Origin of the sequence: Paraburkholderia hiiakae (assembly GCF_904848665.1) — a bacterium.
GTDB lineage: Bacteria > Pseudomonadota > Gammaproteobacteria > Burkholderiales > Burkholderiaceae > Paraburkholderia > Paraburkholderia hiiakae.
Genome location: NZ_CAJHCQ010000010.1, coordinates 115,343 through 173,013 on the forward strand (window position 1 = coordinate 115,343; position 57,671 = coordinate 173,013).

Here is a 57,671-nt window from a genome sequence, read left to right on the forward strand (position 1 = left end):
CAACTGGGAGGGAGCACATGCAAACCAACGACGAACCCGCCGCCGCGCTTCCGCTTGCGGGCTGCCGCGTCGTGGAGCGTTCGCGCACCGTGGCGGGAGCCTGGGCGGGCCGGCTCCTCGCCGCGATGGGCGCACGCGTGGTGATGCTGGAACCGCCCGCCGGGCATCGCCTGCGCAGCGCGGCACCGTTCATCGACGCGGGCGGCGAGAGCGCGCTCTTCACGTATCTGGCGGCGGGCAAGCACAGTCTGATTTGCGATCCCGCGACCCCGTCGGGTCGCGCGGTGCTCGAGCGTGAACTCGAGCACGCGGACATCCTGATCGACGATACGCCGCTTGCCGAGCGCCAGGCGCAAGGGCTCGAACCGCAGACGCTCGGCGAGTGCTTTCCGCAGCTCGTGCACGTTTCAGTGCTGCCCTTCGGCGCGCACGGCCCGAAGGCGCATTGGGACGGCGAGGAGGTGAACCTCCTGCACGCTGGCGGCGAAGGCTATCTGCTGCCCAACGGCCTGTCCGGCGAGCTCTTTCCGCAGCGCGCGCCGCTCAAGATCTACGGCCATTTCGCGGGCTATCAAGGCGGCTGCGCGGCTGCGCTCGCAGCGCTCACCGCATGGTGGGCCGTCCCGCTGGCGGGCGGCCAGTATGTGGATGTCTCGGTGCAGGACGCGACGCTCGCGGTCGGAGCGTTCGCGCTCCAGCGTCTTGGCGACGGCTCGCTCGAACACCGTTCGACGCGAAGTTTCCGCTACGGCGGGGTGTTCGAGGCGCAGGACGGCTTCGTGGAGGTGCTCACGCTTGAGGACCGTCAGTGGAACGCACTGGTGCAACTGCTCGGATCGCCCGCGTGGGCGCTCGAAGAGGCATTCAGGGACCCGCTGGTGCGCAGCCGTCGCGGCGACGAGATCAACCGCCACATCCGCGAGTGGATGGCGCACGAGCGCGTGGAGGATATCGTGAGCCGTGCCCAGGCGCTCGGCGTGCCCGCCGCGAAGTACCGCACGCCCGCGGAAGTGTTGGCGGGCGAACACGAAGGCGCGCGCGGCCTGTTTGCGCGCACCGCGCTGCCGGGCGGCGAGACTGTCGACGTGCTGGTCGCGCCGTTCCAGTTTCGCTGCACGCCGCTCGCGGCCAACGCGCGCGTGCCGGCGCTCGGCGAACACGACATGGAGGAGTGCTCATGAAGCCAGCCGGGGCGCCGCTCGCCGGCGTACGCATCGCCGATTTCACGATTCATGCGGCGGGGCCGTTCTGCACGCACCTGCTCGCGCAGCTCGGCGCCGAGTGCATCAAGGTCGAGAGCCGCAACCGGCCCGACGCGTTTCGCAAACCGCACGCCGTGTATGGCCGCATGTCGGCGGCCACGTTCGACCAGGTGTCGTCAAACAAGCGCTCGGTGCGGCTCAATCTCAAGCATCCCGAAGCAGTTTCCCTGGCGAAGCGCCTCGTCGCCGTGTCGGACGTGGCGGCGGAAAGCTTCCGGCCAGGCGTGCTGCAACGGCTTGGCCTTGGTTTCGACGAGTTGCGCAAAAGCCGCCCCGACATCGTCATGCTTTCGCTCTCGTCGTGTGGGCAGAGCGGGCCCGATTCGTCGTTCGCAGGCTACGCGCCGCTCTTCGGTGCGTGGGGCGGCCTTGGCTGGATGAGCGGCTACAGCGACGGGCCGCCCGTGGAAATGCGCCACGTCATGGATCACTCGGCCGGACTGCATGCGGCGCTCGCGACGGTTGCGGCGTTGCATCAGCGGCGCGTGACGGGACAGGCGCAGCATGTCGATCTCGCGGCGCGCGAGGTGGCCTCGGCGATGATCGGCGATGCGCTCGTGCTCGCGAGCGCGGGCCGAACGCCGCAGCGCCCCGGCAACGGCGATGCCAGCATGGCGCCCCACGGTGTCTACGCCACGGCCACCGCGGACCGCTGGCTCACGCTCGCCGTGCGCGACGACGCTGCGTGGCGCGCCCTCGCACGCGTCGCGGGCTGGCCCGAGGACGATCCCGACTTTGCGACACAGGCGGCGCGGCACGCGCGGCGCGCAACGCTCGATGCACGCGTGGCCGCGTGGCTCGCGGGCTGCGATGCCGAGCCAATCGCGCAGGCGCTGCAGGAGGCGGGCGTGTGCGCGCACGTCTCCTGGAACATGGAGGACATCGCGCGCGATCCGCATCTGCGCGCGCGCGCCGCCGTGGTCGACGTGAGCGCGCCGGATCTTCCGCCGCGCGCGGCCGTGGGCGCGCCAGCACGGTTCTCGAAGACGTCCGGCGTGGGCATCCGTTCGCTCACGCCCGCGCTGGGGCAGGACGAGGACTACGTGTTCGGCGAACTGCTCGGCTTGAGCCGCGCGCAGCGCGCCGATCTGGAAGCGCGCGACGTCATTTGCTGAAAGCGGCGCCTCGCGCGCCATTGAGAGAGTGATCGAGGAGAAATTCGTGAAAGACGCCATCTATCTCGTGCTGGACATGGAAAACGATCTCGTCCACGCGGACGGCCCGAACGGCAAGGCCGGCTATGCCGAGCAAGTCAACGGCCGGCGCATCATCGAGAACACGCGGCGCGCCGTCGACAAGGCGCGCGCCGCGGGCGTTGCGGTGGGTTTCGTGCGCGTGGGCTTTTCGCCCGACTACCGCGAGTGCCCGCCCGATTCGCCGATCTTCTCGGGAGCCCGCAAGAACGGCATCTTCAAGCTGGGGACGTGGGGTACCGAAGTGCATCCCGACCTTGGCCAGCAAAGCGGCGACTTCGACATCGTCAAGCATCGCGTGAGCCCGTTCTACGCGACGAGCCTCGAAGCGATCCTGCGAGCGCGCGGCATCAGGCGGATCTACTGCTCGGGCATCTCGACGAACGCCGTCGTGCAGGCGAGCGTGCGCGAAGGCCATGACCGCGACTACCCCATGACGGTGCTCGAAGACTGCTGCTGCGCAATTACGGCTGACGAACACGAGAACGCGATTGCGGGGCTGCGGCGCTTTTGCACGCTCAGCACGTCGCGCGACGTGACGTTCGAGTGAGGATCGGCCCATGCGGATTGCACGCAGTTTGCTGTTCGTGCCGGGAGACTGTCCGGCGCGCTTCGAAAAGGCCGTCGCGAGCGGCGCGCACGAAGTGATCGTGGACCTGGAGGACGCCGTCGCGCCCGAGGCCAAACGTGCGGCGCGCGAAGCGGCGGCGGCCTGGCTGGGGGTAGGACGCGACACGCTCGTGCGCATCAACGCGATGGGCACCGAATGGTATGAGGACGACCTTCGCCTGCTCGCCCGTGCGCCGGGCGCGGCCGTGATGCTTCCCAAAGCCGACGAGGCCTCGCTACGCACAACCTCCGACGCGTTGCCCGGAAGACGCATCGTCGCGCTCATCGAGACCGTGCGGGGCTATCTGACGCTGCGCGCGCTCGCGGCGGTGCCGGGCGTGGCGCGTCTCGCCTTCGGCAGCGTGGACTTCAGCGCCGAGACCGGCATTGCCGACGAGGGCGGCGCGCTGCTCGCCGTGCGCACGCAGATCGTGCTGGAGTCTTGCCATGCGGGGCTCCTGGCGCCGGTGGACGGGGTGAGCACCGGCTTCGCCGACGCGCAGGCGCCGGGTGCCGATGCCGCCCGCTCGCGCGCGCTCGGCTTCGGTGGCAAGCTCTGCATTCATCCGGCGCAAGTCGCGGAGGTGAACGCGGCGTTCCGGCCGTCCGCTGGGGAGTGCGACTGGGCGCGCCAGGTGGTCGAGGCGTTCGCGGCGAGCGGCGGCGCCGCGACGGCGGTGGCGGGGAAGATGATCGACAAACCGGTGGTCGAGCAGGCGCGGCGCATTCTCGCGGAATCGGCCGCGGGCGACATCGCTTAAAATCTGCCCGGAGGCGGCCCCGCGGCGCGGCCAGACCTTGCGCGCCATGCGCGCCATCAGATCGAGACCCAACCGGCCCAGACCACAGCAAATGGAATACAGAACCAAGGAAGAGCAGGTTGCCGATTTCCTGCGCGAGCAGATCATCTCCGGTGCGATCGCGCGCGGCTCGCGGCTCAAGCAGGCCGAGATCGCCGAGCAGTTGCACCTGAGCATCACGCCCGTACGCGAGGCACTCAAGCTGCTGGAGGCCGAGGGGTATATCAGCGGAGACTCATATCGCGGAGCGCGCGTGGTGCCGTTCGACGCGGCTGCATCGTCGGAAATCCTGAACCTCCGGCTTCTGCTCGAAACGCAGCTCGTGAAGGGCACGGTCGAAAAGATCAAGGCGCAGGACATCGTCGAGCTGCGCCAGCTCGCCGAGGAATTCGCCGTGGCGTTCGCCAAGGGGGATCGCGCGGTCGCGCGAGGCATCAACTATCGCTTTCACCGGCGCATGTACGACATAGCGGACATGCCGCAGACCCTCCATTTCACGCAGATTCTCTGGGCGCGCTATCCGTTCGACATCATCAACGCCGCGCATGATCGCGGCAACGACGCTGTAGCCGAGCACGAGGAAATTCTCCAGGCCTTTGCGGCTGGCGACGTGACAGCCGCCATGCTCGCGATGCGCAAGCATATCGAATCAGGCTGGTCGGTACTCAAGGCAGCGAAGTAGAGAACCGGCACCTCGAGAAACCGACGTAGCGCAGAGTTCGCTCGCAAGCAGGTGAAAGGGGGCTAGGTTGCCAACGCCTTGATGCCGATAAACATCATCAGATACGGGACGGCTGGCTCGAGTCTCAACCGGGTATTGCGAAGCGGGATCCGTATCGTGCCCGACAGCCAGGCAAGGCCGCAGAGCATCAAGGTGAGTGTCAGGACAATGCCGACGATTGGCACGACGACTGCCCGTCCGCCTTGCACGCACAGCGGCACGTAGAGCGCAATATTGTCGAGGCTCGCCGCGAAGAGAATTGCCACGAGGCATGAAACGCGGCTCATGGTTCCACCCCCGCGCATACGCGGATCCGCGCCGGTGGTCTTGCCGTCGCTCGTAGGGCTACGCGACTTGCGATTGTCGAGCAACCTCTTTGCGCCGAGCGCAAGCGGCAGGAGACCCATCAGTCTCGATATCGAGAGTGGCAATGCAAGACAAACCGCCGCAAATAACATCGCCATGCAGAGCGCCAGTGTCGCGCAAAGCATTTTCGCGGCGGTTATCTCGCGAGTGCTGGCCTGCTGGCCCGCATACAGGCAGGCCAATAGTGCAAAGTCGTCGATGCTCGACGCCAGGAAGGCCAGCACGATGGGTGTCACCATGCCGAACATGGCGTAGGGGGCGTTCAAACCTGTCACGGTCGGGCACTCGTGCGGTTCTACCCACGCACGGGCGCTACTTCGACGCCGAGTGTCTCTCGCACGGCGTTTCGCATCAGATCGACCACCTCCTGTACACGCGAGCCAAGCCGTTCGGTCGGGCCGGAAACGAGAAGCGCGTAGTGCCGCCCCGGCAACGGGAGAGCGAGGGCGATCCCCATGAGGCCCGGGGAATATTCTTCGATGCCAATAAACCATCCCTGCTGGACGGACCGCTCGATTTCAGCATCGACCTCATCCGGGGTCATGAGGGTCTTGGCCGTGTAGTGGATATATTCTGCTCTCCTGAGGAATGCCAGCCGGTCGGCGTGCGGACGTTGCGAAAGCAGGGCACGTCCTGCAGCCGTGGCGTGCAGCGGCACGCAGTTGCCAACCTGCGTCGTGAAGCGCACCGGATACGCCGACTCGCGCACGCCGACGAACATGGCCTGTCCGGCATTGGGCGCGGCAAGCGCCGCGGTTTCGGCCGTCGCGTTGGCGAGGTACTCGAGCAGCCCGTCCATTTCAACGGGCGGTGTGTCGCCAATCCTGATCGCATCGAATAGCTCTGCCCAGCGAGGCGACGGGTAGACGCCCCCCTTCGGCCGCGGTTCATAAAGATAGCCAAGCGATTTCAACGTTGAAAGCAGATTGAACGTGCTCGAGCGCGGCCAGTTCAGGGTTTCAGAGATTTCCGCGAGTGCTGCTGGACGCTTGACCTGGGCGAAAAACTCCAGCAGTTCGAGCACCTGGGCGGCTTGTCTGACCATCGACATTTCATTTTTTCCGTTGGATTGGAGAATTCTGCGCAGTTTACCTGTGTCGCTTTCGGTCACCGCAACGAGCCGTGAATCGGACCTTGGTTGTCGATTCAGTGTTGATGCACGGGCCCTCAGAGTCCTCTTCGTATCCTGTTCGATCGCTCTAGGGTTCATCCCTGGGGACAATTTGTTCCTGTGTGTGAATAATAAACCCATCGCCAGCCGCGTTCAAGCGCACCGCAGGGACCGACGCCCGGACCCGCCGCTCTTCAAATCGCGGACCTTCACGGAGAGGCCATGAAGCTAGCGAAAACGGAGGAATTGCCGCAGTCGAGTGCCTGGTGGGCGCCCGGCTGGATGTCGCGCCTCGACACGCGAGGCAAAAGGGCGTTCGCGGCCTCCTTTGGCGGATGGGCCATCGATGCGTTCGATTTCATGATCTTCAGCTTCGTGATTTCGGCGCTCACGCGCGGCCTTGCCATCGACAGGGGGAAGATCGGTCTGATCGGCACCGCGACGTTGCTTGCCTCGGCGGCAGGCGGCTGGATCGCGGGAATGCTGGCTGATCAATTCGGGCGGGTGCGCATGCTGCAGGCGACCATTCTCTGGTTTTCCGTTTGCACCATCCTGATTGGCTTCGCGCAGAATTTTGAGCAGCTCCTTACGCTCCGTATCCTTCAAGGCCTCGGCTTCGGCGGCGAATGGGCGATCGGTGCGGTCCTGATTGCGGAAACGGTGCGCGCGGAAGATCGCGGCAAGGCCGTGGGCTTCGTGCAAAGCGGCTGGTCGCTTGGCTGGGGCGCGGCGGCGATTGCCTACAGCCTCGCGTTTTCCCTCCTGCCAGAGCAGCTTGCCTGGCGTTCGCTGTTCTGGGCCGGCGCGTTTCCCGCGCTGATCGTGCTCTTCGTGCGGCGCAACGTCGACGAGCCCGACATCTTTCTTCACACGCGCGCGAAACAGAGAATGTCCGGCGAGAAGCCGCACCTGCTGGCGATTTTCGCGCCGCCGCTCGCGATGACGACCCTCAAAGCCTCGGCGCTCTGCACGGCGCTCACAGGCGGCTACTACGCCATGTCGACCTGGCTCCCGACGTTTCTCAAGGTCGAGCGGCATCTCTCCGTGCTCAACACCGGCGGCTATTTGATGGTCTTGATCGTCGGTTCGTTTTGCGGATTTATCGCGGGAGCGTATCTGGCGGATCTGTGGGGCAGGCGCCGGACGTTTATCGCTTTTTCACTGGCGGCGGCGGTGTGCCTGTACGTGTACCTGAAGCTTCCGCTTACCGATGCGCAGATGCTTGTCCTTGGCTTCCCGCTCGGTCTGACGTCTTGCGGCGTTTTCTCCGGCATGGGCGCGTATCTGAGCGAGCTGTATCCCTCGCACGTCCGGGCTTCAGGCCAAAGCTTCTGCTACAACTTCGGCCGCGGCATTGGTGCGTTATTTCCCGCGCTGGTCGGTTTTCTGAGCGAATCGTCGTCACTCGGTAACGCGATCGCGATCTTCGCCGGTTTCGCCTACGCCATTTCGGTCGTGATGGCGGTAACGCTGCCGGAGACGAAAAGCAGGCAGTTGCAATGAACCCGCGTACAGACTGCGATACGGCCGATATCGATTTTCCGATGCCACCCGGCGCGTGTGACTGTCACACGCACGTGTTTCCGAATGACGCGCGCTTCCCGTTTTCCCCTGCGAGAAAGTACACGCCGCCATTCGCGAGCGTTGAACAGCTTTGTGCACTGCTCGATCGCCAGCGGCTTCAGCGCGTGGTGATTGTGCAGCCGAGCGTGTACGGCGCGGACAACTCAGCAACCTTGCATGCCGTCGAGGCGATCGGACAGCGGCGGGCACGAGCCGTGGCGGTGATAGACAGCGGCGCGCGAGGCGCCCACCTCGACGCGCTTCACGCTGCGGGCGTGCGCGGTGTGCGTGTGAATCTGGAGATGCTGGGCGAAAGCGACCCCACGCGCTGCGGCGATCTGTTGCGACAAACCGCGCGGCAGATTGCCGGCCGCGGCTGGCACATGCAGATCTATAGCCGGCTCGATGTTGTCGCGGCCCTGAGCGGTGTGATCGCCGCACTCGATGTGCCCGTGGTGCTCGATCACTTCGCGCGGGCGCGTGCCAGCGACGGTCCGGCGCAGCCTGGCCTCGAAGCCATATTGCGGCTGGTGCGCGAAGGCCGCGTGTACGTGAAGCTGTCCGCGCCTTACCTGTGTATGCAAAGCGACGCGGATCGCACCGGCCTCGGCGCGATCGCGCGGGCGTTCATTGCGGCCAATGCGCAGCGCGTGGTCTGGGCGAGCAACTGGCCGCACCCCGACGCCTCGCACGGCGGCAAGCCTGACCTCACGCGCATCAGTCCACCCTGTGCGGTGAACGACGGCGAACTGCTGAACCTGCTGGGCGAGTGGGCGCCCGACCCCGCGATACGCCAGCGCATCCTCGTCGACAACCCGGCGAGACTCTATGACTTCGACGACCTTGCCTGTGCCGATGGCGTCGACACTTGCGGCGCGAGTGCCGCCGAGTGAGTTTCCTCCAGGAGCCGAGACATGCAAACCTTCGAATCGACCCCGTCCTCTTCCACCATTGTCCGGAGCACCGCCGAATGGCTGAGCGCGATGGCCGAGCTGGAAAAGCGCACGAAGCCCACCTTCTTTCATGCGCGCGCCCAGTTGCCGGAGCAAGGACGCACGAACATCGTGCTCGGTGCGACGCGCACGCTCAGCGTGGTCCTCAAGACATACGCGAGCGGCGGCGAAAACGAGCTGCACGCGCACACGAATGAAGATCACATGTTCTACATTCTGCAGGGAAGCGCGACCTTCCACGGACCCAACGGGGAAGTGCGGGTCGTGTCGAAGAATGAAGGCATTCTGCTGCCGCGCGGTACGTTCTATTCCTTCTGCGCGGACGAACGCGAGCCGCTGGTCATGCTGCGCGTTGGCGCCGTGGTGGATGCGTCGACCGATCCGCTTGCACGCGTCGGTATCGACAATTTGCCGCTTGACGGTTTTTCCGAGGCGAACAAGGAGGTGCCGCTGATTCTCGGCGACCGCTGGTTCGCCTGAGTATTTCGGGCGGCACGCTAGCGCGTGCGGCGCAGCGTCATCGAAAACGTGAAGCTTTCGGCGGGATAGTGGGCGATCGACACTTCGGCAGTCTTCCCCGAAGCGATCCGGAACGTGCGGATCACTTCGACCGACGTCTCACCGGGATCGGCGCGCAGGGCGGCCGCCACTTGCGTGGGCATCGGGGAGGTGCGCAGCGTCTGCTCGACCTCGACGATGCGCTCGCCATAGAGCGTCTCGATCAGCTCGAATATCGGCCCCTTGTTGTGGTCCAGCAGGCGCGCCACGCCCGCGTAGTCTTCGTGAACGAACACTTCCATCCAGCAGGCGGGCGCTTTGTCATCGGCGGGGAAACGAAAGCCGTCGACGCGCAGCCACTGTTCGCCCACGCTGGCGCCGAGCCGCGCCGCGAGCGCGGCGTCTGCCGTCACCATTTCGATCGAGTCGATCTGGAACTGCAGGGCCGAAACGAACGAGAACAGGTCGTTGATCGAAGCGATTTCGTGGATGTACGCGCCGCTGCCCGCTGCCGGCCGCACGACCGTGGTCGGTGCGCCCCGGCGGGACGCGATGAGACCGTCGTCGCGCAGCCTGCGCAGTGCTTCGCGGATCGTATGGCGGCTCACCGAGAAGCGGTTGGCGAGCAGATCCTCGGAAGGCAGTTGCGTGCCGACCGGATAGACGCCCTTCAGGATCTCCGACTTCAGAGTGGAGACAACCTGGCCATAGAGCGGCTCCGACCGAGCCTTCACGCCGCCCGCGCGTTTTGCCGGGGCTTGTGCGCCCTTTGTCCGTTCACTCTTTGCCTTTGCGGCCGATGATGCAGTGCGCTGACCCAACGAATCCCTCCATGCCCAAAATGCGCTGTGGAACTTTACCACGCTGGGCGCGGGGCTCCGGCGTGCGGCGCGGCTGCATCGGCCGGTTGCTTCGATTACCGGCCTGCCGTCACATACGCCTCGGGACGATTCGCATGAAGCGTTGGCACAGCGTCCACGTGCGGTGTCGGACGCGTCTCGCGGTGGGGCGCTTCCAGCCAGGCTTCGTTCAGCTCGCTGGTGCGCGGGCAGCCCAGTTGCCCGCAAACGAGATCAAGCTCCTGCCGAAGGATCGAAAGCGCACGCAGCGCGCCTTCCGTGCCCCCGGCGCTCACGCCGTAAGCCGGCGCGCGGCCGACGAACGTGAAACGCGCGCCGAGGCACAAGGCGGTCGCTACATCGGCTCCGCGGCGAATCCCGCTGTCGAGCATGACCGTGACCCGATTGCCCACGGCCGCCACGACGTCGGGCAGCGCATCGATTGGCGCCCTCGAACGATCGAGCTGACGGCCGCCATGATTCGAGACGATGATGCCGTCCACACCGGCCGCGACGGCTTTCGCTGCGTCGTCGGGGTGCATGATGCCTTTGAGGACGAGCGTGCCGCTCCATTCGCGGCGGATCCTCTCGATCGTCCGCCAGGACTGCGCGGTTGGCACCTGCTCCGCATAGAAGCTTGTAAGCGCGCGTGCGTTGGTGCCGGGCGGTGCGTAGCGGCGGTAGTTCTCCATAAACGGCAGGCCGCTAGTCAGGTATTCGAGCACCCATGCAGGATGCCGGGCTGCCTCCAGCATGACAGGCAGCGTGGGCTTGTACGGCCTCACCCAGCCACTGCGGATGTTGCGCTCGCGCTTCGAATGCAGCGGCACGTCGACCGTGACCACCAGCGTCATCAGCCCGGCGTCGGCAACGCGCCTGAAAAGATCGCTCGCCATGGCTTCGTCGCGGCACGGATAGTGTTGATACCAGGATTTGGGCGCCACAAGCGCAATGTCCTCGATGGACGCGGTGCTTGCGCCCGAGATCACGAACGGCACATCGGCCTGCGCCGCCGCGCGCGCGAGCATCAGGTCTGCGTCGGGCCGCACCATCGCGATCATGCCAGTGGGCGCGATACCGAAAGGCGAGGCATAGGTCTGCCCGAACAGGCTTACCGACTGATCGCGGCGGGAAATGTCCACGAGATAGCGCGGAACGAATTTATGCCGTGCGAAGGCGGCGGCGTTCGAGTCGAGGCAGACCTCATCTTCGGCGCCACCTTCGAGATAGTCGAAGATCACCTTGGGAAGGCGCGCTTTTGCGAGCTTGCGAAGGTCGTCGATGCTCAAAGCCTTGTGAACTTTCATGGGTTGCCTCAGGAAAAAATCGCATCGGTCACGGCTGTGTGAGTCTTGTCGAAGTCCGTTAACCTGTACGTATAAGATTTTGATGTCTGATGGGCTAATTCTGGCACGCCGGAATTGTAGGCGCAATAAGTAGGGCTATTAGGTGTTTATCCCAATGCGTTTGAGCGTGTTGGAAGAATTAACATGTACGTACATCTTTTAATCAAGTCACCTGATCTTCACTCTGAGGACACGCTATGTTCGCACCGCCGCCTGCCGTTCAAGCTGAGGAGTTCGTACGGATACCTTCCGAATTTCACGTCAAGGGTCGTCGCTCGACGTGGGTGGACGTGCAGCTTCATGGCGCTAACGCGCCGGCATTCCTCGAAGGGCCGTCGTTCGATCGCGAGGGTAACCTCTGGGTCGTCGATATTCCCTGGGGGCGTCTCTTCAAGATCACGCCCGATGCGCGTGTGAGCTGCGAACTGGAATACGACGGCGAGCCGAACGGCCTGAAGTTTCATCGCGACGGACGGGCCTTCATCGCCGACTGCAAGAACGGCCTGATGGTGTTCGATCCCGCAACGGGAAAGATCGAGCCGTTCCTCGAGCGCGCGCTCGTGCAGCGCTTCAAGGGGCTAAACGATCTCGTGTTCGCGTCGAACGGTGACGTCTATTTCACGGACCAGGGCCAAACGGGTCTGCACGACGCGACTGGCAAGCTGTATCGCCTCGATCGCAATGGCCGCCTCGACTGCCTGCTCAGCAACGTGCCGAGCCCGAACGGACTGGTGCTGAACGAGAAAACGAATACGGTGTTCCTTGCCGTGACGCGCGACAACGCGATCTGGCGCGTGCCGCTCGTGCGCGACGGCCTGGTGACGAAGGTCGGCGTTTATGTGCAGATGTCGGGTGGCGGCGGCCCGGATGGCGTCGCGCTCGGCGCCGACGGATCGCTGGCCGTTTGCCACGTCGGCCTGGGCGCGGTCTGGATCTTCGGCCCGACTGGCGAGCCCGTGCTGCGCATCAATTCCGCGCACGGCAACATGACGACCAATTGCGCGTTCGGCGGCGCGCAGAACCGGCGCCTGTTCATCACGCAGGGCTGCTCGGTGCTGATGGCGGATACGCCTGTCACCGGCGCTCGCATGTACTCGCACGCCGAGGAAGACACGCTTCCCACACCGGGGCACTAACGACTGGTCGACGGCAGTGCAAACCTGGGCGGCCACGCTGGTCGCCCGTCACTTCGCAGAACTTCGATTCAATGAAACCGCAAAAGAACATCGCGCAAATCATCGCCGACGCGGGCAAGCGCCATGGCGTGCGCCGGATATTCGGCGTCCCCGGAGGTGGCAGCAGCCTTGACATCATCCAGGCGTTCGCCGCGCTCGACGTACCGTTCGTGCTGGCCCATACGGAAGCTGGCGCCGGCATGATGGCGGCCGCTGACGCGGAAGCGAGCGGCCGTCTCGCGATCGTCGTCACGACGCAGGGGCCCGGCACGGCGAGCGTTGCCAATGCCATCGCGCAGGCGAGTCTCGACCGCGCCCCCGTGCTTCTGATCACGGACGGCTGGACGAGCAAGCAAGCGCAGACCGACTCGCACCAGGTCTTCGATCAGCGCGCGCTGCTCAGTCCGCTCGTGAAAGCCCACTCGCGGCTCGAAGGCGACGACGTGGAAGCGGAACTGGAGCGGCTCATCGCGCTCGCGCATACCGCGCCATGGGGGCCGGTGTATATCGAACTCACGGGCGAGAATGCGCGCCGCACACTCGATGTGCCCACAACGACTGACTTCACCTCGCTGCCGCACCAGGTCGTGCCGCCCGTCGCGCAACGCGACGAGATTGCCGCTGCGAAGGCGATGATCGAGGCGGCGCGGCGCCCCGTTGTCGTCGCGGGACTGGAAACACGATGCTCCGAGGCGGCGCCGGCATTGCGCACGTTCGTCGAGCGGCTCGAGTGCCCGGTTTTCACGACGTACAAGGCGAAGGGCGTGGTGTCCGATCACGACGACCATGCCGTGGGTTTGTTTACGGGCGGAGCGCTCGAACGTGAATGCATCGACAGCGCCGACCTGATCGTTCTGTGCGGACTGGACCCGGTTGAGTTGATCGGGCGCCCATGGGCATACGGCGCGCCGGTGCTGGACATCGGACCCGTCGAGCATCGGCCGCATTATGTCGCGCCGCGCGCCACGGTGCGCGGGCCCCTTGCCGCCGCGCTCAGCGCGCTCGCCGATGTCGACCGCGCGCCCGGTTGGGAGCCGGGCGAGATCGTACGGCACAAGGAGCGTATGCGTTCGCGCCTCGCCTATACCGGACACGGCGCCGGACTCACGCCGGAGCAGGTCGTCAAGATCGCGTACGAGCGCGCCGAAGACCTCGACGCGCGCGTGACGGTGGACGCCGGCGCGCACATGTTCTCCGCCATGGCGTTCTGGCGCGCGCGTCGCGGCTCGGACGTGCTCATCTCGAACGGCCTGGCTTCGATGGCGTTTGCGCTCCCAGCCGGCATTGCGGCGAGCCTCGCGTCGCCCGGCCGGCAGGTCATCGCTTTCACGGGCGATGGCGGCTTGCTGATGTGCATTGGCGAGCTGGCCACTGCCGCCAGGGTGGGCGCGAAGCTCTGCATCGTGGTATTCAACGATTCGACGCTCTCGCTCATCCAGATCAAGCAGCAAGGCCGGGGGATGGCGCGCGATGGCATCGACTGGCCGCGCCAGGATTTTGCCGCGATCGCGCGCGGTTTCGGTTTGCAGGCCTGGTCCGCCTCAACGCCCGAGGCGTACGAGGCCGCGCTCGCGCGCGCATGGGAGACGCAAGGACCGGTGCTCATCGACGTTCACGTCGATCCGAGTGGTTATCTGGAGCAGTCAAAGGCGCTGCGCGGCTGACCGGCGCGAACGCAGGCAAAAAGTCAATAACAAACAGGAGACGTCATGAGTCGCATATCCGCAGGAGGAAGATCCGGGGCAGGGTGGTACTGGGCCTTCCTCATCCCCCTCGCGCTCGTCGTGGGCGTGCCGTTCTACAACCGGGTCGAGCCCCGGCTGTGGGGCATCCCGTTTTTCTACTGGTCGCAACTGCTGTTCGTGATCATCGGCGCGCTGGTGACGTGGCTGGTCTACTGCGCCACGCCCGAAAGCGGCTCGACGATGCCGGAAGACGGAGAGACGCCATGAACGTCATCGCCACCTCCGTATTCATCGCCCTGTTCCTGTTTGTCACGGTGGTCGGATTCATGGCCTCGCGTTGGCGGCGCGGCAACCTCGACGAGCTTCACGAGTGGGGATTGGGCGGCCGTCAGTTCGGCACGCTCGTGACATGGTTTCTGCTTGGCGGCGACCTGTTCACGGCGTTCACCGTCGTCGCCATTCCGGCACTTGCGTTCGGCACCGGCGCGATGGGCATGTTCGCGATTCCGTTCTGCATCGTGCTGTTCCCGTTCATCTTCATCATCTTTCCGCGGCTCTGGAACGTCGCGAAGCGGCACGGCTATGTGACCGTGGCCGACTTCGTCCATGCGCGCTACGGCAGCAAGACGCTCGCGCTCGCCGTTGCTGTTACGGGCATCGTCGCGCTGATGCCGTATATCGCGCTGCAGCTCGTCGGTCTCGAAGTGGCGATCGGCGCGCTGGGGTTCGATACGCAGGGCATCGCGGGCGACATTCCGCTGACGATCGCCTTCGCGTTGCTGGCGGCCTATACGTGGAAGTCGGGACTGCGCGCGCCGGCGCTGATCGCGGTCGTGAAGGACATCCTGATCTACGTGACCGTCATTGCTGCGGCGATCATTATTCCCGGACAGCTTGGCGGCTTCGAGCACATCTTCGCGGCTGTTCCGCAAGCGAAGCTGCTGCTGCACTCGCCCACGGCGACGAGTCTCGACCAGTACAGCGTCTACGTCTCGCTGGCGATCGGCTCGGCGGTCTCGGCGGTGCTGTATCCGCACGCGGCCACGGCGCTGCTCTCGTCGAAATCGGGCAATACCGTGCGCCGGAATATGGCGCTGTTGCCGATGTACACGCTGTTGCTCGGCTTCATTACGTTGCTGGGTTACATGGCGATCGCAGCGGGCGTGCGTGATATGCCTGAGTTCGCGCGCTTTTTCACTGCGTACGGCGCGAATTTCGCGGTGCCCGCGTTGTTTCTACACTTCTTCCCTTCGTGGCTGGCAGGACTCGCGTTCGCGGCTATCGGGATCGGCGCGCTGGTGCCCGCGGCCATCATGTCTATCGCCGCGGCCAATCTCTATACGCGCAATGTGCACCGCGCATTCATCAATCCGCACATGACGGGCGCGGACGAAACGCGCGTATCGAAGCTCGTCGCGGTGGTTGTGAAGGTTGGCGCGGTGGCGATCATCTTTGCGCTTCCCGTGCATTACGCGACCGACTTTCAGCTGCTTGGCGGCGTGTGGATCATTCAGACGCTCCCCACCGTGCTCTTCGGTCTGTTCGGTAGACGCCTCGATCACCGTGGTCTGCTGGGCGGCCTCCTGTTAGGGCTTGCCTGTGGGACATGGATGGTCGCGCAGATGCATTTCAAGTCGTCGGTGTATCCGCTCCAGCTTGGCGGTTATACGGTTCCGCTTTATTCGGCCATCTGGGCGCTGATCCTGAACATGGCCGTGGCGTGGGTAGTCAGCGCACGCCTGAAGTTCCGCCGTCCGGCGGGTTCGAACGATGACGGCCAGCCGGGCGCAGGCACGAAGAAAACCATGGAGGGTGTATGAACAGCATCGATGCGCAGGGCGGCCACCCGCGCTACGGCAATTACATTGGCGGCCACCAGGTCGCGGCGCGCGAAAATGAGAGTTTCGTCTCGATCAATCCCACGACGGGGCGCGAGTGGGGCACGTTCGCCCAGTCGACGGCGGCGGACGTGGACGACGCCGTCCTCGCCGCGAGTGCCGCGCTCAAGGGGCCGTGGGGGCGGCTTTCGCCGAGTGCGCGAGGGCGTCTGCTGATCGCATGGGGTGAAAAAATCGCAGAGCATGCGCTGCCGATCGCCACCCTGGAGACCGAGCAGAACGGCAAGCTGCTCGCCGAAATGCACGCGCAAGCGAAGATCGTGAAGGACTGGCTGTTTTATTTCGGAGGCCTGGCCGACAAGGTCGAAGGCAGCGTCATCCCGCTCGAACGACCAAGCGTGCTCAACTACACACTGCGCGAGCCGCTCGGTGTGATCAGTGTGATCGTGCCGTGGAATTCGCCCACGCTCATCACGATCATGAGCATGGCGCCCGCACTCGCGGCGGGCAACACGATCGTGCTGAAGCCATCGGAAATCACGTCTGCCTCGGCGTTCGAACTGGCCCGGCTTGCCGAAGCCGCCGGCATTCCGGCTGGGGTGATCAACGTCGTCACCGGTGCGCGCGAGTCGGGCGACGCGCTCGTCACGCATCCGGGAGTCGCCAAGATCTTTTTCACGGGCAGCGAGCCGGCCGGACGCAGCATCGCCGCGAAAGCGGGAAGCCGGCTCGCGGGCTGCACGCTCGAACTGGGCGGCAAGAGTGCGAACATCGTATTCGCGGACGCGCGGCTCGACCAGGCCGAGGCCGGCGTGCTGGCGGGTATCTTCGCAGCCGCTGGGCAGACCTGCATCGCGGGCTCGCGCGCCTATGTGCATCGCTCGATCTATGAGCCGTTCGTCGAGCGCCTCGTTGCGCGCGCGCGGCAGATTCGCTTGGGCAATCCACTGCTGGCCGAGACACAGATGGGGCCGGTCGCGACGTCGGCCCAACTCGCGAAGGACATCACGATGGTCGGCCAGGCACGCGAGGACGGCGCCGAACTGCTATGCGGCGGAACTCGCGCAACCGTGCCCGGTTACGAAGATGGCCTCTTCTTCGAGCCGACCATATTCGGCGGCACGACGCGCGCGCATCGCATCATGAACGAGGAAGTATTTGGGCCGGTGCTTTGCGTGACGCCATTCGATGACGACGAAGAAGTGCTCGCCGAAGCGAATGGCACGCGCTTCGGCCTCGCCGCGGGCATGTGGACATGCAGTCTCCAGCGCGCCCATTCGTTCGCCAAGCGGCTCGAAGCGGGCACTGTGTGGATCAACATGTACCGCGCGCTGGCTTTCAACTCACCGTTTGGCGGCTACAAGGCGAGCGGAGTGGGGCGTGTAAACGGGGCGCAGGCGATCGAGCAATATCTGCAGACCAAGAGCGTGTGGTGCGAACTCGGCAACGAGGTGCAGGATCCGTTCGTGCTGCGTACCTGACGTCGTGAGAAGGGCGCGCCTCTCGCGAGGCGTGTCCGGTGTTTGGCAGAGAGACGGGGATCGGCCGCCAGTGAAGCCGATATTCGAACGTTCCAGAAAAAATCAGGCTATCGAAACAAATAAGGATGCCGAATTAACCAAGGAGACTTAAATGAAGTTTGGAAAACTGTCGATTGCCGCTGCCGTCAGCGCGCTTGCGGGCACGCCGTTCGCGTACGCGCAAAGCAGCGTCACGCTATATGGCGTGATCGACGCAGGCATCAACTATACGAGCAATGTTCAGACCGGACGCACGGCTTCCGGTCTGCACGGCGCGGATCAGTACTCGTTTCAGGACGGCGCGACGGGCGGGATACGCGGCAGCCGCTGGGGGCTCAAAGGCGTCGAGGATCTGGGCGGCGGCCTGAAGGCGATTTTCGTGCTCGAAAACGGCTTTGGGATCGGTAATGGAACGCTCGCGCAAGGCGGCGCCGAATTTGGTCGCCAGGCTTATGTCGGCTTGCAGAATCCCTATGGGAGCGTGACGCTCGGGCGACAGTACGACTCGGTCGTCGACTATACGCAGCTGTTCCAGTCCGGTGCGATCTGGGCAGGCTACCTCGGCGCGCACGCAGGCGACGTGGACAACACGTTGAACACGCGCCGCATCAATAACGCGATCAAGTTCGCCAGCGCCGACTACCACGGGGTGAAGTTCGGTGGCCTCTACAGCTTTGGCGGCGTACCTGGTTCGATAGGGCATAACCAGGTATGGTCTCTCGGTGCCTCGTACTATGGCGGCCCCTTCGGTTTGGGCGTGGGCTATCTCAACGCGCGCAATCCAAACCTGTCCTTCTACGGTACGAACCCCAATGCGGGCACCACGGCGGCGAGCAATAACCTCGGTGGCCTCGGTTCCGCGACGACGCCAGAGTCGAATCCGATCTACGCCGGCTACGCGTCGGCCTCGACGACTCAAATCATCAGCGCAGCCGGGTCGTATCAATTGGGCAGCGCAACGTTTGGCGTGAACTACTCGAACGTGCAATTCCGCGGCCTCGGTTCGAACTCCGGACCCAACCCGTTCGGCTATTCGGGCAATGCGTCATTCGACAACATCGAGGCGAACTTCAGGTATCAGATCACCCCCGCGTGGCTGGGAGGACTTGCCTATGTCTACACGCACGCGGGCGGCGCGGACGATCGCGGCGTTGCGATCTATCACCAGGTTCAGGCGGGCACTGACTATTTCCTTTCGAAGCGCACCGATACCTATCTGATCGTCGTCTATCAGCATGCGAGCGGGACCGATTCGTTCGGTCAGCCGGCCGTGGCCTATATCACGGGGCAAACCCCTTCGGCGAGCAATCACCAGATTGCCGTGCGTGTGGGTATTACGCACCGTTTCTAGTCTGCGTGGGCGCTCGAACGGCGGCCGGAGATCCGGCCGCCTTTGTCCATTTCTGGAACCGTATCGAATGCTGTCCTGCTCAGCGAGCGGCGGCAAGAACGAGCCGGGCGCGCTGGATCACGGGCGCGTCGATCATCTTGCCGTCGAGCACCGTTGCCGAGCCTGAGCTGGCCTCGGCGGCCTCGATTACGCGTTGCGCCCAGACGCGCTCTTCCGTGGCGGGCGTGAAGCCGCGATGCGTCGGCGCGATCTGGCGCGGGTGGATGCACAGACGCCCGCCAAAGCCGAACCGCCGTGCGCGTCGCGCGGCGGCTTCGATGGCGTCGGTGTCGTCGATGGTGGTGGTCACGCCGTCCACGGGAGCGCCAATGCCGGCCACGCGCGAGGCGAAGGTCATGAGCGAGCGAAAGTAGGCAAGCTCCTCGCCATCGCCGCCGATGCTGGTGTCGACCTGGAAGTCGACGGTGCCGAACACGAGCCGCTCGACGCCGGGTGCCGAGGCGACTTCCTGTATCGCCGCAAAGCCAGCGGCCGATTCGAGCAGGGGAACAAGGCGCAGGCCTGCGCGCGAACGAGCCCGTATCGCGGCGAGCGCCGAAGTATCGGCAGCCTTGGGCAGCATGATGCCGCATACGTCGGGACGGATGGCGAAGGCGCCTACGTCGTCGGCGAACCACGCAGTGTCGGCCCCGTTGATGCGCACGAAGATGTTGCGGCTGCCGCCAGCTCCGCCCGCGTCGAGCCATGTTGCGACGTCGTCTCGCGCGCGCGTCTTGTCGGGCGGCGCAACGGCGTCTTCGAGATCGACGATGACGGCGTCTGCACCCGCAGCCAGCGCTTTCGCAAAGCGGTCCGGGCGGTCACCCGGTACGAAGAGCCAGGAGCGGGGTTCGTTGTGTGTATCGGAAGGGAAGATGGGCATGGCAATGGAGTGAAAAGTGAACGTTGACAGGACGGTGTTACGACTCGTGCCCATGGCTGCCGCTTATGAGCGCGGAAAGGCTCAGGTTCGAAGCGTTGGCGTCCTCCTCGGGGGCGAGCGCTTCGAGCGAGAGGCCTCGCGTCTCGATGCCGAGCGTGGCCACCACGAGTACCTGCACGACGAGCAGCACAAGCATGGCCGTGACGACGCCGGTGAGTTGATAGCGCCCGTAAAGCCAGACGACGAGCCATGGCGTGAGCACGGTCATCAATCGGCCCAGCGTGTTACAGAAGCCCGACCCGCGCATACGCAGATCGGTGGGAAAGAGCTCGGGCACATAGAGGGCCCACGCGAATGCCACCATCGTGTAGATCGTGGTCACAAGCGCAAAGCCAATGACAGCGAGCAGCGCAGGAGCCGAGACGTTTGGATAGAGCGCCCCGAGGACGATGGCCAGTGCAGAAAAGATCACGATGCCTGGCTTGCGGCCAATGCGGTCACCGGCCAGCATGCCGATGACGCCGCCGACCGGGCCGCCAAGCGACATCAACGTGGCGAAGCCGAGCGAACTCACGATACTCATGCCGCTTTTGGCCATGAACGAGGGGATCCACGCGATGAAGCCGTAGATCACGGTATTGAGCACGATCAGAATGACGCTCGCCACAATCGTGCGGCGAAGCATTGCGAGCGAGAAGAGCGCCGTGAGCGGACGCTGCCGGGGCGGTTGCGCGAGCGCAGGCGCGACACGCGGCAGCGGCTGCACGTTCCCGGCCTCTGCTTCGATCGCTGCGAGCACGCGCTCCGCTTCCTCGTTACGCCCGTGCGATTCCAGCCAGCGCGGCGACTCCGGCATCTTCTTTCGCAGATACCATACGACCAGGGCCCCGGTCCCCACGATCACGAACATCCATCGCCAGCCATAGTGCGGAATGATGAGGTAGCCGAGCAGAGCGGAGACGAACAGCGAGAGGTTCGTGAGCGCCGAGAGCGCCGAGCCCCAGCGGCCACGCTGCGCCGGTGGCACGAATTCGCTTACGGTGACGTAGCCAACGACGATCTCCGCGCCAAGGCCGATGCCCATGAAAAAGCGCGCGATGACGAGCCACGTCATGTTCGGCGCGCAGGCGCCCGCAAGCGATGCCACGCCGAAGAGCAGCAGGTTGGCCTGATACGAAAAGCGCCGTCCATAGCGGTCGCCAAGAACACCGGCGAGCCAGGCGCCCAACACCATTCCAGCGAAAGTGAGCGAGACGAATTGTGCGTTGTGCGCGAGATCGGACCAGCCGTTCTTGAGCAGCGCGCTGAGCACGGCTGCGCCCAGATAGATCTCGAAGCCGTCGAGGAACATGCCTCCCGCGACGAGACCCACGATGCGCCAATGAAATCGCGATACCGGGAGCCGATCGAGGCGCGCGCCGGCGTTGGGGCTTGCTGTTTGCATAGCGTCTCCTTTACATCGTCGCTTTGCGAACGATGCTCACTTTGTCCGAATCAATACATGTACGTACAAGATAAAACGAAATCCATGCCTGTAAACACCTGGATTGCCCGATTCATACGAAATTCGCTGCTTGATTGTGATGTACCGGTTGACAGCATCATATCTCAAGAATAAAGTTGTCCGTACATGTTGTGTCCGAAATTGGTAAATCAAAATCTTATGGAGGAGCAAGGAATGAATGACCGGACCATTGAGCCTGCGGAGCAGGCGCAGTTGCTGGATGCCATCGATCGTTGGCTCAAACGGGAAGTCGAGCCAGTGGCGATGCGTCACGACCATGAGGACAGCTATCCGACCAGGATCGTCGAACAGATGAAGGAGCTGGGACTTTTCGGCGCGACCGTGAGCCAGGAGTACGGCGGCCTCGGACTGCCCGCCACGACGTACGCGCAGATCATCATGCGGATTTCGTCGGTGTGGATGGCGATCACGGGCATCGTCAACTCGCATCTGATGCTCGCGCTTGCTATCGAAAAGTTCGGCACCGACGCGCAAAAGGAAAAGTGGCTGCCGAAGCTTGCGAGCGGCGAGATCCGCGGCGGTCTCGCGCTGACCGAGCCGGATGCCGGCACCGACCTCCAGGGCATTCGCGTGACCGCGCGCCGCGAGGGCGACCACTACGTGATCAATGGCACGAAGACCTGGATCACCAACGGTATTGAAGGATCGTGTTTCGCTTTGCTTGTAAAGACCGACCCGGACGCGGTGCCGCGCCACAAGGGCATGAGTCTCTTTATCGCGCCGAAAGCCGAAGGCTTCACGGTTGGCCGGAAGCTGGAGAAGCTCGGCTACAAGTCGATCGACTCCGCCGAACTCGTGTTCGACGACTACCGGGTGCCCGCCGACTGCCTGATCGGTGGCGAGGAGGGGCAAGGCTTCTATCAGGCGACGGGCGGCCTCGAACTGGGTCGGATCAACGTGGCCGCGCGCGGGGTGGGCATTGCGGAGGGCGCGCTTGCGCTTGCGACGCAGTATGCGCAGATCCGCAAGACGTTCGGCAAGCCGATCGCGGAACATCAGGCCATCCAGTTGAAGATCGGCGAGATGGCTACCCGTGCACGCGCAGCGCGGCTCCTCGTGCTCGACGCCGCAGAGGCATTCGATCGCGGTGAACGTTGCGACATGCAGGCGGGCATGGCTAAGTACTTTGCTTCGGAAGCGGCGCTCGAGAACAGCACGGAGTCGCTGCGCATACACGGCGCGTACGGCTATTCGAAGGAATATCCCATCGAACGGCTTTACCGCGACGCGCCGCTCACCTGCATCGGCGAGGGCACCAACGAGATGCAGCGCATCATCATCGCGAAGCAGTGGATCAAAAGGAATGCGATCGCATGAAACCGCTCAACGGAATCCGCATCGTCTCGGTCGAGCAGTTCGGCGCGGCCCCTTATGGCTCCATGTTTCTGGCCGATCTGGGTGCAGAGGTCATCAAGATCGAGAACGCCGCCATTGGCGGTGACCCCGCACGGCGTACCGGCCCACATCTCCTGGGAGACGAGGACAGCCAGTATTTCCAGACCTGGAATGCGAACAAGCGCAGCCTCGCTATCGACCTGCGTACCGACGAGGGCAAGGCGACGCTGCGCAAGCTCGTGGAATCGTCGGACGCGCTCGTCAACAACCTGCGTGGCGATCTGCCCGTGAAGATGGGGCTGGACTACGCAGGCCTGCGCGATGTCAATCCAGCTATCGTGTGCCTGCATATTTCCGCCTACGGTCGCGACAACGAGCGCGCGTCATGGCCGGGGTACGACTATCTGATGCAGGCAGAGTCGGGTCTGATGGACTTGACCGGCGAGCCGGACGGTCCGCCCTCGCGCCTCGGCGCGCCTTCGATCATCGACCACATGACCGGCATCACCGGCGCATTGGGATTGCTCGCCGCGATTCTCGGCGCGCGCGCGAGCGGCAAAGGCTGCGACGTCGACACATGCCTCTTTGACGTGGCGCTGCACCAGTTGGGCTACGCGGCCATCTGGAACCTGAACGAAGGGCACGACGTGACACGTCAGCCCCGGAGTTCGCATTTCTCGCTGACGCCTGTGCAGACGTTCCCCACTGCAGACGGCTGGATTTTCATCATGTGCATGACCGACAAATTCTGGCAGGCGCTGCTCGATGGCGTCGAGGCGCGCGAACTGGGCGACGATCCCCGCTTCGCGGACGCCGCTTCGCGTCACGCGAACCGCCAGGCGCTCAACGAGCGGCTCGACGCGATTTTCCGTGGCGGCACTTCCGCGCATTGGCTTGCGAAGCTGCAGGGACGTCTGCCGATCGGGCCAGTGCTGAGCGTTGCAGAGGCGCTGCGTAACCCGCTGCTCACGCGTAACGGCATGATCAGCCACGTGCCGCATCCCGCGCGCGCCGACTTCCGCATGCTGGCCAATCCGTTGAAGATCGACGGGCAGCGTTTGACGCAAAAGTCGTGTTCCGCACTCGGCCAGGATAATGCCGCCATCCTCCAGAGCCTTTCGCAACAGGAGGAGGCGTTGAAATGAAGCTTGCAGGCATTCGCGTACTCGATCTTTCCTCGTTCCTGCCCGGGCCCTACCTCACGCTGGCGCTCGCCGATCACGGTGCGGAGGTGATCAAGGTCGAGCAACCCGGCGGTGGCGATCCAGGACGCCAGATCGGCCCCGTCGAGGGAGAAGCAACGGTGTTCTTTCGCAACCTGAATCGGGGGAAGAAGAGCGTCACGCTCGATCTGAAGACTGAAGCGGGGCGCGAGGCGTTGCTCTCGCTTTGCGAAACGGCGGACGTATTGGTGGAATCGTTTCGGCCGGGTGTGGTCAAGCGTCTTGGCGTGGACTACGAGCGCGTGCGCGAGCGCAATCCGCGCATCGTGTATTGCTCGATCAGCGCGTTTGGGCAGACTGGGCCTTATGCGGCGCGCCCCGCACACGATCTTGCCGTTGAGGCGCTTAGCGGCGTGCTCAGCATGACATTGGGCGCGCAGGACGAACCGGCCATGCCCGGCGTGCCGGTGGCGGATCTTCTGGCGGGGCTGCAGGGACTCTCCGGCATATTGATGGCGCTGCTCGCGCGGGAGAAAACCGGCGTGGGTGACTTTATCGATATCGGCATGCATGACGCGATGCTTGCGGGTTGCCTGAACATTCTCGGGCCCGCGATGGCCCATGGCGAACAGCCTGTCGCCAAACACCAGCGCACCACGGGCGGCGCGGCGTTCTATCGAACCTATCGGACTGCTGACGGTCGCTATGTGTCATTGGCGGGGCAGGAGCCAAAGTTCGTCGAGTCGCTGCTCGGCTTCCTTGGGCGGCTCGATCTTCAGGTGCTATGTACGCGCGGACCCGGGCCGCATCAGCAACCGGTGATCGACTTCCTCGCCCAAACGTTCCTCACCCGAACCGCAGCCGAATGGGATGCGAGCCTGGCGACGCTCGACCTCTGCTACGCCGTCGTGAAGACTTTGCCGGAGGCACTCGATGACGAGAACGCCGTGTTCCGCGAGATGGTTGTGACGGACGAAGCGGGGCGGCGTCACATTGCACCGCCCATCCGCTTTGCCAGAGAACCGTCCGAACCGAACCTGCGCGTGCCTGGGCTCGGTGAACACAACGCTGAAATCCTTGGCTCGAGCCAGACGGCGAGCGCTTCGAAATGACCCACTGAGAGGGAGCAATTGTAATGAGTGAAACGATGGCAAAGAGTGTGCGCTTTCGGGATGCCGCTGGCCGCTATTTCGAGGATTTCGAGCCGGGGCACATCTATGAGCATCGGCCCGGCCGAACGATTACGGAAACCGACAATATCTGGTTCACCTTGCTGACGATGAACACCCATCCGCTGCACTTCGACAACGCTTACGCGGCGAAATCGGAGTTTGGGCAGGCGCTGGTGAACAGTTGTCTCACGTTGTCGATCGTCGTAGGGATGAGCGTGCGAGACGTCAGTCAGCATGCGATCGGCAATCTCGGCTGGGACAAGGTGTTGCTCACGTCACCGGTGTTCGTGGGAGATACGATTTACGCCGAATCGGAAGTGCTTTCCAAGCGCGAGTCGAAATCGCGTCCGACGCAAGGGATTGTTACCGTGAGAACGGTCGGGCTCAAGGCGGACGGAACGGAGTTTCTGAGTTTCGAGCGCACCGTGCTTGTTCCGAAGCGTGGTGCGGGAATTGTCGTGTGAGAGGGCTGCCGACGCGAAAGCGCGTCGGCTGTTTCGTCAAGCGAAGGAGACAGGATTTGAAAGTCGTCGTAGCAGTGAAGCGGGTGGTGGATGCGAACGTGAAGGTCAGCGTGAAGTCGGACGGCACGGGCGTCGACATCGTCAACGTGAAGATGTCGATGAACCCGTTCGACGAAATCGCCGTGGAAGAAGCGGTGCGTCTGAAGGAAGCGGGCGTGGCGACGGAAGTCATCGCCGTTTCGGCGGGTGTCACGCAAGCGCAGGAAACGCTGCGCACGGCGCTGGCCATCGGCGCGGATCGCGCGATCCTCATCGAGTCGAACGAAGACCTGCAGCCGCTGGCTGTCGCCAAGCTGCTGAAGGCGCTGGTCGACAAGGAACAGCCGCAACTGGTCATTCTCGGCAAGCAGGCCATCGACGACGATTCGAACCAGACCGGCCAGATGCTCGCCGCGCTGGCTGGATTGCCGCAAGCCACGTATGCCTCGAAGGTTGTGGTCGCGGACGGCAAAGCCACCGTGTCGCGTGAAGTGGATGGCGGTGCGGAAACACTCTCGCTGACGCTGCCCGCAGTCATCACGACGGACCTGCGCCTGAACGAGCCGCGCTACGTCACGCTGCCGAACATCATGAAGGCGAAGAAGAAGCCCCTCGAAACGGTCAAGCCGGAAGACCTGGGCGTTGACGTCACGCCGCGTCTGAAGACGCTGAAGGTTGTCGAGCCGCCCAAGCGTAGCGCAGGCGTGAAGGTGCCGGACGTGAAGACGCTGGTCGAGAAGCTGAAGACGGAAGCCAAGGTGCTGTAAGGAGATCAGACGAAAATGACGAATCTGGTGAATCTGGTAATAGCTGAACACGACAATCACTCAATCAAGGCTGCGACGCTGAACACCGTCGCTGCAGCACAGAAGATTGGCGGCGACGTGCACGTGCTGGTCGCGGGCCACAACGCCCAGGCCGCGGCGGACGCAGCCGCGAAGATCGCAGGCGTGGCGAAGGTGCTGCTCGCCGATGCGCCGCAACTCGAACAGGGTCTCGCAGAGAACGTCGAAGCGACGGTTATTGCGATCGCCAAGAACTACTCGCACATCCTGGCTCCGGCTACCGCAGCGGGCAAGAACGTCACGCCGCGTATCGCCGCGAAGCTCGACGTTGCGCAGATTAGCGACATCACCGCAGTCGATGCGCCGGACACGTTCGAGCGTCCGATCTACGCGGGCAATGCGATCGCGACGGTGCAATCGGTCGATCCGGTCAAGGTCATCACGGTCCGCACGACCGCGTTTGACCCCGTTGCAGCCGAAGGCGGCAGCGCAGCGATCGAGAAGCTCGAAGCGGCAGCAGACAGTGGCCTGACGCAGTTCGTCGGCCGTGAAGTCACGAAGCTCGACCGTCCGGAACTCACGAGCGCGAAGATCATCGTCTCGGGTGGCCGGGGCCTGGGCAGTGGCGAGAACTACACGAAGGTTCTGGAACCGCTCGCCGACAAGCTCAACGCCGCGCTCGGCGCCTCGCGCGCAGCAGTCGATGCGGGCTACGTTCCGAACGACTACCAGGTCGGTCAGACCGGCAAGATCGTCGCGCCGCAACTGTATGTGGCAGTCGGCATCTCGGGCGCGATCCAGCATCTGGCCGGCATGAAGGACTCGAAAGTCATCGTCGCGATCAACAAGGACGAAGAGGCACCGATTTTCAGCGTGGCCGATTATGGCCTTGTCGGCGATCTCTTCGCCGCCGTGCCGGAACTCGTCAGCGAGATTTCAAGCGCCGTCTGACTGGATCTTTATACCGTGCTCGGCGCGCTGATCGAAAGCCTCGGCATGATCGTCATCACCGTACCGTTGCTGGCACCGGTGTTGAGCGGCTACGGCATCGATCCGGTCTGGTTTGGCGTCGTGGTCGTGATGTTCATCGAGATGGGGCAGATCACTCCGCCGATCGGCATCAATCTATTCGTTATCCAGAGCATTTCAAAAGGATCGATCACGGAAGTCGTGCAGGGCACGATTCCCTTTCACCTGATCATGTTCGTGTTGCTGGCGCTGCTGATGGTGTTCCCGCAAATCGCCCTCTGGCTCCCCACGCGCATGATCGGCTAATGGCATCAAGGAGGCGCATTCTTCAGCCCGATGACCGAACCGCTCTACCGGATCGATTCGCGGGCGACCTCCGTATTGAAATTCGGAGTGTCGGCTGGCGGCATGCCTGAGTATCCCCATGCCGGGTGAGTTTGCAGACCCGGTTGAACAAGCGCAGAACATGCGAACAAACGGAGCGAAGTTATGGAAACGTTGGTGAGGCTGGAGGGTACGCCTTTAAAAGAGGGCGTGGCGATCGAAGTGCACGCGCAGGTGGATGATTTCCTGCGCGGCGTACGGCCAATCGAAGAACTGGAGGCGCTTTGGCGAGCGTACCCCGTGCTCATCTTTCGCCGCCAGTCGGTGCTGGAGGAGGAGCTGGTCGGCTTCTCGTCGCTGCTCGGCGAGTGCGAGGTCGTGAGCCGCAAGGATATTCTTTCGCCATACTCCGATAAGGTCATCTACTTCAGTACGCTGCGGTACGCAGATGGCCGCAATCTGGGCGGCTTCGCTGGCGGCGAAGACGTGGACTGGCATTCTGACCAGACGTTCCGGCCGATGCCGTCTACTGGCGCGATTCTCTATGGCGTGGAGGTTCCGCGCGATGGCGGCGATATTTACTGGGCGGACCAGTATCGCGCGTGGTCACTGTTGCCTGAGGAAGTGCAGCGCAAGATCGACGGCCGGACCGGAACGTACCGTTACGGCAAGCGGCTTGCGATCATGAACGCGACCGAGTTGAAAGGGAAATTCGATGAGATGTCGCGTGTGCCGGACGTGCAGCATCGCGTGGTGCTCGAACATCCGCTCACGGGACGCAAGGCGCTTTACGCCGACCCAACCACGCTCGTCTCCATCGAGGGCCTGACCGAGGAAGAGAACGCACGCATCCTGCCGGTGCTCTTCGCCGCGGGCGGCGATGCTTCGGCGGTCTATCGCCATAAGGTGCTCTCTGGTGACCTCATGATGTGGGACAACGGCTGCACCATGCACCGCCGCGACGTGATGACGCTCGAACAGCCGCGCCTCATGAAGCGCACGACGTTCCGGCTGCCGGCGGCGAAGTACTGCGTGCCGCACTAGTCCGTAAGGCGCGCTTGTGCGCGCCTTACCCTAACCGCTGTTTTCCGCGTGATCGGCGTCGAAGGAACACATCAGGTCGTCGAGCCCGATGAGCGAACCGAGGCGGTTAGAGAGCAGTTCAATGGCGTCCCGGTTCCGGGAACCCACCCTCAACCAGGCGTGGCAGACCACACCGCGTGTCGTGATGCGCAACGACATGAGTGCGACGCCGGTTCGCCGCGCACAACCGGTCACGCGCTCAAGAGACGCGTAGGCATCCTCACTGTTGCTCGTAAAAGTGACCTGTAACTGATGACGGAAGCAGTCGTTGTCGAACATGGCGATTCTTGTTTGACGAAGCGTTTGCTTGAAGTGTATCTGTCCATGCCGACGCTGCTGCCTGCGTGCGGATCCTGAAGTTCACATTGCAACATTCTGCCGCGCGCGTATGACGGGGCAGCCGGAACGAAATCTAGCAACATGCTTGAGTCCGTTGCGCACTGTTTGCCCAAATCTTCCAAAATTCAAGAGTGATCCTCGCAGCGCCTCGTCCGATCTAATGGATCAAAGCTTGGAGACCGTGGCGAAGTTGCTAAAAAGATTGGCGTGAACCGCCCAACGTTGTACATCTGGAGACATTGGTTGCTCGGTCCGGTCGAGTGCGCAGATCGATGATCGATGTCTGCGTGAGCTCTCGCGCGTACTGAATGCCGGAAGCGTCAGTCGCGTGGTGGACTGGCCGGCTTGATTCGACGCTGATCATTTTACATAATATAATTTATCGCATTTTTGATTGTTAGGGCTTTTTTGAAATGTCCGGTTCTGGCTATTTACAGATGTCGCGTTTTAGACCGCTGGCATGCTGGTCGGCTCGTGCGAACTGCGGAGCCGGCCATGCGACCAGGCGAACTGGTGACACTGACGATGCGAGAGCTTGACCGACTCAAGGTGATCCAGGCGGTAGCCGAGACGGGTTTGAAGCCCGGGCGAGCCGCTGAACGGCTGGGCCTGAGCGTGCGCCAGATTGAACGGCTGGTGAGCCGGTATCGCGAGCACGGACCAGCCGGCGTGGCTTCGGGGCGACGCGGACGGCCAGGCAACCGGAAGCTCGACGAAGGCCTGGCGTTACGGGCGCTGACGATCATCCGTGAGCGCTACACGGATTTTGGGCCCACGCTGGCCGCCGAGAAGCTCTGGGAATGCCATGGCATCCAGCTGGCGAAGGAAACGGTGAGGAAGCTGATGACGGACGCAGGACTCTGGATTCCACGCGCGCAGCGCCCGCCGAAGGTCTACCAGCCACGCTCGCGTCGCGCGTGCCTGGGCGAGCTCATCCAGATCGACGGCAGTGACCACCGCTGGTTCGAGGAACGCGCGCCGGCCTGCACGCTGCTGGTGTACGTCGATGACGCGACGAGCCGCCTGATGCACCTGCACTTCACGGTCACGGAGTCGACGTTCAGCTACTTCGAGGCCACGCGCGCGTATCTGGAGCGGCATGGCAAGCCGGTGGCGCTCTACAGCGACCGCGCCAGCGTGTTCCGCAGCCCGACTGCCGGCAAGACCGGGCGCAGCGTGACGCAGTTCGGACGCGCGATGTACGGGCTGAACATCGAGACGATCTGTGCGAACTCGAGCCCTGCCAAGGGTCGCGTGGAACGTGCACACCTGACGCTGCAGGACCGGCTCGTCAAGGAACTGCGGCTGCGTGGCATCAGCACGCTCGCCGAAGCCAATGCCTGGGCGCCCTCCTTCATGGCGGCCTACAACGCACGCTTTGCGAAGCCGCCCAGGAGTGCGTTCGACGCGCACCGGCCGTTGCGCGCTGACGAGAATCTTGATCTGTTGATGACGTGGCGCGAGACGCGGCGCGTGACGAAGTCGCTCACGGTGCAGTACGACCGGGTGATGTACCTGCTCGACGATACGCCCCGGAACCGCAGGCTCGTGCATCGCTACATCGAGGTCTGGGAGTACCCGGACGGGCGCATCGAGATTCGCGCCGAGGGTCGCGTGCTGCCGTACCGCGAGTATGACCGGCTCACCGAGGTGGACCAGGGCGCGGTGATCGAGCACAAGCGTCTGGCGCACGCGCTGGAGGTCGCGCAGGCGCTGCAGGCGCAGCGTGATGGCCGGCGGGCTTCGGGCTCGCCTTCGCGCACCCACCGCGGCGTCGAGGCACGCCAGGCTGAACGGGTGCCGGGCACGAAGAAGACACGCGAGTTCACGCAGGCGGACATGGAGGCCGCCATTGTGAAACTCGCGCAGCGCAAATCTGCAGCAGTTCAGTCAGCCAAACCTGGCCCGCGGTCAGCCAGGGCCCGTTGAACAAGCGTAAGCGCCCTGCTGCTTCAAGCTCTGATCTTCAGCAATGCACGCGAACCGAACCATGAAAGAGATACGACATCTGTAAATGGCTGGCAGTACGACATCTGTAATGGAATGAACGCGTCCCACCCCGTGAATGAGTCAGAGAACATTGGACCCTCGCGGGCCAACGGCATCGGAGACTCCAAATTGGAAGATCATGGAGGTGTCTCCATCGGCAAACCTTAGGGGCGGCCACCATGAATCGTACAGCGGTAGGTGTGGATATTGCGAAGCACGTCTTCCAGGTGCACTTTGTCGATCAGGCAACTGGAGAAATCGTGAACAAACCGATCAAGCGCGCGAAGTTCCTCGAGTTCTTCATAAACCGTCCACCCTGCCTAATCGGAATGGAAGCATGTGGAGGTGCACATCACTGGGCGAGACAACTGATGAAGATGGGGCATCAAGTCAGACTCATGGCGGGCGAATACGTAAAAGCATTCAACATCGGAAACAAGAAAGATGCTGCCGACGCTCGCGCGATATGGCTGGCAGTCCAGCAGCCAGGTAAGCCAGTGGCAGTGAAGACGGAAATACAACAGGCGATGCTTGCGCTACACCGGATGCGTGAGCAACTCGTGAAGTTTCGCACAATGCAAATCAACAGCCTACGCGGGCTGCTGACGGAGTACGGCGAAGTGATGGGCAAGGGGCGCTCCGCTCTCAATACGACCATACCGGAAGTGCTCGGGCGCGTTGCCGAGCGACTGCCAGCCGTGGTAGTCGATACGTTGCGTGAGCAATGGAGCGGGCTCACGAAGCTCGATGAACAGATTGCCAGTATTGAGCGTCGGATGCGCGAGTGGAAAAAGGAGGATCAGACTGTGAGAGCCATCAGCGAGATCCCTGGTGTCGGGTTGCTGACGGCAACGGCAGCCGTCGCGATGATTGGCAACGCGGCGACGTTTAAGTCTGGACGCGAATTTGCAGCGTGGGCTGGACTAGTGCCTAAGCAGACTGGATCTGGCGGCAGAGTCAACCTGCACGGCATATCGAAACGCGGAGACATATATCTGCGCAAGCTACTGATCCACGGTGCGCGAAGCGTCTTGACGCACGCAAAAGAGCCGGGACCCTGGGTTGAACAGATGAAGAAGCGACGCCCGCCAAATGTGGTGATCGTGGCGTTAGCGAACAAGATGGCGCGAACGATCTGGGCGGTGCTCGCCCATGAACAACCGTATCAGAAGAATTACGTGAGCGCAAAGCCGGTCTGACCGACGAATGCAACGTAGAAGTTCACGTTTGACACAAAAACAAGCGTCGAAAGCTTGCGTTGGCAAGCGGATGTAGTGACAAGACAGGTAGGACCGGGACTCGCTAAACCTGGATGGCCAGTAGAGCTTCGAGCTCGTATCTGTAATGAGGCGCGAGTCAGCGGATTTCATAGGGGCCCGCAGCGGACGTATTGGCTGCAATAAGGCCGGATACATAGCTGCAACCCATCCTGTCGATGTTGGAACACCGAGAGCTTGCGCAATGGGACGCGTTCATACATATCTGGCCATGACATTGATTGGGGTCTGGTGTTAGAATTTGAATCCTCACACCACGACGAACCGGGTTGCGGCTCGCACGGTGCCAACCGGATAATCAAGCCTTGATGGCACCGATCGGCGGCGCGACGCCTGCAATGCATGACAGATGATCTGAAAAACCTCGCCAGAAGTGAGGACTACCGCCGCTGGCTGTCCGAGCTGAAGCGGCGCGTCGAGCGCGCTCGCCAGCGTGCGGCCGCCAGTGCGAACCGCGAGCTGATCACCCTGTACTGGCAGATCGGCAGCGATATCCTCCAGCGGCAGCAGCAACAGGGATGGGGAACCGCCGTCGTGGATCAGCTGACGCGTGACCTGAAGTCCGCATTCCCGGATATGCGAGGGTTCTCGCCGCGCAACCTGAAATACATGCGCGCCTTTGCCCAGGCATGGCCGGATCCGGAAGTTGTGCAGCAGCCTGCTGCACAATTGCCGTGGTTCCACCTTTGCACCTTGCTCGACAAGGTCAAAGATACCGCGCATCGCGACTGGTATGCCGCCAAGGCGCTCGAACACGGCTGGTCGCGCAGCGTGCTGACCATGCAGATCGAGACGGCCGCGCACGCGCGCGCCGGCAATGCGGTCACCAACTTTGCGGAACGCCTGCCCCCCCCCCCGCAATCCGATCTCGCGCGCGACGCGCTCAAGGATCCCTATATCTTCGACTTCCTTCTGACCGAGAATGCCCAGGAGCGAGACATCGAGCGCGCGCTCACGCAGCACATCACGCGCTTCCTCCTTGAACTGGGTGCCGGGTTCGCGTTCGTGGGTCGCCAGTACCGGCTGGAAGTCGGCGGTGACGAGTTTTTCGTCGATCTGCTTTTCTAGCATCTCAAGCTGCGTTGCTATGTCGTCGTCGAACTGAAAACGACGCCGTTCAAGCCCGAATATGCGGGGCAGCTGAATTTCTACCTCTCCGCGATCGATGCGCAGGTCAAGGCGGCCGAGGACCAGCCGACCATCGGCCTGTTGCTGTGCAAGGAAAAGAACCGGCTCGTGGCGGAGTATGCGCTGCGTGGCGTGGCGTGGCCAAGCCAATGGGTGTCGCCGAGTATCAACTGATGCGCGAGGTGCCATCCTCGCTGGAGACTGGACTGCCGACCATCGATCAGATCGAGGCCGAACTGCGTCCCGACCTGCCGGACGGCACCGTATAAACATCGTTGGGCAACCGCCCTGCCGCTTTCACCCGCAGACGCTAGCGTCGGAGACTGAAAAGCCGCAGCAGCTCGTCGCGCAATCCGGAGATATCGAGGACATGCTGTGCGCGGGTCACGGCCACGTAGAGCAGCCGCAGCTCGTCGTCGTCCGGCATCGGGTTGCCCTCAGCACCCCGCAGGCGGAAATCGTCGGCCACCCTGACGCGCTTCCATTCAAGACCCTTCGCGCGGTGCACGGTCGAGATCACATAGTCGGCGGCGCCTTCCGCCGCCGAGCGCTGTGCCAGGGCCCGCAGATAGCCTGTACCCAGCTCGTCGACGATGCGCACCACCGGCAGCAGGTCCTGGCCAAACGCACTGCGCGCGAACGCCTGCGCCTCGCTCCAGTTCTCGAACAGCGAAAGCGCCGCCGGGCGGAAAGCCCGCTGGCCGGCCAGCAACCGGTCCGCGCCATCAGCGTAAGCGAGAATCTCGGCCGGACTCATCCGGATTGCCGGTCGATGTCCCGCTTCGAGTCCCGCCGCGAACTGCCAGATCGCCGTGACGTTCTTCCGGCACAGGATCGCGTCGACCGGCGGCGCCAGCTCGGGATCTTCCACCATGAGCGAGCCGATCGCTTCCTGTCCCCGGATGGGCGTGCGTTCGCCCAGCAGCGTGAGCAGACGGCTCGCGAGCACCGCGAACGTGTCGCCAAAGCGGAACGACTCCGTGAGCGCACATTCGGGCGCGTCGATCTGCGCCATCGCGTTGACCGCGCCGCGCCACTCGTAGATCTGCTGGTAAGGGTCGCCCACGTAGATGATCTGCGCGTGGCGCTGCCGGCCAAGGACCGAAAGCATCACACCGTCGCTGTCCTGGGCCTCGTCGAAGAGGATGAAATCGGCTTCGACGCGCGGCTCGGAGAGCGCCCAGAGTTTAAGGAGCACGTCTGGCGAAATGGGCGTTCCTGTGTGGGCTGCCGTGCCCTCTTCCCAGAGCCGCCCCACGTAAGGCAGCAGGTAGGCGCGCAGTTGCGCGGCCACCTCGCCGTCGATCTTTTCGTCGACGACGATATGCTGCGTTGCCGGCTGGATATCCGCCGACCGGCAGAACCGGTCGAGCCCGTCGGCGATCATCCGTCCGATCTCGAACGGAGCAATCTCGACGGCCTTTCCCGTCACCGTGCGCACTTCCAGCGGACCCAGTCCGTAGCGTGCAGCCAGTTCATGCGGTGGCTCGCCCTGAAGACTCATCCGGCTTCGCAGCAACGGACTGACGCAGGCCCATGCCAGCGAATGCATCGTCCGCGAGACGACGTGCGGCGGAAAGCGCCGGACTGCGCTCGCGGCGATTTCCCGATTGAAGGCGAGGTACATACCGCGCCGCAGGCCGAACTGCTCTGCCACGAGCTGAAGTGTCGAAGTCTTGCCTGCGCTGGCAAATGCCTTGACCTTCAGGTCGCCGGCGCAAAGCGCCGCGTCGATCACGGCCTGCTGCTCTGCAGTAGGAATCAAGCTTCTCTTCACGCGATACCCGGCCTCATGTGCGATCGCCCCTGGCGATGTGGATCTGCCGATTCTCGCATAGCCCACAGCCGATCGAACAGACGGGCCCCCGGGGCATCATCAGCACAGTCGAGCATTTGAGCACCGGAAACAGCACACCTGGCGTTGCGGAAGGCAGCAGCGCCCGTCACGTGTCAACAGGGTCAAGCCCGTTTTCGGCGCACCATCGATCTGAAACCAGCGTTGTTTCAGATCAGAAACATAGGAATGCATATTAAAAAATTGTTTATGTTAATAATGTTGATTTGCGTTGGGAAGACATACGCAATGTACCGCGTTTGTCACAACCGGAGGCTCATCACCACTCGCATATGGAGACGTGAGGCGCGCGACCCAGAGTGTGTCGACGGGCTTCGGCAGGCGAGGCGCTGCCATTTTGGGGAGCGTGATGGCTTGGTACGGGCAAGCATCGTTCCCGCAACCGAGTCCACGATGCGGTTATAGTGGCATGCACTTCAAGCCTTAGGATCGTTACCTATGTTCTCTGCGGCAATCTTCGACATGGACGGGTTATTGATCGATTCCGAGCGAACGATCATGAACACGTGGATCGCTGTCGGACGCGAATTGGGGGTGCATATCCGCCCTGAAGACTATGTCGAAATCATCGGAAGGTCGCTGCAAGAGTGTCACGCGATGCTGGCCACGATGTTCGGAACAGAGCCGGTCTTTCGGGAAGCGCTTACGCGAGCCCGACAGCGACTGCAGTCCCCAACGACACCACCGCGGTATCCATTGAAGCCCGGCGTACATGCCCTGCTGGCCACGTTGAGCAAGGCTGGAGTCTCGTGCGCGGTAGCGTCGTCATCGAGCGGAGAAGAGATTCGAACTCGACTTGCACGGGTCGGCGTGCTCGACTTCTTTGAGGCGATTGCCGGAGGGGACGAAGTCTCCCGTGGTAAGCCGGATCCGGCGGTCTATGAGCTTGCCGTTTCTCGTCTGCGGAAATCGCCGAGCGATTGTCTGGCGTTCGAGGACAGTGAGAACGGTGTGCTTGCGGCACACCGAGCGGGAATACGAGTCGTGACGGTGCCTGACCTGAAGCAGCCGTCGGTCGAGGTCATTGGGATCAGCTTGACGATGCTTGAGAGCCTGGATCAGGCGATCGAGCGCGTTTCTGCGTGGTTCGGGAAAGACCACCCTGCGTGAGTGCTTCCCCGGCTCACACGCTTTGGCGCGAGCCCCACTTTGACGATCGGCCATGACGGCCTGTGGTCGGCCATGCCCGGGTGCTCAGGAGTCCGCCCCGCCAGCGTGCCCGTACATGATGACCGTGATGAAACGGATCGGCAGCTTGATCAGACGCTCTGGTCCGTGGGGTACCGATCCGCGAAACGTGAATGCATCGCCCGGTTGCAGCAGGTAGCTGCGATTGCCGTGCCGATACTCCATCTTGCCTTGCAGCATGTAGATAAACTCGGTGCCGGGATGCTCGAAAGTCGGGAAGATCTCGGACTCGTCGTCCATCGATATGAGGAACGGCTCGAACAGCTTGGCGGGCCCTTGATCGTAGGCCAATAGACGGTAGGTGTGCCCCCTGGTCGTCCCGCGCCGAACCACTTCCATGCCCGTGCCGGCCTTCACGTGTTGCGCGTTGCCTTCCTGGCCTTCGAAATTTCGAAACAGCGTTGACATCGAGATGCCGAGCGCGCGCGCGATACTCACCATCGATTCGAGGCTGGTGGACACCTGTCCGTTCTCGATCTTTGAGACCATGCTGCGCGACAGCCCGCTCTGCTCCGCCAGCTCGGCGATCGTGAGCCCCTGATTCGTGCGATTTTCGCGCACGACCTTGCCGATGAAGTGCTCGATCGACATCGAGTGATCGTGCACTCCGTGTGCGGCCCCCGGCGCGTCTGTGTCATTGCGCTTCGTCATCTGCCTGTCCCCGTTGATTTGCCGTGCCTGCCGCACGGCCCGCGCCCGACGCTTGTCCCGCCGCCAGAGCGCTGTCGAGCATGTCCAGTGCTTGCGGGAATTCGTCGTGCGCAAGCACCCAACCGACTTGCGCCGTGGCACAGAACTCATGCCCATCGATACGCACCGGACGGCCTACGATGTCGCGCAATCCTTCCGCGACGATTTCGAAGGCGGCCGTGCTGTCGTCCCGCACCAGCGCCGCGACCTGCTCGGCGCTCTCGCACCAGGCTAGCGCTGTCGCCGTAAAGTCGGTGAGCATGATCGCAAAATCCTGTTTGTCGAGCAATGTCGCGCAGTTCAAGTCGCTCTGGATGGCCTGCAAGCGCCGCCCCAACTCGACAAGCACACGGTCGGCGTACTCCGCGCCGAAACGCACGGTCACTCTCTCGAAGTCGGTCACGCGAACCGCGAAGACCGTGCACGGCTGCCCGTTACGCCGCGCAAACGCGACTGCAAAGCTCAACCGGTCCATGAACATCGCTGAATTTGTCAGCCCCGTCGAGCGGTCGAACACGAGCCGGCGCCGTGCGCTCTCCTCGGCCATCTGCCGCCGAGTCACCTCGATGATGAAGCCTTCCAGGCCCAGCAGTTCACCGCGTGCGGAGAAGATCCCACGCCCCTGGTCCCACACCCATTTGGCCTGGCCGGCGCGGTCGACGATACGGTAGGTCACCTCATACGGTTCGCCGACGGACACGCGTGACTGGATTTCATTCCAGACGAACTCGCGGTCCTCGGGATGGATGAGCGAGACGAATCCCATCACGGCTTCGTCGAGCAATTCGTTCGGTTCGTAGCCGGTCAGCTCGAAGCAGCCCTCGCTCACAAACTCCATCGACCAAAGGCGGTTGTTCTGCCCGCGATAGATCATCGCGCGCACGTTCGCGAGCAGCATGCGCAGGCTGCGGCGGCTCGCGTGCAATGCCTCCTCGTTGCGGCGGCTATTCGAGACGTCGAGCGCGAGCCCCACCGCGCCGATCAACTGGCCCTCTTCGTCTGCCACGCCGCGGCAGCGCAATTCGACATGGAACATCGTCTCGTCGGCGCGGATCATGCGCACGACCGTGATCAGCTCGCTCAAACTACCGTCGAGTAGCGTCGTGAGGCGCGTCGTGAGCATCGCCCGATCCTCGGGATGCACGAAGCCGGCGAGCGGGGGAAAATCGCCTCCCCCGCCGACGACGCGCAGCATGCTGCGCCATGCAGGGTTCACGAAGATCAGATTCTGCTCACGATCGATGCGGAACAGCGCCTGCGGCAAGTGAGCGACGAGATCCTGGCAGTGCTGCTGGATCTGCGCTTCGCTACGTTGTGCGTCGGCGCTCGCATACGGCGCCTGAAACTGCAGCAGCGTCAAGCGCGAGCCCCTGCCCCGCAGCACCGTCACGGGTTGGCGCCTGGACGTGCCGTCACCGTATGCAAGGCGCAGGGATCCGGAGGTGCGCTCGCTCTCGTCGCCGGCCTGCGCCAACAGCTTCGTCAGATCCAGCTGCGACTGCGGATGCACGAGATTGCCGAACGGCATGCCGACGATCTCGTCGGCATGGTGCTCCCAGCGGGCATGCTTGAGAAACGCACCGTTGACGAATACGACCGCATCGTTGTCGAGCAGCACGGCCGGCGTCGAAAGATTTTCGGCGAACGAGGTCAGCTCGGGCGCCGCCGAAGTGCGCATGCCACGCCGCACCGCCCGCTTCGCACCGAACGCAAAGGCAAGCGCGAGCAGTCCGCTTGCCAGTGCAAGCGCAAAGGCAATGGCGATATACAACAGCACGTCGACGCCCTGACCCGGACCGAGCCTCGGCAGCACCAACCCCACTACAACCACCAGCAACGTGGTGGAAAACAGATAAACTGTCATCATGCGTTGGCCTCGCGATTCCGCAATCCGGGCGTGGTGGTCAGAGCCCGCCCCCCGCCCTCTTCGCTACTTGTCTCGAGATGAATGCCGCCGACCGTGCCTGGCTGCGTCGCTATCCGCTTTATGCGAAAACCTGCATCGTGCTCGCGTGCCTCGTCGCGCTGATCGCCGTGCTGTTCGTTTGCACGCGCGTGCAGTTGGACAACAAGGGTACCTACGAGCAGGCGGCCGTCACGCTCGCCGATGCGGCGCGGCTGCGCCGCATCGCTACGAGCATCGCAGCCGCGGCACCCGATGCCGCCGCCAGACTCAACGCCCAGGCCGCAGAGCTCGTACACAACGATACGTTGTTGGCCCACTGGCGGCAACATGGCGCGCCCACGCCGGACATCGCCGCTCAACTGGTCGCGCTCGAAAACGCACATGCTGCGTCCGGGGAGCTCGATGCGCTAAGGGCCGAGATCGTGCGCCAGAGCGACGCGCTGGAAGCCGTCATCACGCTGCTCGAGGCCTGCATTGCGGCGCTGCTGTTCGCCGGCATCTTCTCGCTTGCATGGGGCGCGCGGCGCGCACTTGTCGTGCATCCGGCGCTGCCCCTGCATATGCTGGCAGAGGCCGAGCACACCGTGCCCGCCGGACGCGACGAGATCGATCGCCTGATCCTGGTGATCAACGGTCTCGTGGCTCGGCTGCGTAGCGAGCAGGACGAATCGGCACGCCTCAAGCGCATTGTCGAAGACCATATCGCATTTGCCGACCAGTCGCTCGACCTGCTGCATTATATCTGCGCGCAACTCGCGGAAGACGTGCCGACCGGCGGCACGCTCGAAGCGCTGCTGCAGCGCTTGCTCGGCATCCTGCGCGTGCAACGCATTGCGCTCGTGCTCTCCGAAACCTCGGCGCAATTGTTGGGCGTCGACCCCATCCTGGCGCCTGGCGGCCATGCGCCGCACATCGTGCGCGACCACGTCGTGAACGAGCTGATGTCGCTCTCCGGGGTGCGCTCGCTGCCCGACAGCGAGACGGGCTGCCTGTTGACGGTGCTTGCGGTGCCGGTGCGCGTGCCCTCGGGCACGTACGGCGTGCTGATCGGCGAAGCCAGGTCCGACGCGCGCTACGAGCAGCGCCACCTGCATCTGCTGGAGACAACCGCAAGCGTGCTCGCGCACGCCATCTCCAACCTGAGCCGCGACGTGCGCGACCGGCGCATGACGCTGCTCGAAGAGCGCAACGCCATTGCGCGCGAGCTCCACGATTCGCTCGCGCAATCGCTCTCGTACATGAAGATCCAGCTCGCGCGGCTGCAAGCGGTGCTGCCCGAAGAGCTCTCCCAGAGCGACGCCGGCCAGATCGCGAAGGCCATCCGCGAAGGCATCGACAGCGCCTATCGCCAGCTGCGCGAGCTGCTCACCACGTTCCGCACGTCGGTGCACGCGCGCGGCCTCGCCGCGACGCTCGAGGAGGTTGCCGAAGAGCTGTCCTCGCGCAGCGAAGTGCAGATCTCGGTCGACAACCGCATCCGCCGCGTGCGGCTCACCGTCAACGAGGAGCTGCACATCGGTCAGATCGTGCGCGAGGCGCTCACCAATGTCGTACGTCACGCGCGCGCATCCAGCGCGCTCGTGACGCTCTCGTCGAATGAGCGCGAGGTGACCGTCACGATCGCGGACGATGGCCGCGGCATCGCCACCGAAACCGGCGGTGAGCATCACTACGGGCTCTCGATCATGCGCGAGCGCTCACGCAGTCTCGGCGGCCGGCTCGAGATCCGCTCGAACGAGCCCGGCTCGTGCATCGTGCTCACGTTCGTGCCGGCCTCCTTCGCGCAACAGGCGCGCATCGGATTGGGAAGCTCCATGCGGTAAGTCAGCGCGCGAGCGCGGGCGCAAGATTGCCTGTGACTGGCACGCTGAGCACTGCGGTGCCCTGCACTACCTTCTGCAGGTTCAGGCACAGCTCTTCAGGTTCCATGTCCTTGAGCAGATAGCCGTGCGCGCCGGCACGCAGCGCGGCCACGACGTCGCGCTCGTTATCGGAGACCGTCAGCATGACGAAGCGCGCCTCGACGCCCTGATCGCGCATCAGGGAAATGGTTTCCACCCCGCTCATTTCCGGCATGTTGAGGTCAACCAGAACCACATCGGGCTCGAGTTCGAGCGCCATCGCCACGCCGTCGCGACCCGACCCCGCCTCGCCCACGACGCGAAAGGCCGGATTCATCTCGATGAGCTGCGCCACGCCTGCCCGGACCAGGGCATGATCATCGACGAGAAGTACGGTGGTGACAGACTCCATGCCCCTTTCCTTATGCAAAACGGCGTCAGGCCTAACGATGCCAGTATGGCGCGCCGGCGGCGAGCGGCAATCCGCAAGAGGAGGTTCTCCTTTGGAGGTAGCGGGCTGAGTGGGGAACAGAAATAAAAAAGGCTCACGTAATACCTCACGTGAGCCGGGTAAAAGCGGCAACGCCGCCACTAGAGATAAGTGTGCTCGATCTCAGGCAACTCGCCGGGCACTTCGGCGTCGGCTTGCACGCCCATGAATGCCGCGAGCCGGCGCGAAAAGTGATCGCGCACGAGCAGGCGCCTGCCGCAACCCGCGCAGGGCACCAGGTTGGCCGTCACACCCTCGTTCATCGCGCGGCAGTGGATGCAGTAAACGCGCCGGTGCAGGCTCCCGCTGTGCACCACCCGCACGGCCTCCGGTGCGATGCCCACACGCGCGGCGACCTGCTGCACCGACCAGATGAATGGCTCAGTGCCAAGCGCATAGACGCGCAGACCCACGTGGGCGTGGCGCAGCGCAACGGCCAGCGCGCCGAGCAATTCGTCATCGCCGTCGAAGTGGTGCGCCACGGCGTTCGCCAGCGCGCAGGCGGCGCCGGCGCCCGCGTGCGCCATGTCCTCGTCGACTGACCAGATTTCAAGCGGCGACACATTGCTCAATGCGCTGAACGCGCTGGAGCGGGCCGCCTCGGTCGCGCCAGAGGTCACAAGCCAGTGCTGCGTGCCGCGCGGGTCGGCTTCGAGCGGCGCATACACCGGGCGGCTCTTGTTAAGCGAGGTCATCATCGGGGGCGCCCTCCGTCTCGACAGTCGTCAATAAATTGCAAGGCTGTGGGTCACCACGACCACGGCAACGCCGGCTGCGATCGTCAAATAAGGCAGTATCCCGGCGCGCTTCACAACCTTTCCATCCCCCACTAGTTCCATGTCTTCCTTCATCGTGTCGGGGAAATGTCCCTTGTCGGTGATGTAGTGGCGAAACAGGAAGACGGGCAGGATCAGGGCGGCGAAGCACAGCCCCGAGACCAGCGTCCCCTGGCCCCATGTGTCCGCGCCCATGCCCATGAGCGCGAGATTGACGAAGGAGAACAGCGTGCCGAGCACGATCAGCCAGTTGGGCGCACGGAAGGGGCGGTGCCAGTTGCCGCGGTCGAGGCGGTGAATCCACGCGGAATTCAGGTTCAGGAAGTTGAAGATGATGTAGCCGACGTTGGACATCGCGAGCACGAACACATAGTCCGACATCATCAGCAGGATCAGGTTGAAGCACAGGTCGGTCCACATCGCGCGAGTGGGCGCGCCGTGCTCGTTGACGTGCGAGAGATACTTCGGCAGCCACCCGTCCGCCGAGGCCTGATACAGCGTGCGAGACGAACCCGCCATCGAGGTCATGATCGCGAGCACCAGCGCGAGCACCAGCATCACGACGAGCACGCGCTCGACCAGCAGACCGCCGCCGATCATCGGCGCCATCGCCTTGGCCACGCCCATGCCGCTGTAGATGTCCGGCGAGAGCATGCCGCTATAGAGCGCGGGCGTCACCACGTTGCCGGCGGCGTCCTTCACCTCGGGCGTAACGAGGTGGCCGAGGCCGAGCACGCCCTGGAACGAGAGCGGCACCACCGTGAAAACGAAGATGCAGAGGAGGCCTGAGTACAGGATCGCCTTGAACGTGTCGGCCTTCGGGTCGCGAAACTCACGCGTGTAGCATACGGCAGTCTCGAAGCCGTAGGTGGACCAGGCGGCAACGAACAAGCCGCCCGCCATCAGCGTGATGCCTGCACGCCCCCAGGTGCCGTCGATGATCTGCCCTGCACTGTCCTTCGCGAATGGCACGAGCGGAAACAGGTTGTGCAGGGGCACATCGCCCGTGAAGAGCGGCACCGTGCCGACGAGAATCAGCGGAATCAGCGCGGCCACGCCGAGGATAGTCTGGATGCGCGCCGCGTTCATGATGCCGCGGTGCTGGATCGCGAACGTGATCAGCAGTATCGCCGCGCCCAGTATGAATGTCGCGTTGATCCGCAGGCTCAGGCCGCTGCGCAGCCAGTCGAGGCTCACGAGCGTGATCTGCCAGGTATTGATGGCGGAGTCGGCGGGAAAGAGAATCGAGAGCACATATCCCGCCGCGAGCCCGGAGCCGATCGCGAGCACGGGTGACCACGCGAACCAGTTGCACCACACGGACAGCGGCGCGAACAGCTTCGAGTAGCGCACCCAGGCGATTGCGCCGTACACCGACGCGCCGCCTGACTTGTGCGGGAAGAGCCCGGCGATCTCCGCGTACGAGAACGACTGGACGAAGCCGAGGCCGATCGAGATGATCCACACGGCCCACGACAGTTTGCCCACGGTCGCGGCAATCGAGCCGATCGAGAACAGCACGAGCGCCGGCACGCCGCTTGCCACCCAGAACGCGCCTGTCCAGCTGATCTTGCGCTGTAAGGACCCTTCCACTTCAACGACAAGGTCTTCGCGAATCGCATTCATATCGGTTTTCCTTACTCTGGTGAGGGACCGCTGTGGGTGGCGGCCTGGATACGGAATGTGGGGTGCGTCCGCAACTGTACGTCGCGCTCAGCGCGCGGCGCGGTTACGGGATAGGGCTCAAGTGCTGGCAAAACTCGGTTTCGGGTGAACATGGCTGGCTGGTGCGTCTGCGCCCCGCGCCTCGCCGCGCTGCGGGGTCAAGCGTTCGACTTCCGGCTGCGTGCCGATGGTGGTCGGCGCCCCGTCGTCGAATTGCGAAAGCCATTGCGTAGCCATCTCGCGATAACGGACGAGCCCCTTGTACTCGGCAAGCTCGGGCGGCAGCGTGCCCAACACGCGGTGCAGCCGCTTGCCCCATTTCGGCACGCGGGCCAGCTCGCCAAGGCCAATCAGGTAGCAGCGCACGCAGAACAGGATGGCGTTGCTGCGCGGCAGCCTGAAAAGCGTCTGTAACTCCACGCGCAGATGCAACTTGCCGGCAACGTTCTCCGGCGTGATGCTCGCGCGGTCGGGACCCCACTCGGGATATTGCTCGGGAGAGGTGTCGAGACGCGGATTGACCGTCATCGTCCAATTCAGGCGCCGTACCGGCGAACCTGATTGGAGGCGCAACAAGAATTTCAGCGCACGCTCGAATATGCCGGCCTGATGAGCGAGCGGCACCGGACCGTGCCATTCCATAAAGCTCATGCCGAGGTCGAAGTCGAGCGACCAGTCGGCCTGAGTCGTCACGGTGCCCCCGTCCATGAACAGATTGTCCTCGCGATGATCGAGCAGGCAGAAGTCGCCCTGCGCCTGGCGCGTGATGTACTCGAACGGCGGGCACGGCAACGTGGCCGCATCGCCGAACACGAAGTTCTGCGTGAGCCCGAGCGGGCGGTTCGTCCACGTCCAGCGCGTACCGTCGCGCTCGAGCTGGAAATGCTCCGGGTAGTCGCGCGCAAGGCTCTCCATGATCAGTTCCAGCGTGTCCCACTGGGCCGCGTCCATGTGCTCGAGCACCTGGCAGCGCAGCGGATCGCGCTCGAGCGTAAGCGCGCGGTCGCGGCACTCGGCAACGTAATGCTCGTCCACGTCGAATGCCGCCCGGTAGACCGTTCCGGCATCACCGGGCACATGCGGCTCGATGTTCACCGAATACATGTAGCGGTCTTCCGGAAACGGAAACGGATAACGCAGAATCGCTTCGTCGCTGTTGCGAAACGTGTAGGCGTCGCGAAACGACTCGTCGGGCTTGAAGGCTATGGACATGGCGTTGGGCTTCCTCGTATTCGTCAGATGTTCAGCACGAGACGCTCGCTGCGTGCGCGGGACACGCAAGGCAGCACGCTGCAATTCGTCGCCCGCTCGGCGGCGCTCTGGAAAAAGTCGCGATGTTCGGGCTCGCCTTCCAGCACCTCCAGCGCACAGGTCCCGCACGCACCGCCGCGGCACATGTAGGGCGCGTCGATGCCGGCCGCTTCGAGCGCTTCGAGCAGGCTCTGGTCGCCGCCCACCGCCACCTCGCAGCCGCTCTTCGCGAGCACCGCCACGAACGGTTCGCCGTGCGAGGCCCCGCCGAAGCTCTCCTGATGAAAATGACTGTCGGGCCAGCCCAGCGAGCGTGCGAGTTGTGCGAGGCCATCCATCAAACCGGCGGGGCCGCAGGTGTAGAGATGCGTGCCGGGGGGCTGCGCGGAGAGCAGCGCACCAAAACGCGTTTCGGAGTCCTGCACGTCGGTGTAGATGGCAACACCGCCAACGATGCGATCGGAGATCAACGCGCCGAGCGCCTCGGCATCCTCGGGGCGGCAGCACAGATGCACTTCCACGTGGGCGCCGCTCGCCGCAAGCTCGGGCAACATCGATAGAAACGGCGTGATGCCGATCCCGCCCGCGACGATCACATGCTTGCCCGCGCGCCGTGCGAGCGGAAAGAAGTTCGACGGCATCGAGATTTCGAGCCGGCTGCCCTCTTGCACCTGCGTGTGCATGAAGGCCGAACCGCCGCGCGAGGCAGGCACGCGGCGCACCATGATCTGATACGCGTCGCGTACGCCCGCCGGCTTCGTCAACGAGTAAGCGTTGCGCCAGGTGCGCGCGTCGCCGCGCATGGTCACCACGACATGACTGCCGGCGGAATACGCCGGCAGTTGCCCGCCCTCTGCCGGCACAAGCGTAAAGCGCCGGATATCGGCCGTGATGTCCTCCACCCGCTCGACACGTACTGGAATCGCCTTCGGTCCTTTCATGGCCATTGATCCTCAAGTCAGATGAACGCGCGCCCAGTCGATGCTCAGGGAAGACCCTGAACCGGACACACGCATGCATGGCAGCGAATCTGTACGAGAAGAATCGGCGAGCAAAAAAGGGAGATCAATGATTCATAGGGGGTAGCCCCTGCGCTACGCCCGCGAGGGTGCATTCAGACTCCATTCACGACGTCGAATGACCGCCGGATGGCCGTACAACAGGCGTGCGGCACATGTCTGCGCGGATACACCGCCACGCGATGCAACGTTTTGTGAGGCATTCGAAAGACTCCCGCGACGGCACGAAGTAGTGTGCCTACCCACTCGGAGGTAGCGCCTCCGGGCGATTGTGACGCCGATTTTAACGACCGAGACTGATTGCCATCCAGCGGCCCTCGTTCCGGCCAATCGGCTCAGATGCGTCGGCCTTTATTCATGTAAGTCACGCAAGGCTCTCAACCTCGGGAAAACGCTATGACCAGGCAATCAATTTTGAATATCCGCCATCGCGAGCTGGGCTCGAAGCTGGACGGCGATATGTGGAACGACATGCCGCTGCCCTGGTACTACAACAGCGACCCGAACGACGAGGTGGTCGCCGTGCGCTCGACGGCGGGCCTTTACGATATCAGCGCGCTGAACATCCTTCGCGTGAGCGGCCCGGACGCCTGCGCCGTGATCGACAGCATCTGCGCAATCGACGTCACGAAGATGAAGCCCGGCACGGCGCGCCTTGCCGCCGAAGTCGACGAACGCGCCGTGATCTGCGACGACCTGATGGTGATCTACGACGCGCCGAATCAATACCGCATCTCGCACGGCGGCGGCTCGACACAGTCTCATCTGCGCCGCGCGGCGGAGGGCCGCGATGTCGAATGGCACCAGGACTTCGACGTACACATGCTGTCGCTGCAAGGTCCACGCGCCGCGGCCATCCTGCAGCCGCACATCGGCATCGATCTCGCGAAGCTGCCGTATTTCGCACACGTCGAGACCCAGCTGTTCGACCGCAAGATCATCATCTCGCGCGGCGGCTATTCCGGCGAGCAGGGCTTCGAAGTCTCGTGCAGCGCCAGCGACGCCATCGCGCTGTGGGACGCCATTCTCGAAGCGGGCAAGCCGCTCGGCATCGTGCCGGCTTCGTGGACCTCGCTCGAGCTTGCGCGCATCGAAGCCGCGCTGCTCTTCTATCCGTTCGACATGCCCGAACGCGACGTCACGCCGTGGGAAGTGAACCTCGACTGGATGATCGACGTCGACAAACCCGGTGACTACATCGGCAAGGCGGCCCTTCTCAACGCACGCGGCAAGGAGCGCTTCAAGCAGGCGGGCGTGCTCGTGAAGCACGACGGCGCGGTCGCGGCGGGCTCGAAGATCTTTATCGGAAAGGAGCAGGTGGGTGTCGTTACGAGCGCGACGTTTAGCCGATATCTGATGCAGTCGCTCGCGATGGTCCATCTAAAGCCTACGCATACGGCGCTCGGCACCAAGGTAGAGATTCACGACGCCTCGGGCACCTTTAGCGGCACCGTCACTCGCACGCCATTCTATGACCCGCAACGCGTGCGCACGCGTGTCGCGGCCTGAGTATCGACCACGTAGCCACGAACTAAGCATCACGTAGCCAGAATACACAACAGGAGATATGTCCCCATGTCCCGCGATCCCCGCTATGACGTGTTGTTCGAGCCCATCCAGATCGGTCCGAAAACGTTGCGCAACCGCTTCTATCAAGTCCCGCACTGCATCGGCGCGGGCAGCAACCTGCCCGGCTTCCAGGCCGCGCACCGCTCGATGAAGGCCGAAGGCGGCTGGGCGGCGATGAACACCGAGTACTGCTCGATCCACCCGGAGTCGGACGACACGCACCGCCTCTCCGCCCGCATCTGGGACGAGGGCGACGTGCGCAATCTGCGGGCGATGACCGAGGAAGTGCACAAGTACGGCGCGCTCGCCGGCATCGAAATGTGGTACGGCGGCTCGCACGCGCCCTGCATGGAAAGCCGCGCCACGCCGCGCGGTCCCAGCCAGTTTGCTTCGGAGTTCGAAACGCTTACGTACTGCAAGGAAATGGACCTCGACGATATTCGCGACGTCCAGCAGTACTACGTCGAAGCGGCCCTGCGCGCACGCGACGCCGGTTTCGATATCGTCTACGTGTACGGCGCACACTCGTATCTGCCGCTGCAGTTCCTTTCGCCCTACTACAACAAGCGCACGGACGGCTACGGCGGCTCGCTCGAAAACCGCGCACGCTTCTGGCTTGAAACACTCGAGAAAGTCCGCAATGCAGTGGGCAAGGACTGCGCCATCGCCACGCGCTTCGCCGTGGACACGCTCTACGGCAGCGGCGGCGTCGAAGTCGAGAACGACGGCATGAAGTTCGTCGAAATGGCTGATCCGCTCGTCGACCTGTGGGACGTGGACGTGGGCGACATCGCCGAGTGGGGCGAGGACGCGGGCCCCTCGCGCTTCTATCTGCAGGGCCACCAGGTGCCCTGGACGAAGTTCATCAAGCAGGTCTCGAAGAAGCCGGTGCTGGGCGTGGGCCGCTTTACCGACCCGGAGAAGATGACCGAGATCGTCACGAAGGGCTATGCCGATATCATCGGCGCCGCCCGCCCCTCGATCGCCGATCCGTTCCTGCCGAAAAAGGTCGAGGAAGGCCGCATCGACGACATTCGCGTCTGTATCGGCTGCAACGTCTGTATTTCGCGCTGGGAAATCGGTGGGCCGCCGATGATCTGCACGCAGAACGCCACGGCCGGTGAAGAGTACCGCCGCGGCTGGCACCCGGAGAAGTTCGAAGAATGCAAGTCGGGCGACTCGGTGCTCGTGGTCGGCGCGGGCCCGTCGGGCTCGGAATGCGCACGCGTGCTGATGCAGCGCGGCTACACCGTCCACCTCGTCGATTCGGCGGAGAAGATCGGCGGCCATCTGAATAGCGTCGTCACGCTGCCGGGACTCGGCGAATGGGGCTATCACCGCGACTACCGCGAAACGCAGATCGCCAAGCTGCTCAAAAAGAACAAGCAGAGCCAACTGGCACTCGGCGTGAAGCCGCTAACCGCCGCCGACGTGCTCGACTACGGCGCTGAAAAAGTTGTGATCGCAACCGGTTCGCATTGGGTGGGCGACGGCACCAACTGCCTTACGCACGATCCGATCCCCGGTGCCGATGCCTCGCAACCTGACCAGTTGACGCCGGAGCAGGTGCTTGCGGGCAAGAAGCCGATCGGCAAGCGCGTCGTGATCCTCAATGCGGACACCTACTTCATGGCGCCAAGCCTCGCGGAGAAGCTCGCGGCGGCCGGCCACGAAGTGACGATCGTAAGCGGCGTGCATCTGGCGAACTACATGCACTTCACGCTCGAGTATCCGAACATGATGCGCCGCCTGCACGAGTTGCACGTGACGGAGATGGGCGATCACTTCGCGAGCCGCATCGAGAAGGGCCGCATCGAGATCTACAACATCTGGGGCGACGGTTCGCGCCGGACCTACAAGGGCCCGGGCCAGTTGCCGCGCGACGCGAACAAGACACACCGCTGGCTCGAGTTCGACTCGCTCGTGCTCGTGACCGGCCGCCGCTCGAATGACACGCTCTACCGCGAAGTGAAGGCAAAGCAGGATCAATGGGAAAGCAAGGGTATCAAGGCGGTGTATCTGATCGGCGACGCCGAAGCACCGCGTCTGATCGCCGACGCGACCTTCACGGGCCACCGTCTCGCGCGCGAGATCGAGGAGGCCAACGCGCAGTTCCCGTTGCCGTACAAGCGGGAAGTGGCCGTATGGGGCACGCCGCACCTGCCCGAAGGCACCTACCAGATCCACTACAAGAAGTAGAAGAGCACGGAGTCCGGCTCCGGCACCGTGGCAACACGGTGCGCGGTTTCGTCAGGCGCGCTCGACCGCCTGGCACGGGCGCGCTTTGCCTGTACAAAGCGCGCCCTCCCCTCCATCCATAAAACGGACGAGCCATGCAAACCTCAGCGACATTCGACCCCGCGACCGTCACGCGCATCCTGTTCGAGGGCTTCCCGTCGTTTGCGATCGCGCTGTTTTATCTCATCGGCCTCACGGCAGTTGGCGCGTTTGCGTGGGGAGTCTACGTCCAGATCCGTAAATATCGGCGTGGCCAACCCTTGTCGAAGTCGTTCGGCAAGATCGACCTGCAAGCGCGCTTCAAGGACATGGTGCGTGTCGTGCTGAGCCACCGCACCGTCGCGCGCCGCGATGCCGCCGCGGGCCGCGCACACCGGATGATTTTTTACGGCTTCGCGGTGCTGTTTCTCGGCACCGCCACGGTCACCGTCGACTACGACGTCACCGCGCGCTTTCTCGGCTTTCACTTCTGGAACGGCGATTTCTATCTGCTGTTCAAGCTTGCGATGAATCTCGCGGGCGTCTCGATGATCGCCGGGCTCATCTACATGATGGTGCGCCGCGGCTGGATCAAGCCGCCCAAGCTCGACTACAAGCGCCCGGACCGCCAGCCCGGCGACCCCGACTACGACCGCAGCGGCTACCGGCGCGAAGACTGGGCGTTCCTCTGGACACTCGTGCTGATCGGCATCACCGGCTTCGTGCTGAGCGCGCTGCGCCTCGTCTGGCTGCAGGACCGCGCCGTCGTGTGGGACACGCGCTGGTGGTCGCCCGTGGCCGCGCTGCTCGCCGAAATGATCAAGGGGGTGGGCGTGAGCGCCTCGGCCGCTTACGCGATGCGCACCGGCCTTTGGTGGTTCCACGGACTGCTCGCGCTCACCTTCATCGCGCTGATCCCGTACACGAAGGTCAAGCACATTTTCACGGCCTCGGGCTCGCTGATGATGCGCGACCCGCTCGCAGCGCAACGCCTGCCGCGCGTCGAGCCCGATAGCGAAAAGGTCGGCTACAAGACCATCACCGATTTCACCTGGAAGCACCTACTCAACCTCGACGCCTGCACGAAGTGCGGCCGCTGTCACGAGGCCTGCCCGGCGAACGCAGTGGGTGCACCGCTTTCGCCGCGCGACGTGATTCTCTCGCTGCGCGAGTTCGCCAACGAAGCGCTGCAGAAGAACGCGTTGCCCGACGAGGTGAAGCTCGACGTGCATGGCAAGGACATCGGCCAGGTGTTCATGGAAACCGTCTGGTCATGCCGTACCTGTATGGCCTGTGTGGAGATCTGCCCCGTCGCGGTCGAGCACGTGCCCATCATCGTGCAGATGCGCCGCAAACTCGTTGAGGATGGCGAAATGGAGCCGCAGGTGCAAAAGACGCTCCAGGCCATCCACAAGAACGGCAATTCGTTTAACGAATCGAAGCGCAAGCGCGCCGCGTGGACGAAGCCGCTGCCCTTTCAGATCAAGGATGCGCGCAAGGAGCCGGTCGATCTGCTGTGGTTCGTAGGCGACTACGCCTCGTTCGATCCGCGCAACCAGCGCGTGACCCAGGGCTTCGCCACGCTGCTACATAACGCCGGAATCGATTTCGGCCTGCTCTACGAGGGCGAATCGAATGCGGGCAACGACGTGCGGCGCGTGGGCGAGGAAGGGCTCTACGAACTGCTGGCGGAGAACAACATCGCGATGCTGGGGCAATCGCACTTCAAGCGCATCGTCACGACCGATCCGCATTCATACAACACCATCCGCAACGAGTATCCCGACTTCGGCGGCAAGTTCGAGATCGAGCACTACACGAGCCTCGTCGCGCGCATGTTGTCCGAGGGGGCGCTCGAGCCGAGGCGCAAGCTCGGCTACCGCGTGACGTTCCATGATCCGTGCCACCTCGGACGCTTCAACAAGGGCTACGACGCGCCACGGCAAATCCTCTCCGCGATCGGTTGCGAGCTCGTGGACATGCCCCGCTCGCGCGACAACTCGTTCTGCTGCGGCGCCGGCGGCGGCCGGATCTGGATGAGCGATCCGGTCGGCAAGGAAAAGCCTTCGCAGAACCGCATGCACGAGGCCGCGCGTATCGAAGGGCTGGAGGTGTTCGTGGTCTGCTGCCCGAAGGATCTGACGATGTTCGAAGACGCGCTGAAGACGAGCGGCTACGAAGGTCGGTTCGTGGTGCGCGAGCTGATCGAGCTGATCGCGGAGAGCCTCGCGCAGCCGGCCGGCGACGATCCGGCTGAGCCGGGCGGCGTGCGCGCCATCGCGGCGGCCTGATCCACAGCGAGGATTGCCAGACATGACGCCCAGCTCCGTCCCTGTGCAGCACAGGCCGCGCACGCCGACGATGCGACGGCACTGGCGCGAGCTGGTCGAACTCGCGCTCGCTGCAGAGGACATTTACGCGGCCGCGGCACTCTACCCGCACGCAGATCATGCCGCACGCGAGCGGCTGGGCACCCGCCTCTTCGCCGAGCGGCGTGACTGCCTCGCGCTCGCCGCCTGCACGTTCGCCCACGGCGCGGTGCTCGCCGTGGTCGCGCGGCTCGCGGCGGCCAATCGAGACGAGACGCTGAAACTGCGCCTCGCGAGAAATCCCGCGACGCCTGGTGACGCGCTCGCCCTGCTCGCGCAGGCAAACGAAATAATCGCCCCGCGTCTCGCGTGCCTGCTCGCACGGCACGCTAACGCGCCGCATGCGCTACTCAGCGCGCTCGCCGCGCAGAGCGAGGACATCGACGTGCTGCGCGCGCTCTGCGAAAACGTGGGCGTGCCCTCTGATCTGCTCATTCTGGTCGAACAGCGCGGCATCGCCGTGCTGCAACGGCTGCTCGCAATCCATCTCGCGACCGACGCGCAGACGCTGCTGCATCTGTGGAAGAACACGCACACGAGTGCCGTGCGCGCCCAGGTGCTGCGTCATCCGTGCTGCCCCGAAGCGCTGCTGCGCACGCTGCCTTCGTCGTCTGCCGAGCGGCGCAGCCTCGCACTCCAGGCACGCACGCTCCCGGACATCCTGGCGCTGCTCGCCCGCGACGAAGACCCCGGCGTGCGCCGGGCCGCCGCGCTCAACGCGAACACGCCGGCGGGCGCATTGATCGGCCTGTGCTTCGACGCGCAGGCCATCGTGCGGCGCGTCGTGGCCACGCGCCACGATCTGCCGCTCAAGGTGGTGGACTGGTTCATCGGCAACGCCGATACGTGGGTGCGCCGTACGCTCGCGCGCAATCCGGCCTGCCCGCCCGAATGGCTCGAGCGGCTCGTGCACGACAGCGAGCCGGAAGTGCGTCGCGCAGTGGCCCGCCACCCGCGCTGTCCCGCGCGCCTCGTCGCCGTCCTCGCCGCCGATCCGGTGGCGTGGGTCCGGGCGGGTATCGCGTTGCGCGAAGACCTGCCGGCCTCACTGCTGCGGCGCCTCTGTGCCGACGAGGACATCGACGTGCTCTCGGGCATCGCTCGCCATCCCGCGACCCCGCAGGCGCAGCTCGCACGGCTCGCGGCCCATGCCGTGGCGGATGTGCGCCGCAGCGTGACCCTCAACCCGCGGGCAACGCGGCGCGTGCTGCTGCAATTGCGCCACGAGCCGTATCCGCTGCACCGCGTGCTGGTGTTCGAGCACCCGAACCTGACGGACGCCGACCGTTGGCGCATGCGCTTCGATCCGGACCGCGAGGCGCGCTCACGTCTGTTCGCCCACTTCGGGCGCACGCTCGGTCCCGTGGTGGCGTCCGCCGCGCCGCTCGCGCCGCTTGCGGCCGTCGCACGCGCCGATCAGAACGATTTCCCGCATCCGCTGGACGAGGATGCGCCGCAGCATGAGCACCACGATTCACCCTCTCCGACGAACACGATGGAGTCAAGATGAAAATACTAGTCACAATCAAGCAGGTCGCTTCGCTCGACGAGGACTTCGAGTTGAACGACGACGGCCGCGACGTCAGCGCCGATTTTCACGTCTTCGACCTGAACGAGTGGGATCACTACGCACTGGAAGAAGCGATGCGCCTGAAGGAAGGCGCAAACGGCGATGTCGAGATCGTGGTCGTCACGGTCGGACCCGATAGCGCCGATGACGAATTGCGCAAGTGCCTCGCCAAAGGCGCCGACCGCGCGGTGCGCATATGGAGCGACGCGCTCGAAGACGCCGACCCGGTCGCCGTCGCGCGCGTACTTGCCGCCCTCGCGCGCAAGGAAGCGCCCGACATGATTTTCGCGGGCGTGCAGGCGTCCGATCACGCCTATGGCGTGACCGGCATGGCGCTCGCGGGCCTGCTCGACTGGCCGCATGCCGCCGTCGTGGCAGGGCTTGACTACGCGCCGGGCGCGAAGACGGCCACCGCCCGACGCGAGCTGGAAGGCGGCGCTTACGCGACCGTCGACGTGCAGTGCCCCGCCGTGCTGACCATCCAGCTTGGCATCAACACGCCGCGCTACGCGTCGCTGCGCGGCATCAAGCAAGCCGCCGCGCGGCCGATCGAAACCCTCGCGCCGGAAGAGCTCGGCCTCGCCGCCGGCGAAACCGGCGCGGCCGGATCGCTCTCGCGCATCCGGCGCGTCTATGTCCCGGCCGCGGGTCGCGCAAACATGATCGGCGGCACGCCGGCCGAACAGGCGGCACGTCTCGCAAGCCTGATCAAGGAATTCAGCGGAGAAGCGAAATGAGTGGAATTCTGGTAGTGGTGGAACACCGTCAAGGGCAGTTGCGCCCGGTTAGCCTCGAAGTCATCGGCGCGGCCGCGGCTGCGAAGGAATCGAGCGGCGAAGCCGTTACGGTCGCGGTACTCGGCGCGCAGCCCGAGGCGTACGTGGAGAGCCTCAAGCTCGCAGGCGTGGACGAGATCCTGAGCGTCCAAACGGCTGCCGACGCCTTCGACCCCGAAACTTACGAAATCGTTGCGCGCGCACTCATCGAGACCCGAAATCCCTCGCTCGTGCTCCTGCCGCATACGATCGACACGCTCGGCTACGCGGCGCCGCTTGCCGTCAAGGCCAACTACGGGTTCACGACCGACGCATTCGCCCTGACCCGCGACGACGCGGGCTGGGTCGCCACGCGCTCGGGCTATGGGCAGAAGGTCAACATGGAGATCGAGTTCCCGGCCAAAGAGACCGTCGTCGTGACGTTGCGGCCTGGCTCCTTCAAAGCGCCCGAAAACGTTTCCGCTCCCACGCTCAGCACGTTCGCGGCGCCTGCCGTTACGCCGCGCAGCGTGCACAAAGGCTTCGAGGAGCCGGCAGCGAGCGGCGATGTCGATATTCCGGGCGCCAGGTTCATCCTCTCCATCGGCCGGGGCATCGGCGAAGAGACCCACGTCGAGCAGTTCAAGGAACTCTCGGAAACCGTGGGTGCAACGCTCGGCTGCTCGCGCCCGATCGCCGACTCGGGCTGGCTGCCGAAAGCGCACCAGGTCGGCCAGTCCGGCAAGACCGCCGCGGCCTGCAAGATGTACATCGCGATGGGGATATCGGGATCGGTGCAGCACATGGCCGGTATGAAGCATGTGGAGAACATCATTGCCGTCAACACCGACCCCGAAGCGTCGATCTTCACGATCGCGCGCTATGGCATCGTGGGAGATATCTTCGATATCGCCGAGGAATTACGCAGTCACTTCTGAAGCCCTGTGAAAGTCGTGAGTTCGGGCCGGCCCATGATGGGTTGGCCCCTTTTTTTCCCCGCAGTGAATATTGTCCATCGGGATTCCACGCGTAGACTTAAGGCTCTAATCCAGGAAAAATCTGGTAGCAGCGAACAAAGTGCTGGCGCTCACAAGTGCACATGCACCCAAAGACGGGTACCACGCCGTTCCAGTAGAGACAGGTAGTCTGGTCAACGCGCCAAGGAAGCCTACATGCCCCCCCATTCCGTTCTGCTCATCGACGACCATGCACTCTTTCGCAAAGGCGTCGCGCAGCTTATCCAGATGAATTCGTCGTTCTGTATCGCGGGCGAGGCGGCCTCGGGCCGCGCAGGCGTCGAGATGGCCGTACGCCTGAAGCCCGAGATCGTGCTGATCGACCTTAACATGCCGGAAGTGAGCGGCATCGAAACGCTGCAGTTGATGCGCGACGCCAGCGTGAACGCGCGCTTCATCATGCTGACCGTCTCGGACCATGAACGCGACGTGGTCGCCGCGCTGCGCGCGGGCGCTCACGGCTATTTGCTCAAGGACATGGACCCCGAAGACCTCTGCACGACGCTCCAGAAGGCCTTGACGGGCGCGGCGGTGCTCAGCGATGCGGTCACCGGCAGCCTCGTTCAGGCCCTCTCGGGCGGCCAGCGCATGCCGCCAGTGGAGTCCGATCTCACGGCACGCGAGGTCGAAGTGCTCGACTACCTCGTCGAGGGCATGTGCAACAAGGTCATCGCACGCAAGCTCGGCATCAGCGTGGGCACCGTGAAGGTCCACGTCAAGCACGTGCTGCGCAAGCTCGACCTGCACTCACGGCTCGAAGCCGTGGTGTGGCGCCACGAGCACGGCGCACCGCGCGAGCGCTGAAGTCCGGCAATACCCACGGCAATCCTCTGCGGGACACGCGTCTACCCACAAAGAGGTAGCACTTCGAGGCGAATTGCCACTGGATTTTCTGCCGCGAATAATCGGATGCAGGTTGGCGAAATCGCTTTGATTCGTCCACGATGCATTCGTTATTGGCGGTCGGAAAATCTGGAGACGCGTGTCATGCAGTCAGCCCAATATGCCGAAGAACGCGTTGAACGTTTAGCCCGCACCGGCGCGGTCGACAGCGCATTGCGCCAGCGGCTCGGTCACTACGAGCCGAGCGCGGCGATCGTGCGCTCATGGACACGCTGCCTGCACGACTACGGGCTCGATCCCGACGCGTGCCGCCCGCCGCCCGTGCTGACGAGCGCCGAGCTAGCACAGCGCCGCGAGCGCCTCGGCGACTTGATCGGCTGCGCGAAGCTCGAAATGACGACGCTCTACCAGCAACTGGGCGATGCCGATCTCGCGGTCGTGCTGACCGACGCGGAAGGCGTGATCCTGCACCTCGTCTCGTCCACGAGCTTCGCGGAGCAGGTCGAAGACTGGGGCTTCTGCGTGGGCGCCGTCTGGAGCGAGCGCGAAGCGGGCACCAACGGCATGGGCACCTGCCTCGCGGAAGGCGAAGCGCTGGCCGTGCGCCAGCACGAGCACTTCTTCTCGCGCTACGCGGGCCTCACCTGCTCCGCCGTGCCGGTATTCGACGAGCGCGGCGCGATTGCCGGCGTGCTCGATGTCACGAGTCGCTCGCACCTGGAGCAGCAGCACTCGCTCGTGCTCGTCGGCATGTCGCGGCAGATGATCGAAAACCGCCTGCTCGATGTGCGCCATGCACAGGCGCACAGGGTGCATTTCCACAGCCGTCCGGAGTTCGTGAACACGCTGCACGCGGGCACGCTCACGATCGACGATAGCGGCATCGTGCTCGGCGCGAACCGCAGCGCATTGTTCCAGCTCGGCTTCGCCACGCTCGCCGAAATCGCGGGCAAGCCCATCACCGGCCTCTTCAACGCAAAGCTCGCGGACCTCCTCACGCGCAGCGCCCAGAGTTCCTTCCATCCTGTCGCGGTGTACCGTGCGCAAGCGCCGAATCGCTTCTTCGCGGTCGCGCAGGCACCGCTCAAGCACCCAGCGGCAATCGCAACGCAGCAGCACGCGGCGCGCGTACCCGTCGCGCGCCGGGAGCCTGCACGCGGCACCGAACGTCATGGCTCGGGCCCGCGCGTCGAATTCGGCGATGCTCAGCTCGCGAGCCAGCTGAGCCTCGGCGAACGCGTGATCGATCGCGGCATTGCCGTGTTCGTGCATGGCGAGACCGGTGCAGGCAAGGACGTCTTCGCCAA

General features: G+C 63.9%; 49 protein-coding genes and 1 pseudogene (1 of these 50 cut by a window edge). 35 read left to right on the top strand and 15 right to left on the bottom strand.

Annotated elements, in window-relative coordinates:
- Positions 1-17 precede the first annotated feature (17 nt).
- The 5 genes from JMY28_RS19960 to JMY28_RS19980 all read left to right on the top strand — a co-directional run bounded on the left by JMY28_RS19960 (position 18) and on the right by JMY28_RS19980 (position 4,546).
- Positions 18-1,181, top strand: coding sequence for a CoA transferase (locus JMY28_RS19960; RefSeq protein WP_201697633.1), 1,164 nt, complete (start codon positions 18-20; stop codon positions 1,179-1,181).
- Positions 1,178-2,377, top strand: a complete 1,200-nt coding sequence (locus JMY28_RS19965; RefSeq protein WP_201697634.1) for a CaiB/BaiF CoA transferase family protein — start codon at positions 1,178-1,180, stop codon at positions 2,375-2,377. Before JMY28_RS19960 ends, JMY28_RS19965 begins: the two co-directional genes overlap by 4 nt.
- 46 nt (positions 2,378-2,423) lie before the next feature.
- On the top strand, positions 2,424-3,005 hold the full coding sequence (locus tag JMY28_RS19970) for a cysteine hydrolase family protein (RefSeq protein WP_201697635.1): 582 nt from the start codon (positions 2,424-2,426) through the stop codon (positions 3,003-3,005).
- 10 nt (positions 3,006-3,015) lie between these two features.
- Positions 3,016-3,825, top strand: coding sequence for an HpcH/HpaI aldolase/citrate lyase family protein (locus tag JMY28_RS19975; RefSeq protein WP_201697636.1), 810 nt, complete (start codon positions 3,016-3,018; stop codon positions 3,823-3,825).
- Positions 3,826-3,916: 91 nt separating this feature from the next.
- Entirely contained in the window at positions 3,917-4,546 is a 630-nt protein-coding gene (locus JMY28_RS19980) for a GntR family transcriptional regulator (RefSeq protein ID WP_201697637.1), read from the top strand.
- A 62-nt stretch (positions 4,547-4,608) separates the two neighbouring features.
- Here the strand turns inward: JMY28_RS19980 and JMY28_RS19985 are convergent, their stop codons facing one another.
- Positions 4,609-5,226 carry a cadmium resistance transporter gene (locus JMY28_RS19985; protein WP_201697638.1) on the bottom strand — a complete coding sequence of 206 codons (618 nt, stop codon included), beginning with the start codon at positions 5,224-5,226 and terminating at the stop codon, positions 4,609-4,611.
- A gap of 20 nt (positions 5,227-5,246) precedes the next feature.
- Entirely contained in the window at positions 5,247-6,062 is an 816-nt protein-coding gene (locus JMY28_RS19990) for an IclR family transcriptional regulator (protein ID WP_201697639.1), read from the bottom strand.
- A gap of 222 nt (positions 6,063-6,284) precedes the next feature.
- On the opposite strand from JMY28_RS19990, the gene JMY28_RS19995 reads away from it, so the two are divergent.
- The 3 genes from JMY28_RS19995 to JMY28_RS20005 are packed head-to-tail and all read left to right on the top strand — an operon-like array spanning position 6,285 to position 9,058.
- Positions 6,285-7,565, top strand: a complete 1,281-nt coding sequence (locus tag JMY28_RS19995) for an MFS transporter (protein ID WP_201697640.1) — start codon at positions 6,285-6,287, stop codon at positions 7,563-7,565.
- Positions 7,562-8,518, top strand: a complete 957-nt coding sequence (locus JMY28_RS20000; protein ID WP_201697641.1) for an amidohydrolase family protein — start codon at positions 7,562-7,564, stop codon at positions 8,516-8,518. Before JMY28_RS19995 ends, JMY28_RS20000 begins: the two co-directional genes overlap by 4 nt.
- A 21-nt stretch (positions 8,519-8,539) precedes the next feature.
- Positions 8,540-9,058, top strand: a complete 519-nt coding sequence (locus JMY28_RS20005; protein WP_201697642.1) for a cupin domain-containing protein — start codon at positions 8,540-8,542, stop codon at positions 9,056-9,058.
- 17 nt (positions 9,059-9,075) lie between these two features.
- Here JMY28_RS20005 and JMY28_RS20010 read toward each other — a convergent pair whose 3' ends face one another.
- Together JMY28_RS20010 and JMY28_RS20015 are read right to left on the bottom strand one after the other, a co-directional pair.
- On the bottom strand, positions 9,076-9,810 hold the full coding sequence (locus JMY28_RS20010) for a GntR family transcriptional regulator (protein ID WP_201697643.1): 735 nt from the start codon (positions 9,808-9,810) through the stop codon (positions 9,076-9,078).
- Positions 9,811-9,992: 182 nt separating this feature from the next.
- A complete protein-coding gene (locus JMY28_RS20015; protein ID WP_201697644.1) occupies positions 9,993-11,222 on the bottom strand; it encodes an alpha-hydroxy acid oxidase in 1,230 nt (409 codons plus the stop codon).
- Between the two features lie 236 nt (positions 11,223-11,458).
- Between JMY28_RS20015 and JMY28_RS20020 the strand changes: the two genes are divergently transcribed.
- From JMY28_RS20020 to JMY28_RS20045, 6 genes are all read left to right on the top strand, one after another.
- Positions 11,459-12,397 (top strand): SMP-30/gluconolactonase/LRE family protein, encoded by a 939-nt coding sequence (locus JMY28_RS20020; protein WP_201697645.1) that lies wholly within the window; start codon positions 11,459-11,461, stop codon positions 12,395-12,397.
- 71 nt (positions 12,398-12,468) lie between these two features.
- The gene (locus JMY28_RS20025) at positions 12,469-14,100 is read left to right on the top strand and encodes a thiamine pyrophosphate-binding protein (protein ID WP_201697646.1); all 1,632 of its coding nucleotides are present in this window, start codon (positions 12,469-12,471) and stop codon (positions 14,098-14,100) included.
- Positions 14,101-14,145: 45 nt separating this feature from the next.
- Positions 14,146-14,388, top strand: coding sequence for a DUF3311 domain-containing protein (locus JMY28_RS20030; protein ID WP_201697647.1), 243 nt, complete (start codon positions 14,146-14,148; stop codon positions 14,386-14,388).
- Positions 14,385-15,941: a monocarboxylate uptake permease MctP gene (mctP, locus tag JMY28_RS20035; RefSeq protein ID WP_236596948.1), complete on the top strand. Its 1,557-nt coding sequence runs from the start codon at positions 14,385-14,387 to the stop codon at positions 15,939-15,941. Before JMY28_RS20030 ends, mctP begins: the two co-directional genes overlap by 4 nt.
- On the top strand, positions 15,938-17,440 hold the full coding sequence (locus tag JMY28_RS20040; RefSeq protein ID WP_201697648.1) for an aldehyde dehydrogenase: 1,503 nt from the start codon (positions 15,938-15,940) through the stop codon (positions 17,438-17,440). Before mctP ends, JMY28_RS20040 begins: the two co-directional genes overlap by 4 nt.
- Before the next feature lie 151 nt (positions 17,441-17,591).
- Positions 17,592-18,830 (top strand): porin, encoded by a 1,239-nt coding sequence (locus JMY28_RS20045; protein WP_201697649.1) that lies wholly within the window; start codon positions 17,592-17,594, stop codon positions 18,828-18,830.
- A gap of 79 nt (positions 18,831-18,909) precedes the next feature.
- Here the strand turns inward: JMY28_RS20045 and JMY28_RS20050 are convergent, their stop codons facing one another.
- Positions 18,910-19,752 (bottom strand): HpcH/HpaI aldolase/citrate lyase family protein, encoded by an 843-nt coding sequence (locus JMY28_RS20050; RefSeq protein ID WP_201697650.1) that lies wholly within the window; start codon positions 19,750-19,752, stop codon positions 18,910-18,912.
- Between the two features lie 37 nt (positions 19,753-19,789).
- On the bottom strand, positions 19,790-21,196 hold the full coding sequence (locus JMY28_RS20055) for an MFS transporter (RefSeq protein WP_201697651.1): 1,407 nt from the start codon (positions 21,194-21,196) through the stop codon (positions 19,790-19,792).
- 234 nt (positions 21,197-21,430) lie between these two features.
- Here JMY28_RS20055 and JMY28_RS20060 point away from each other — a divergent pair, with 234 nt between their 5' ends.
- From JMY28_RS20060 to JMY28_RS20095, 8 genes are all read left to right on the top strand, one after another.
- Positions 21,431-22,594: an acyl-CoA dehydrogenase family protein gene (locus tag JMY28_RS20060; RefSeq protein ID WP_201697652.1), complete on the top strand. Its 1,164-nt coding sequence runs from the start codon at positions 21,431-21,433 to the stop codon at positions 22,592-22,594.
- Positions 22,591-23,757, top strand: coding sequence for a CaiB/BaiF CoA transferase family protein (locus JMY28_RS20065; RefSeq protein WP_201697653.1), 1,167 nt, complete (start codon positions 22,591-22,593; stop codon positions 23,755-23,757). Before JMY28_RS20060 ends, JMY28_RS20065 begins: the two co-directional genes overlap by 4 nt.
- Positions 23,754-24,887, top strand: a complete 1,134-nt coding sequence (locus JMY28_RS20070; RefSeq protein ID WP_201697654.1) for a CaiB/BaiF CoA transferase family protein — start codon at positions 23,754-23,756, stop codon at positions 24,885-24,887. The genes JMY28_RS20065 and JMY28_RS20070 overlap by 4 nt, the downstream gene beginning before the upstream one ends.
- Positions 24,888-24,910: 23 nt before the next feature.
- Positions 24,911-25,411, top strand: a complete 501-nt coding sequence (locus tag JMY28_RS20075; protein WP_201697655.1) for a MaoC family dehydratase — start codon at positions 24,911-24,913, stop codon at positions 25,409-25,411.
- Positions 25,412-25,467: 56 nt separating this feature from the next.
- Positions 25,468-26,217: an electron transfer flavoprotein subunit beta/FixA family protein gene (locus JMY28_RS20080; RefSeq protein WP_201697656.1), complete on the top strand. Its 750-nt coding sequence runs from the start codon at positions 25,468-25,470 to the stop codon at positions 26,215-26,217.
- A 24-nt stretch (positions 26,218-26,241) separates the two neighbouring features.
- Positions 26,242-27,186 (top strand): electron transfer flavoprotein subunit alpha/FixB family protein, encoded by a 945-nt coding sequence (locus JMY28_RS20085; RefSeq protein WP_201697774.1) that lies wholly within the window; start codon positions 26,242-26,244, stop codon positions 27,184-27,186.
- Positions 27,187-27,201: 15 nt separating this feature from the next.
- A complete protein-coding gene (locus JMY28_RS20090; protein WP_201697657.1) occupies positions 27,202-27,510 on the top strand; it encodes a TRAP transporter large permease subunit in 309 nt (102 codons plus the stop codon).
- Between the two features lie 183 nt (positions 27,511-27,693).
- The gene (locus JMY28_RS20095) at positions 27,694-28,572 is read left to right on the top strand and encodes a TauD/TfdA dioxygenase family protein (RefSeq protein ID WP_201697658.1); all 879 of its coding nucleotides are present in this window, start codon (positions 27,694-27,696) and stop codon (positions 28,570-28,572) included.
- A gap of 30 nt (positions 28,573-28,602) precedes the next feature.
- Here JMY28_RS20095 and JMY28_RS20100 read toward each other — a convergent pair whose 3' ends face one another.
- Positions 28,603-28,890, bottom strand: a complete 288-nt coding sequence (locus tag JMY28_RS20100; protein ID WP_201697659.1) for a hypothetical protein — start codon at positions 28,888-28,890, stop codon at positions 28,603-28,605.
- Between the two features lie 555 nt (positions 28,891-29,445).
- On the opposite strand from JMY28_RS20100, the gene JMY28_RS20105 reads away from it, so the two are divergent.
- The 3 genes and pseudogenes from JMY28_RS20105 (at position 29,446) to JMY28_RS20115 (ending at position 33,613) form a co-directional block, all read left to right on the top strand.
- A complete protein-coding gene (locus JMY28_RS20105) occupies positions 29,446-30,879 on the top strand; it encodes an ISNCY family transposase (protein WP_201697660.1) in 1,434 nt (477 codons plus the stop codon).
- 239 nt (positions 30,880-31,118) lie between these two features.
- Positions 31,119-32,138: an IS110 family RNA-guided transposase gene (locus JMY28_RS20110; RefSeq protein WP_201697661.1), complete on the top strand. Its 1,020-nt coding sequence runs from the start codon at positions 31,119-31,121 to the stop codon at positions 32,136-32,138.
- Positions 32,139-32,558: 420 nt separating this feature from the next.
- Positions 32,559-33,613: pseudogene (locus JMY28_RS20115) on the top strand (PDDEXK nuclease domain-containing protein).
- 41 nt (positions 33,614-33,654) lie between these two features.
- Here the strand turns inward: JMY28_RS20115 and JMY28_RS20120 are convergent.
- A complete protein-coding gene (locus JMY28_RS20120; protein WP_407945520.1) occupies positions 33,655-35,109 on the bottom strand; it encodes an ATP-binding domain-containing protein in 1,455 nt (484 codons plus the stop codon).
- A 528-nt stretch (positions 35,110-35,637) separates the two neighbouring features.
- Here JMY28_RS20120 and JMY28_RS20125 point away from each other — a divergent pair.
- Entirely contained in the window at positions 35,638-36,309 is a 672-nt protein-coding gene (locus JMY28_RS20125; protein WP_201697663.1) for an HAD family hydrolase, read from the top strand.
- 84 nt (positions 36,310-36,393) lie between these two features.
- Here the strand turns inward: JMY28_RS20125 and JMY28_RS20130 are convergent, their stop codons facing one another.
- Both JMY28_RS20130 and JMY28_RS20135 read right to left on the bottom strand, forming a co-directional pair.
- Entirely contained in the window at positions 36,394-36,978 is a 585-nt protein-coding gene (locus JMY28_RS20130) for a helix-turn-helix domain-containing protein (RefSeq protein WP_236596964.1), read from the bottom strand.
- Between the two features lie 43 nt (positions 36,979-37,021).
- On the bottom strand, positions 37,022-38,944 hold the full coding sequence (locus JMY28_RS20135; protein ID WP_236596949.1) for a PAS domain-containing protein: 1,923 nt from the start codon (positions 38,942-38,944) through the stop codon (positions 37,022-37,024).
- Positions 38,945-39,021: 77 nt separating this feature from the next.
- On the opposite strand from JMY28_RS20135, the gene JMY28_RS20140 reads away from it, so the two are divergent.
- Positions 39,022-40,806: a histidine kinase gene (locus JMY28_RS20140; protein ID WP_201697665.1), complete on the top strand. Its 1,785-nt coding sequence runs from the start codon at positions 39,022-39,024 to the stop codon at positions 40,804-40,806.
- Position 40,807: 1 nt separating this feature from the next.
- Here JMY28_RS20140 and JMY28_RS20145 read toward each other — a convergent pair whose 3' ends face one another.
- The 5 genes from JMY28_RS20145 to JMY28_RS20165 all read right to left on the bottom strand — a co-directional run bounded on the left by JMY28_RS20145 (position 40,808) and on the right by JMY28_RS20165 (position 45,947).
- Positions 40,808-41,236, bottom strand: coding sequence for a response regulator (locus JMY28_RS20145; protein ID WP_201697666.1), 429 nt, complete (start codon positions 41,234-41,236; stop codon positions 40,808-40,810).
- 179 nt (positions 41,237-41,415) lie between these two features.
- The gene (locus JMY28_RS20150) at positions 41,416-42,012 is read right to left on the bottom strand and encodes a dimethylamine monooxygenase subunit DmmA family protein (RefSeq protein ID WP_236596950.1); all 597 of its coding nucleotides are present in this window, start codon (positions 42,010-42,012) and stop codon (positions 41,416-41,418) included.
- A 27-nt stretch (positions 42,013-42,039) separates the two neighbouring features.
- Positions 42,040-43,716 carry an APC family permease gene (locus JMY28_RS20155; protein ID WP_201697667.1) on the bottom strand — a complete coding sequence of 559 codons (1,677 nt, stop codon included), beginning with the start codon at positions 43,714-43,716 and terminating at the stop codon, positions 42,040-42,042.
- A gap of 117 nt (positions 43,717-43,833) precedes the next feature.
- Complete coding sequence (locus JMY28_RS20160) at positions 43,834-44,967, bottom strand: heme-dependent oxidative N-demethylase family protein (RefSeq protein WP_201697668.1); 1,134 nt, start codon at positions 44,965-44,967, stop codon at positions 43,834-43,836.
- Positions 44,968-44,990: 23 nt separating this feature from the next.
- Positions 44,991-45,947 carry a PDR/VanB family oxidoreductase gene (locus JMY28_RS20165; RefSeq protein WP_201697669.1) on the bottom strand — a complete coding sequence of 319 codons (957 nt, stop codon included), beginning with the start codon at positions 45,945-45,947 and terminating at the stop codon, positions 44,991-44,993.
- Positions 45,948-46,421: 474 nt separating this feature from the next.
- Between JMY28_RS20165 and JMY28_RS20170 the strand changes: the two genes are divergently transcribed.
- The 8 genes from JMY28_RS20170 to JMY28_RS20205 form a co-directional block, all read left to right on the top strand.
- Entirely contained in the window at positions 46,422-47,534 is a 1,113-nt protein-coding gene (locus JMY28_RS20170) for an aminomethyltransferase family protein (protein ID WP_201697670.1), read from the top strand.
- Positions 47,535-47,600: 66 nt separating this feature from the next.
- The gene (locus JMY28_RS20175) at positions 47,601-49,793 is read left to right on the top strand and encodes an oxidoreductase (protein ID WP_201697671.1); all 2,193 of its coding nucleotides are present in this window, start codon (positions 47,601-47,603) and stop codon (positions 49,791-49,793) included.
- 134 nt (positions 49,794-49,927) lie between these two features.
- Complete coding sequence (locus JMY28_RS20180) at positions 49,928-52,102, top strand: (Fe-S)-binding protein (RefSeq protein ID WP_201697672.1); 2,175 nt, start codon at positions 49,928-49,930, stop codon at positions 52,100-52,102.
- 22 nt (positions 52,103-52,124) lie between these two features.
- Positions 52,125-53,690 (top strand): hypothetical protein, encoded by a 1,566-nt coding sequence (locus JMY28_RS20185; RefSeq protein ID WP_201697673.1) that lies wholly within the window; start codon positions 52,125-52,127, stop codon positions 53,688-53,690.
- Positions 53,687-54,487 (top strand): electron transfer flavoprotein subunit beta/FixA family protein, encoded by an 801-nt coding sequence (locus JMY28_RS20190; protein ID WP_201697674.1) that lies wholly within the window; start codon positions 53,687-53,689, stop codon positions 54,485-54,487. Before JMY28_RS20185 ends, JMY28_RS20190 begins: the two co-directional genes overlap by 4 nt.
- On the top strand, positions 54,484-55,443 hold the full coding sequence (locus JMY28_RS20195) for an electron transfer flavoprotein subunit alpha/FixB family protein (protein WP_201697675.1): 960 nt from the start codon (positions 54,484-54,486) through the stop codon (positions 55,441-55,443). Before JMY28_RS20190 ends, JMY28_RS20195 begins: the two co-directional genes overlap by 4 nt.
- A 234-nt stretch (positions 55,444-55,677) precedes the next feature.
- Positions 55,678-56,325 carry a two-component system response regulator NarL gene (gene narL / locus JMY28_RS20200; protein ID WP_201697676.1) on the top strand — a complete coding sequence of 216 codons (648 nt, stop codon included), beginning with the start codon at positions 55,678-55,680 and terminating at the stop codon, positions 56,323-56,325.
- Between the two features lie 183 nt (positions 56,326-56,508).
- A protein-coding gene (locus tag JMY28_RS20205) for a sigma-54-dependent Fis family transcriptional regulator (protein ID WP_201697677.1) crosses the window boundary here: on the top strand, positions 56,509-57,671 show its 5' portion. It continues 871 nt past the right edge of the window; 1,163 of the gene's 2,034 nt are visible here — the first part of the coding sequence; its start codon is at positions 56,509-56,511; the stop codon falls past the right edge of the window.

Excerpts from the sequence above, each read along its gene's own strand:
- JMY28_RS20025 (WP_201697646.1), top strand. The coding sequence starts at position 12,469 with ATGAAACCGCAAAAGAACATCGCGCAAATCATCGCCGACGCGGGCAAG.
- JMY28_RS20015 (WP_201697644.1), bottom strand. The coding sequence starts at position 11,222 with ATGAAAGTTCACAAGGCTTTGAGCATCGACGACCTTCGCAAGCTCGCA.
- JMY28_RS20160 (WP_201697668.1), bottom strand. The coding sequence starts at position 44,967 with ATGTCCATAGCCTTCAAGCCCGACGAGTCGTTTCGCGACGCCTACACG.
- JMY28_RS20170 (WP_201697670.1), top strand. The coding sequence starts at position 46,422 with ATGACCAGGCAATCAATTTTGAATATCCGCCATCGCGAGCTGGGCTCG.
- JMY28_RS20100 (WP_201697659.1), bottom strand. The coding sequence starts at position 28,890 with ATGTTCGACAACGACTGCTTCCGTCATCAGTTACAGGTCACTTTTACG.
- JMY28_RS20050 (WP_201697650.1), bottom strand. The coding sequence starts at position 19,752 with ATGCCCATCTTCCCTTCCGATACACACAACGAACCCCGCTCCTGGCTC.
- JMY28_RS20040 (WP_201697648.1), top strand. The coding sequence starts at position 15,938 with ATGAACAGCATCGATGCGCAGGGCGGCCACCCGCGCTACGGCAATTAC.
- JMY28_RS20060 (WP_201697652.1), top strand. The coding sequence starts at position 21,431 with ATGAATGACCGGACCATTGAGCCTGCGGAGCAGGCGCAGTTGCTGGAT.
- JMY28_RS20125 (WP_201697663.1), top strand. The coding sequence starts at position 35,638 with ATGTTCTCTGCGGCAATCTTCGACATGGACGGGTTATTGATCGATTCC.
- JMY28_RS20045 (WP_201697649.1), top strand. The coding sequence starts at position 17,592 with ATGAAGTTTGGAAAACTGTCGATTGCCGCTGCCGTCAGCGCGCTTGCG.
- mctP (WP_236596948.1), top strand. The coding sequence starts at position 14,385 with ATGAACGTCATCGCCACCTCCGTATTCATCGCCCTGTTCCTGTTTGTC.
- JMY28_RS20135 (WP_236596949.1), bottom strand. The coding sequence starts at position 38,944 with ATGATGACAGTTTATCTGTTTTCCACCACGTTGCTGGTGGTTGTAGTG.
- JMY28_RS20005 (WP_201697642.1), top strand. The coding sequence starts at position 8,540 with ATGCAAACCTTCGAATCGACCCCGTCCTCTTCCACCATTGTCCGGAGC.
- JMY28_RS20165 (WP_201697669.1), bottom strand. The coding sequence starts at position 45,947 with ATGAAAGGACCGAAGGCGATTCCAGTACGTGTCGAGCGGGTGGAGGAC.
- JMY28_RS20105 (WP_201697660.1), top strand. The coding sequence starts at position 29,446 with ATGCGACCAGGCGAACTGGTGACACTGACGATGCGAGAGCTTGACCGA.
- JMY28_RS20190 (WP_201697674.1), top strand. The coding sequence starts at position 53,687 with ATGAAAATACTAGTCACAATCAAGCAGGTCGCTTCGCTCGACGAGGAC.
- JMY28_RS20055 (WP_201697651.1), bottom strand. The coding sequence starts at position 21,196 with ATGCAAACAGCAAGCCCCAACGCCGGCGCGCGCCTCGATCGGCTCCCG.
- JMY28_RS20110 (WP_201697661.1), top strand. The coding sequence starts at position 31,119 with ATGAATCGTACAGCGGTAGGTGTGGATATTGCGAAGCACGTCTTCCAG.
- JMY28_RS20185 (WP_201697673.1), top strand. The coding sequence starts at position 52,125 with ATGACGCCCAGCTCCGTCCCTGTGCAGCACAGGCCGCGCACGCCGACG.
- JMY28_RS20030 (WP_201697647.1), top strand. The coding sequence starts at position 14,146 with ATGAGTCGCATATCCGCAGGAGGAAGATCCGGGGCAGGGTGGTACTGG.
- JMY28_RS20070 (WP_201697654.1), top strand. The coding sequence starts at position 23,754 with ATGAAGCTTGCAGGCATTCGCGTACTCGATCTTTCCTCGTTCCTGCCC.
- narL (WP_201697676.1), top strand. The coding sequence starts at position 55,678 with ATGCCCCCCCATTCCGTTCTGCTCATCGACGACCATGCACTCTTTCGC.
- JMY28_RS19980 (WP_201697637.1), top strand. The coding sequence starts at position 3,917 with ATGGAATACAGAACCAAGGAAGAGCAGGTTGCCGATTTCCTGCGCGAG.
- JMY28_RS20155 (WP_201697667.1), bottom strand. The coding sequence starts at position 43,716 with ATGAATGCGATTCGCGAAGACCTTGTCGTTGAAGTGGAAGGGTCCTTA.
- JMY28_RS20095 (WP_201697658.1), top strand. The coding sequence starts at position 27,694 with ATGGAAACGTTGGTGAGGCTGGAGGGTACGCCTTTAAAAGAGGGCGTG.
- JMY28_RS20140 (WP_201697665.1), top strand. The coding sequence starts at position 39,022 with ATGAATGCCGCCGACCGTGCCTGGCTGCGTCGCTATCCGCTTTATGCG.
- JMY28_RS19995 (WP_201697640.1), top strand. The coding sequence starts at position 6,285 with ATGAAGCTAGCGAAAACGGAGGAATTGCCGCAGTCGAGTGCCTGGTGG.
- JMY28_RS20145 (WP_201697666.1), bottom strand. The coding sequence starts at position 41,236 with ATGGAGTCTGTCACCACCGTACTTCTCGTCGATGATCATGCCCTGGTC.
- JMY28_RS20195 (WP_201697675.1), top strand. The coding sequence starts at position 54,484 with ATGAGTGGAATTCTGGTAGTGGTGGAACACCGTCAAGGGCAGTTGCGC.
- JMY28_RS20000 (WP_201697641.1), top strand. The coding sequence starts at position 7,562 with ATGAACCCGCGTACAGACTGCGATACGGCCGATATCGATTTTCCGATG.
- JMY28_RS19975 (WP_201697636.1), top strand. The coding sequence starts at position 3,016 with ATGCGGATTGCACGCAGTTTGCTGTTCGTGCCGGGAGACTGTCCGGCG.
- JMY28_RS19960 (WP_201697633.1), top strand. The coding sequence starts at position 18 with ATGCAAACCAACGACGAACCCGCCGCCGCGCTTCCGCTTGCGGGCTGC.
- JMY28_RS20175 (WP_201697671.1), top strand. The coding sequence starts at position 47,601 with ATGTCCCGCGATCCCCGCTATGACGTGTTGTTCGAGCCCATCCAGATC.
- JMY28_RS19965 (WP_201697634.1), top strand. The coding sequence starts at position 1,178 with ATGAAGCCAGCCGGGGCGCCGCTCGCCGGCGTACGCATCGCCGATTTC.
- JMY28_RS20020 (WP_201697645.1), top strand. The coding sequence starts at position 11,459 with ATGTTCGCACCGCCGCCTGCCGTTCAAGCTGAGGAGTTCGTACGGATA.
- JMY28_RS20150 (WP_236596950.1), bottom strand. The coding sequence starts at position 42,012 with ATGATGACCTCGCTTAACAAGAGCCGCCCGGTGTATGCGCCGCTCGAA.
- JMY28_RS20180 (WP_201697672.1), top strand. The coding sequence starts at position 49,928 with ATGCAAACCTCAGCGACATTCGACCCCGCGACCGTCACGCGCATCCTG.
- JMY28_RS20130 (WP_236596964.1), bottom strand. The coding sequence starts at position 36,978 with ATGTCGATCGAGCACTTCATCGGCAAGGTCGTGCGCGAAAATCGCACG.
- JMY28_RS20065 (WP_201697653.1), top strand. The coding sequence starts at position 22,591 with ATGAAACCGCTCAACGGAATCCGCATCGTCTCGGTCGAGCAGTTCGGC.
- JMY28_RS20075 (WP_201697655.1), top strand. The coding sequence starts at position 24,911 with ATGAGTGAAACGATGGCAAAGAGTGTGCGCTTTCGGGATGCCGCTGGC.